Origin of the sequence: Streptomyces sp. NPDC058872 (assembly GCF_042743065.1) — a bacterium.
In the GTDB taxonomy this organism is placed as follows: Bacteria; Actinomycetota; Actinomycetes; order Streptomycetales; family Streptomycetaceae; genus Streptomyces.
Map to the genome: position 1 here is coordinate 1 of NZ_JBHYMK010000050.1, position 57671 is coordinate 57671.

Annotated in this window: 42 protein-coding genes and 1 riboswitch (1 of these 43 running past the window's edge); of the genes, 33 read left to right on the forward strand and 9 right to left on the reverse strand. The window is 69.4% G+C overall.

Annotation, left to right across the window (positions count from 1 at the left end):
• Positions 1–93: 93 nt before the first annotated feature.
• Positions 94–348, reverse strand: coding sequence for an antitoxin (locus tag ACFW22_RS26820; protein ID WP_386409209.1), 255 nt, complete (start codon positions 346–348; stop codon positions 94–96).
• 456 nt (positions 349–804) lie between these two features.
• On the opposite strand from ACFW22_RS26820, the gene miaA reads away from it, so the two are divergent.
• The 6 genes from miaA (at position 805) to hflX (ending at position 8963) form a co-directional block, all read left to right on the forward strand.
• A complete protein-coding gene (miaA, locus tag ACFW22_RS26825) occupies positions 805–1743 on the forward strand; it encodes a tRNA (adenosine(37)-N6)-dimethylallyltransferase MiaA (protein ID WP_386409211.1) in 939 nt (312 codons plus the stop codon).
• A gap of 108 nt (positions 1744–1851) precedes the next feature.
• Positions 1852–2364 (forward strand): hypothetical protein, encoded by a 513-nt coding sequence (locus tag ACFW22_RS26830; RefSeq protein ID WP_386409288.1) that lies wholly within the window; start codon positions 1852–1854, stop codon positions 2362–2364.
• A 121-nt stretch (positions 2365–2485) separates the two neighbouring features.
• A complete protein-coding gene (dapF, locus tag ACFW22_RS26835) occupies positions 2486–3409 on the forward strand; it encodes a diaminopimelate epimerase (RefSeq protein WP_386409213.1) in 924 nt (307 codons plus the stop codon).
• 140 nt (positions 3410–3549) lie between these two features.
• Positions 3550–5712 carry a RelA/SpoT family protein gene (locus ACFW22_RS26840; protein ID WP_386409215.1) on the forward strand — a complete coding sequence of 721 codons (2163 nt, stop codon included), beginning with the start codon at positions 3550–3552 and terminating at the stop codon, positions 5710–5712.
• Positions 5713–5856: 144 nt separating this feature from the next.
• The gene (locus ACFW22_RS26845; RefSeq protein ID WP_386409217.1) at positions 5857–7347 is read left to right on the forward strand and encodes a M1 family metallopeptidase; all 1491 of its coding nucleotides are present in this window, start codon (positions 5857–5859) and stop codon (positions 7345–7347) included.
• A 122-nt stretch (positions 7348–7469) separates the two neighbouring features.
• Positions 7470–8963 carry a GTPase HflX gene (hflX, locus tag ACFW22_RS26850; RefSeq protein ID WP_386409220.1) on the forward strand — a complete coding sequence of 498 codons (1494 nt, stop codon included), beginning with the start codon at positions 7470–7472 and terminating at the stop codon, positions 8961–8963.
• A 352-nt stretch (positions 8964–9315) separates the two neighbouring features.
• Here the strand turns inward: hflX and ACFW22_RS26855 are convergent, their stop codons facing one another.
• Positions 9316–10488 carry a trypsin-like serine peptidase gene (locus tag ACFW22_RS26855; RefSeq protein ID WP_386409222.1) on the reverse strand — a complete coding sequence of 391 codons (1173 nt, stop codon included), beginning with the start codon at positions 10486–10488 and terminating at the stop codon, positions 9316–9318.
• 316 nt (positions 10489–10804) lie between these two features.
• Between ACFW22_RS26855 and ACFW22_RS26860 the strand changes: the two genes are divergently transcribed.
• The 5 genes from ACFW22_RS26860 (at position 10805) to ACFW22_RS26880 (ending at position 18920) form a co-directional block, all read left to right on the forward strand.
• Positions 10805–12250, forward strand: a complete 1446-nt coding sequence (locus ACFW22_RS26860) for a diaminobutyrate--2-oxoglutarate transaminase family protein (RefSeq protein ID WP_386409224.1) — start codon at positions 10805–10807, stop codon at positions 12248–12250.
• 36 nt (positions 12251–12286) lie between these two features.
• Complete coding sequence (locus ACFW22_RS26865; RefSeq protein ID WP_386409226.1) at positions 12287–14293, forward strand: IucA/IucC family protein; 2007 nt, start codon at positions 12287–12289, stop codon at positions 14291–14293.
• Positions 14290–15003, forward strand: coding sequence for a GNAT family N-acetyltransferase (locus ACFW22_RS26870; RefSeq protein WP_386409290.1), 714 nt, complete (start codon positions 14290–14292; stop codon positions 15001–15003). The genes ACFW22_RS26865 and ACFW22_RS26870 overlap by 4 nt, the downstream gene beginning before the upstream one ends.
• 61 nt (positions 15004–15064) lie before the next feature.
• A complete protein-coding gene (locus ACFW22_RS26875) occupies positions 15065–16909 on the forward strand; it encodes an IucA/IucC family protein (RefSeq protein ID WP_386409228.1) in 1845 nt (614 codons plus the stop codon).
• A 37-nt stretch (positions 16910–16946) separates the two neighbouring features.
• Positions 16947–18920, forward strand: a complete 1974-nt coding sequence (locus tag ACFW22_RS26880) for an ATP-dependent DNA helicase (protein ID WP_386409230.1) — start codon at positions 16947–16949, stop codon at positions 18918–18920.
• Between the two features lie 75 nt (positions 18921–18995).
• Here ACFW22_RS26880 and lexA read toward each other — a convergent pair whose 3' ends face one another.
• Entirely contained in the window at positions 18996–19784 is a 789-nt protein-coding gene (gene lexA / locus ACFW22_RS26885; protein WP_386409232.1) for a transcriptional repressor LexA, read from the reverse strand.
• A 434-nt stretch (positions 19785–20218) separates the two neighbouring features.
• Between lexA and nrdR the strand changes: the two genes are divergently transcribed.
• Positions 20219–20728, forward strand: coding sequence for a transcriptional regulator NrdR (nrdR, locus tag ACFW22_RS26890; RefSeq protein ID WP_386409234.1), 510 nt, complete (start codon positions 20219–20221; stop codon positions 20726–20728).
• Between the two features lie 175 nt (positions 20729–20903).
• Positions 20904–23795 (forward strand): vitamin B12-dependent ribonucleotide reductase, encoded by a 2892-nt coding sequence (locus ACFW22_RS26895; protein WP_386409236.1) that lies wholly within the window; start codon positions 20904–20906, stop codon positions 23793–23795.
• A 211-nt stretch (positions 23796–24006) separates the two neighbouring features.
• Here the strand turns inward: ACFW22_RS26895 and ACFW22_RS26900 are convergent, their stop codons facing one another.
• Positions 24007–24537, reverse strand: coding sequence for a TerD family protein (locus ACFW22_RS26900; RefSeq protein WP_386409238.1), 531 nt, complete (start codon positions 24535–24537; stop codon positions 24007–24009).
• 363 nt (positions 24538–24900) lie between these two features.
• Here ACFW22_RS26900 and ACFW22_RS26905 point away from each other — a divergent pair, with 363 nt between their 5' ends.
• From ACFW22_RS26905 to ACFW22_RS26915, 3 genes are all read left to right on the forward strand, one after another.
• Positions 24901–25506 (forward strand): YdbC family protein, encoded by a 606-nt coding sequence (locus ACFW22_RS26905; protein ID WP_386409240.1) that lies wholly within the window; start codon positions 24901–24903, stop codon positions 25504–25506.
• Positions 25507–25591: 85 nt separating this feature from the next.
• Positions 25592–26251 carry a histidine phosphatase family protein gene (locus ACFW22_RS26910; protein WP_386409242.1) on the forward strand — a complete coding sequence of 220 codons (660 nt, stop codon included), beginning with the start codon at positions 25592–25594 and terminating at the stop codon, positions 26249–26251.
• 68 nt (positions 26252–26319) lie between these two features.
• Entirely contained in the window at positions 26320–27228 is a 909-nt protein-coding gene (locus ACFW22_RS26915; RefSeq protein WP_386409244.1) for an ADP-ribosylglycohydrolase family protein, read from the forward strand.
• A 68-nt stretch (positions 27229–27296) separates the two neighbouring features.
• On the opposite strand, the gene ACFW22_RS26920 is transcribed toward ACFW22_RS26915, so the two are convergent.
• Positions 27297–28850, reverse strand: coding sequence for an MFS transporter (locus ACFW22_RS26920; protein WP_386409246.1), 1554 nt, complete (start codon positions 28848–28850; stop codon positions 27297–27299).
• Positions 28851–28982: 132 nt separating this feature from the next.
• Here ACFW22_RS26920 and ACFW22_RS26925 point away from each other — a divergent pair, with 132 nt between their 5' ends.
• The 3 genes from ACFW22_RS26925 (at position 28983) to ACFW22_RS26935 (ending at position 31170) form a co-directional block, all read left to right on the forward strand.
• Positions 28983–29600, forward strand: coding sequence for a TetR/AcrR family transcriptional regulator (locus tag ACFW22_RS26925; protein ID WP_386409248.1), 618 nt, complete (start codon positions 28983–28985; stop codon positions 29598–29600).
• Between the two features lie 115 nt (positions 29601–29715).
• Positions 29716–30426: a ribonuclease HII gene (locus ACFW22_RS26930; protein ID WP_386409250.1), complete on the forward strand. Its 711-nt coding sequence runs from the start codon at positions 29716–29718 to the stop codon at positions 30424–30426.
• Positions 30427–30531: 105 nt separating this feature from the next.
• A complete protein-coding gene (locus ACFW22_RS26935; RefSeq protein WP_386409252.1) occupies positions 30532–31170 on the forward strand; it encodes a hypothetical protein in 639 nt (212 codons plus the stop codon).
• Between the two features lie 57 nt (positions 31171–31227).
• Here the strand turns inward: ACFW22_RS26935 and ACFW22_RS26940 are convergent, their stop codons facing one another.
• Together ACFW22_RS26940 and ACFW22_RS26945 are read right to left on the reverse strand one after the other, a co-directional pair.
• A complete protein-coding gene (locus tag ACFW22_RS26940; protein WP_386409254.1) occupies positions 31228–31857 on the reverse strand; it encodes a hypothetical protein in 630 nt (209 codons plus the stop codon).
• A gap of 248 nt (positions 31858–32105) precedes the next feature.
• A complete protein-coding gene (locus tag ACFW22_RS26945) occupies positions 32106–34289 on the reverse strand; it encodes a RecQ family ATP-dependent DNA helicase (RefSeq protein ID WP_386409256.1) in 2184 nt (727 codons plus the stop codon).
• 141 nt (positions 34290–34430) lie between these two features.
• On the opposite strand from ACFW22_RS26945, the gene ACFW22_RS26950 reads away from it, so the two are divergent.
• The 7 genes from ACFW22_RS26950 (at position 34431) to ACFW22_RS26980 (ending at position 44830) form a co-directional block, all read left to right on the forward strand.
• Entirely contained in the window at positions 34431–35873 is a 1443-nt protein-coding gene (locus ACFW22_RS26950) for a DUF4192 domain-containing protein (protein ID WP_386409258.1), read from the forward strand.
• A gap of 115 nt (positions 35874–35988) precedes the next feature.
• The gene (locus ACFW22_RS26955; protein WP_386409260.1) at positions 35989–38076 is read left to right on the forward strand and encodes a glycogen debranching N-terminal domain-containing protein; all 2088 of its coding nucleotides are present in this window, start codon (positions 35989–35991) and stop codon (positions 38074–38076) included.
• 108 nt (positions 38077–38184) lie between these two features.
• On the forward strand, positions 38185–38952 hold the full coding sequence (locus ACFW22_RS26960; RefSeq protein WP_386409261.1) for an NUDIX domain-containing protein: 768 nt from the start codon (positions 38185–38187) through the stop codon (positions 38950–38952).
• Positions 38953–39074: 122 nt separating this feature from the next.
• On the forward strand, positions 39075–40910 hold the full coding sequence (locus tag ACFW22_RS26965) for an ATP-binding cassette domain-containing protein (protein ID WP_386409262.1): 1836 nt from the start codon (positions 39075–39077) through the stop codon (positions 40908–40910).
• A gap of 160 nt (positions 40911–41070) precedes the next feature.
• On the forward strand, positions 41071–41958 hold the full coding sequence (locus ACFW22_RS26970) for a FadR/GntR family transcriptional regulator (protein WP_386409264.1): 888 nt from the start codon (positions 41071–41073) through the stop codon (positions 41956–41958).
• A gap of 373 nt (positions 41959–42331) precedes the next feature.
• Entirely contained in the window at positions 42332–43870 is a 1539-nt protein-coding gene (locus tag ACFW22_RS26975; protein ID WP_386409266.1) for an RNA polymerase sigma factor, read from the forward strand.
• A gap of 141 nt (positions 43871–44011) precedes the next feature.
• Positions 44012–44830 carry a S1 family serine peptidase gene (locus ACFW22_RS26980; protein ID WP_386409268.1) on the forward strand — a complete coding sequence of 273 codons (819 nt, stop codon included), beginning with the start codon at positions 44012–44014 and terminating at the stop codon, positions 44828–44830.
• Positions 44831–44958: 128 nt separating this feature from the next.
• On the opposite strand, the gene ACFW22_RS26985 is transcribed toward ACFW22_RS26980, so the two are convergent.
• Positions 44959–45189, reverse strand: a complete 231-nt coding sequence (locus ACFW22_RS26985; RefSeq protein ID WP_384884854.1) for a hypothetical protein — start codon at positions 45187–45189, stop codon at positions 44959–44961.
• Between the two features lie 433 nt (positions 45190–45622).
• On the opposite strand from ACFW22_RS26985, the gene ACFW22_RS26990 reads away from it, so the two are divergent.
• From ACFW22_RS26990 to ACFW22_RS27005, 4 genes are all read left to right on the forward strand, one after another.
• Entirely contained in the window at positions 45623–47740 is a 2118-nt protein-coding gene (locus tag ACFW22_RS26990; RefSeq protein WP_386409270.1) for a type IIA DNA topoisomerase subunit B, read from the forward strand.
• 448 nt (positions 47741–48188) lie between these two features.
• A complete protein-coding gene (locus ACFW22_RS26995) occupies positions 48189–48674 on the forward strand; it encodes a DUF485 domain-containing protein (RefSeq protein WP_386409272.1) in 486 nt (161 codons plus the stop codon).
• Positions 48671–50263 (forward strand): cation acetate symporter, encoded by a 1593-nt coding sequence (locus ACFW22_RS27000; protein ID WP_386409274.1) that lies wholly within the window; start codon positions 48671–48673, stop codon positions 50261–50263. Before ACFW22_RS26995 ends, ACFW22_RS27000 begins: the two co-directional genes overlap by 4 nt.
• A 154-nt stretch (positions 50264–50417) precedes the next feature.
• Positions 50418–51476 (forward strand): CobW family GTP-binding protein, encoded by a 1059-nt coding sequence (locus ACFW22_RS27005; protein ID WP_386409276.1) that lies wholly within the window; start codon positions 50418–50420, stop codon positions 51474–51476.
• On the opposite strand, the gene ACFW22_RS27010 is transcribed toward ACFW22_RS27005, so the two are convergent.
• The gene (locus tag ACFW22_RS27010) at positions 51473–53932 is read right to left on the reverse strand and encodes a DNA topoisomerase (ATP-hydrolyzing) subunit A (protein WP_386409278.1); all 2460 of its coding nucleotides are present in this window, start codon (positions 53930–53932) and stop codon (positions 51473–51475) included. The genes ACFW22_RS27005 and ACFW22_RS27010 overlap by 4 nt on opposite strands.
• Positions 53933–54113: 181 nt before the next feature.
• Here ACFW22_RS27010 and ACFW22_RS27015 point away from each other — a divergent pair, with 181 nt between their 5' ends.
• The 3 genes from ACFW22_RS27015 to ACFW22_RS27025 all read left to right on the forward strand — a co-directional run.
• Positions 54114–55460 (forward strand): M16 family metallopeptidase, encoded by a 1347-nt coding sequence (locus ACFW22_RS27015; protein WP_386409280.1) that lies wholly within the window; start codon positions 54114–54116, stop codon positions 55458–55460.
• Positions 55457–56854 carry a M16 family metallopeptidase gene (locus ACFW22_RS27020; protein ID WP_386409282.1) on the forward strand — a complete coding sequence of 466 codons (1398 nt, stop codon included), beginning with the start codon at positions 55457–55459 and terminating at the stop codon, positions 56852–56854. The genes ACFW22_RS27015 and ACFW22_RS27020 overlap by 4 nt, the downstream gene beginning before the upstream one ends.
• A gap of 212 nt (positions 56855–57066) precedes the next feature.
• Positions 57067–57232, forward strand: a riboswitch (cyclic di-AMP (ydaO/yuaA leader).
• A 12-nt stretch (positions 57233–57244) separates the two neighbouring features.
• Positions 57245–57671 carry the 5' portion of a M23 family metallopeptidase gene (locus tag ACFW22_RS27025; protein WP_386409284.1) on the forward strand. Its footprint extends 344 nt past the window's final position, so the window shows 427 of its 771 coding nt (coding positions 1–427); it begins with the start codon at positions 57245–57247; the stop codon falls past the right edge of the window.

Genomic DNA, 57671 nt, shown 5'->3' on the forward strand with positions numbered 1-57671 from the left:
GCTGGGGGGGCCGCGCCCGGCGGGCGGCCGGCCCGCCTCCCCTCTGTTCCGGGCCCGTCCGCCGTACGGGGACACAAGGGTGGACGCGGGACGTCAGGCGGCCGGCGGCGTCGCTCCTCCACCACCGGGCGTGCCCCCGTCCTTGTGGCCGATGCGGTCAATGGCGTCCTTGGCCTTGCCCGTACCCGATTGGATCTTGTCGCTGTACTTGCCCTTGGTCCTCTCGTCGACCATCTTCGCTGCCTTGTCCAGGCCGTGGTCGATCTTCTCCCCGTGCTGCTGTGCGAGGTCGGCGACCTTGTCCTTGGCCGGGGCGAGCTTTGCCTTCAGCGAATCCAGGAGACCCATGGGGCACCTTCCCTCCGCGGACCTCTGGGGTCCGTGTTCGTCTCGTCCGTTCCGTGCACCACCCCCGGAGTCCGGAGGCCGTCCGCAGGCGCCGTCGCCCGCTTCGTCGCCGCCCCCGGGCCGACCGCGCGGCGGAGGGACCGGGGCCTTGGCGTCCGCGCCGAGCGGCATCCGCCGGTGACCGCGCATCCGCACCGGTCCGCGCCGCCGATGTCGTCCCGTGCCGCGGCGCCGGCTCCGGAAGCCCTTCCGGTCCCCTCCGAAGAGGCCTCGCCCTCGCCCTTCGTCCGCGTGGCAAAACATTGCGAAAACGCCCGCATTCATTCCATAGCGTACTCGGCGTGAAGGGGCACGGAGGGGACCCGCGGCCGGAATCAGCACCGGACGGCGGGGGCGGGACCGCACCCGCCGTCCGGTTCGTTCGGGACGGTGTGGGAGGTTTGCGAGACTGGGACGGTGAGAAGAGCAGCCCCCGCCCCGCGGGTCATCGCCATCGTCGGCCCCACCGCAGCCGGAAAGTCCGATCTGGGCGTTTTTCTGGCCCAACAGCTCGGCGGCGAGGTCGTCAATGCCGACTCGATGCAGCTCTACCGGGGGATGGACATCGGGACCGCCAAACTGACGGTGGAGGAGCGCGGCGGCATCCCGCACCACCTCCTCGACATCTGGGACGTGACCGAGGCCGCCAGCGTCGCCGAGTACCAGCGGCTCGCCCGCGCCGAGATCGATCGGCTGCTCGCCGCGGGGCGCACCCCGGTTCTCGTCGGCGGCTCCGGGCTGTACGTACGGGGGGCCGTGGACGCCCTGGAGTTCCCGGGCACCGATCCCGCCGTCCGGGCCCGGCTCGAGGGCGAGCTGGAGGAGCGCGGCTCCGGCGTCCTGCACGCCCGGCTCGCCGCGGCCGACCCCGAGGCGGCGCGCTCGATCCTGCCCAGCAACGGGCGCCGCATCGTCCGGGCCCTGGAAGTGATCGAGATCACCGGAAAGCCCTTCACCGCCAACCTGCCGGGGCCCGACTCCGTCTACGACACCGTCCAGATCGGGGTCGACGTGGCCCGCCCCGAGCTCGACGAACGGATCGCCACGCGCGTGGACCGGATGTGGGAGGCGGGTCTCGTCGACGAGGTGCGCGATCTGGAGGCGCGCGGGCTGCGGGAAGGGCGCACGGCAGCCCGCGCCCTCGGCTACCAGCAGGTCCTCGCGGCGCTCGCGGGAGGGTGTACCGAGGACGAGGCGCGTGCCGAGACCGTGCGGGCCACGAAGCGCTTCGCCCGCCGCCAGGACTCGTGGTTCCGGCGCGACCCGCGCGTGCACTGGCTCAGCGGAGCCGCTGATCACCGCGGGGAACTCCCGCGGGAGGCGCTCTCGTTGGTCGAACGAGCGGTTACAGCCTGATCACGTGATGGCATCGGGACGCACTGCCCGTCATTTCGACGGTCACGAGCGTGCCATCATCGAGCATCGATCGACCGAGTGAAGTCCGAGTGGGGAGGGCGCGTGGCGATGGAGGCCGGCCCTCGCGACACAGAACAGCGCGGAGCGGCCCTGGGTGAACCGACGGCGGATCCGTCGGCCGGCACACCGGGCCGCCCGGCGGCCGACGCCCCGGCCGGAGCGCCGGGGCTGACGCCTGACGGACCCGACGACGCGGTCGGCACCGCCGTCGAGGTCGACACCGACGAGGTCGAGGTCGAGCTGCGTCCCCAACGCCGACTGAGGATCTGGCAACTCGCCCCGATCGTGGCCCTGGCGGCGCTCGGCTCCCTGATGTTCGCCTTCCCGCTCGCCTTCGGATCCGGTGACGGCGGCGCCGTCGTCGCCATGCTCGGAGTGTTGATCAGTTCCTGCGCGGCGGGCTGGGGCATGATGGCCGCCCGCAAGGTGGGCCACACCTGGCCGGGGCTCCCGCAACGCGGCTCGGGTGAGCGTCCCAACTGGCGCGTCCTCGCCCTGTACGCATCGACGACCGTGGCCCTGGTCGCCCTCGCCGTCTGGCGCGTGGCCCGGCTCCGCTGAGTCGACGTCCGCCCCTCGTCGCACCCTCGCCGGTGCTCCCTCCCGGTACGGCCGGCCGCCCGGGTTCCGTCCTGTGGACGGACCGTCCCGTCCCGCGCGGCCGGCCCGTACAGTTGATCGCGTGACCAGCACGCAGACCTCGCCGATCCAGCCGCTCCCCTTCCTCAAGGGCCACGGCACCGAGAACGACTTCGTGATCGTCCCCGATGCGCAGAACGCCGTCGACCTTCCCGCAGCCGTCGTGGCGCGGCTCTGTGACCGACGGGCCGGCATCGGGGCCGACGGCCTGCTGCACGTGGTGCGCAGCGCCGCCCACCCCGAAGCACGCCACCTGGCCGGCGAAGCCGAGTGGTTCATGGACTACCGCAACGCCGACGGCTCGGTCGCCGAGATGTGCGGGAACGGAGTCCGGGTCTTCGCCCGCTACCTGGAGCACGCGGGACACGTGACCACCGGTGAGCTCGCGGTCGCCACGCGCGCCGGGACCAAGCACGTCCACCTGGACAAGGACGGCTCCGTCACCGTGGCCATGGGCCGTGCGGCGCTCCCCGAGGCCGGGGTGACCGTCACCGTCGACGGCCGCAGCTGGCCCGCGCGGAACGTGAACATGGGCAACCCCCACGCGGTCGCCTTCGTGGCGGACCTGGCCCACGCCGGAAACCTGTACGACGAGCCGCCGTACGAGCCGGCCGCGGTCTACCCGGACGGGGTGAACATCGAGTTCGTTGCCGACCGGGGGCCCCGTCACGTCGCCATGCGGGTCCACGAGCGGGGGGCCTCCGAGACCAGGTCCTGCGGCACCGGTGCGTGCGCCGTCGCCGTCGCCACCGCCCGCCGGGACGGTCTCGACCCGGCCGAGAGCGGCACCCCCGTCACGTACACCGTGGACGTGCTCGGCGGCACTCTGGTGATCACCGAGCACCCCGACGGCCGGATCGACATGACGGGACCGGCCGTCATCGTCGCCGAAGGCACCGTCGACCCGGCGTGGCTGGAGCTCCCCGATGCGGCGACGCCCGACGGAATCGAAACTGTCAACGACTGATTTGTCGCTCGAATGGGTGATCCGGTTCACGCTGGGCGAGAGCGCGACTGCGCCACGTGGTGGGGTCGGTAGCATCAAGCACCGGCCCCCCGGGCACGCCTGGCCCGCTCACCGCCGGTCGATGCTGCCGGAGGTGCCCCATGAGCGCAGAGGCCACCAACCCCGTGAGTGCGGTCGAGCCCGCGGACGCCGATGTGGCCGTCCGCAGACGCGGACGCCCCCGGATCGACCTGCGCCGCCTCGGTCGCGCCGCCCTCCTCGGCGCCACGGCCGGACCGGCCCCGCGTGACCGCCTGCCCGATGCCATCAGCCACGTGGCCGATGCGCACCGCGCCCACCACCCCGAGGCCGACCTGACGGTGCTCCGCCGGGCGTACGTCCTCGCGGAGTCCTCGCACCGCGGCCAGTTCCGCAAGAGCGGCGAGCCGTACATCACCCATCCGCTGGCGGTCACCCTGATCCTCGCCGAACTCGGTGCCGAGACCACGACCCTGACCGCCTCCCTCCTCCACGACACGGTCGAGGACACCGAGGTGACGCTCGACCAGGTGCGCCGGGAGTTCGGCGCCGAGGTCGCCCACCTCGTCGACGGCGTCACCAAGGTGGAGAAGATCGACTACGGTGCCGCCGCCGAACCCGAGACCTTCCGCAAGATGCTCGTGGCCACCGGCAGTGACGTCCGCGTCATGTCGATCAAACTCGCCGACCGCCTCCACAACATGCGCACCCTCGGGGTGATGCGCCCCGAGAAGCAGGTCAGGATCGCCAAGGTCACCCGGGACGTCCTCATCCCGCTCGCGGAGCGACTCGGCGTCCAAGCCCTCAAGACCGAGCTGGAGGACCTGGTCTTCGCGATCCTCCACCCCGAGGAGTACGAGACCACCCGTGCGCTCATCGCCGGGAACCCCGGCGCCGCCGACGAACTCGGCGCCGTCGCCGAACAGGCCGCTGCCGTCCTGCGCGAGGCGGGCATCGGCGCCGAGGTCCTCGTCCGCCCCCGGCACTTCGTCTCCGTCCACCGGGTCCGCCTCAAGCGCGGCGAACTGCGCGGCTGCGACTTCGGCCGGCTGCTCGTCCTGGTCGCCGAGGACGCCGACTGCTACGCGGTGCTCGGCGAACTCCACACCTGCTTCACACCGGTGGTCTCCGAGTTCAAGGACTTCATCGCGAACCCCAAGTTCAACCTCTACCAATCGCTGCACACCGCGATCGCGGCTCCCGACGGCACCGTCGCCGAGGTCCTCATCCGCACCCACCGCATGCACAAGGTCGCCGAAGCGGGGGTCGTCGCCCTCGGCAACCCCCACATGGGTCAGGTGCCCACCGAGCAATCCGGCGTCCCCGCCGAGGACGCGGAGCGCGTCGACCCCACCCGTCCGGGCTGGCTCTCCCGGCTCCTGGACTGGCAGCAGTCCGCCCCCGACCCCGACACCTTCTGGTCCTCGCTCCGCGCCGACCTCGCCGAGGACGACGAGATCACCGTCTTCCGCGCGGACGGCAGCACCCCCGGCACGATCAGCCTGCCCGCCGGTGCCAGTTGCGTCGACGCGGCCTACGCACAGCACGGCGACGCGGCCCACGCCTGCCTCGGCGCCCGGGTCAACGGTCGGCTCGCACCGCTGAGCACCGTCCTCGGAGACGGGGACGCCGTCCAACTGCTGCTCGCCCAGGACGGAGCCTCCGGCCCGTCCCCGGAATGGCTGGATCACGCAAGGACCCCCGCCGCCCGGATCGCGATCACCGGCTGGCTCGAAGCGCATCCCGAGAGCACCCCCCTGGCGACGGCCGAGCCCCGGCCGCAGGTCAGCATCGCGGCCGACCGCCGTTCCGGTGCCGAACTCCACGTCGACCTGGACGGTGAGCCGCCGACCGCCGTCCGCCCGGCCGGTTGCTGCACTCCCGTACCGCCCGACGCGATCACCGGGTTCCGGGTGCGCGGCAGATCGGTCACCGTCCACCGCACCGGCTGCTCGGCCGTCGACGCCATGCGCCGCCTCGGCCGTGAGCCCCTCCCGGTCAGCTGGGGCGACACCGCCCAGGGCCGGGTCACCCTCGTCGCCGAGTCCTTCGGACGGCCCGGGCTGCTCGCCGACCTCACCGAGGCCATCGCCACCGCCGGGGCCGCCGTCGTCTCCGCGAACGTCGAGCCGCCCACCGAGCAGCGGGTCCGCCACACCTACACCCTGCACCTCCCCGACGCCACCGAGCTCGCCGCCCTCATGCGGGCCATGCGCGAGGTCCCGGGGGTGTACGACGTGAGCCGCGCCCGCCACCGGACCTCGGGCGAACCGCGCGGGGCGTGACGCCCGCCCGACGCGGGCGCCACTGCGGGGCTTCACCCCCCGCTCCGGGATGACCCCCTTCGGGTGGCCGGCGAGCGCGCCGCCCCGGCGAGCGGCTGCAGCCCTGGTAGCCGTAGGGCCACTCCCTCGGAAAGGCCCTGGCCCATGCCGCTCGTCCGCACCTCCCCGCCCCGCGCGAGGTGGCTCCGCTCCACCGCCCTGGTCGCCGCCTCGGTCGGGCTCGTCGCCGCCGCAACGCCCGCCCCGGCGCCGCTCGGCATCGGGGACCCGCTCTTCCCGCACCTCGGCAACCCCGGATACGACGTCCTCGCGTACACCCTCGACCTCACCTACTCCGGGGTGAACACCGAGCCGCTCGATGCCGTGACCCGGATCGATGCGCGCGCTACCGAGGACCTGGAACGGCTCAACCTCGACTTCACGCACGGCACGGTCTCCGCCGTCACCGTCGACGGACTCCCGGCCCGCCACACGGGCAGTGGCGAGGACCTCGTCGTCACCCCGATCGCGCCGATCGACGCGGGGGAGGAGGTCGAGATCACCGTCACCCACACCAGTGACCCCCGGGGGCCCGCAGCGACCGGCGGCTGGGTCCGCACCAGCGACGGCCTCGCCATGGCCAACCAGGCCAACGCCGCCCACCGGGTCTTCCCCTCCAACGACCACCCCTCGGACAAGGCGTACTTCACCTTCCGGGTCACCGCCCCCAGCGGACTCACCGTGGTGGCGAACGGCCTCCCCGCCGGCCGCGTCGACCACGGACCCACCACCACCTGGACCTACCGCACCCGGCACCCCATGGCCACCGAGCTCGCACAGGTCTCCATCGGCCGGTCCAGCGTCGTCCACCGCGCGGGTCCGCACGGTCTGCCCGTGCGGGACGTGGTGGCCACCGCCGACCGGGAACGCATGGAACCCTGGCTCCGCCGCACCCCCGGCCACCTGGAATGGATGGAACGGCAGGTCGGCCCGTACCCCTTCGAGACGTACGGCGTGCTGATCGCCGACGCGGACACCGGTTTCGAGCTGGAGACCCAGACCCTCTCGCTCTTCGAACGCGGTCTCTTCACCGAACCGGCCTACCCCGAGTGGTACGTCGACGCCGTCATGGTCCACGAACTGGCCCACCAGTGGTTCGGCGACAGCGTCTCCCCCCGCACCTGGTCCGACCTGTGGCTCAACGAGGGACACGCCAGTTGGTACGAGGCGCTGTACGCGGAGGAGACCGCGGGGAAGTCCCTGGAGCGCCGGATGAAGGCCGCCTACGCCGCCTCCGACGCCTGGCGCGCCGACGGCGGTCCGCCGGCAGCTCCGGAGCCCCCTTCCGCCACCCACAAGATCAGTCTCTTCCGGCCCGTCGTCTACGACGGCAGCGCCCTCGTCCTCTACGCCCTCCGCCAGGAGATCGGCACCCGTGCCTTCCAACGCCTGGAGCGTCGTTGGGTCACCGAGCACCGGGACGGTACCGCCACCACCGCCGACTTCACGGCGCTGGCCGGCGAGGTCGCCGGCCGGGATCTCAGTGCCTTCTTCCAGGGCTGGCTCTACGAGGCGAAGACCCCGGCCATGCCCGGGCACTCCGACTGGCGCAGCCGCCCGGTCGACACCGCGTCGAGCGCCCCGAAACCGGGGTGACGGCCCCGTCCCGGCCGTGTCACCATCTTCAGGTCGGCGATGCGGCCGGGCCGGGAATCTTCCGGTGCCCGCGAGCGTTCTGACCAGTACGGACACATTTCTTCACCCGACGTAAGGATCCAATGACCTCCTCTTCTTCCCCTTCCCAGGACGACCAGAGCTTCGCGGAGACGAACCGTACCGAGAGCCTTCGGGCCGATGCCCTGATGGAAGAGGACGTCGCCTGGAGCCACGAGATCGACGGAGAGCGGGACGGCGATCAGTTCGACCGCTCCGAGCGAGCGGCCCTGCGCCGTGTCGCCGGGCTCTCCACCGAGCTTGAGGACGTCACCGAGGTCGAGTACCGCCAGCTGCGCCTGGAGCGCGTCGTGCTGGTCGGCGTCTGGACCTCGGGGACGGTGCAGGACGCGGAGAACTCCCTCGCGGAGCTCGCGGCCCTTGCCGAGACGGCGGGCGCCCTCGTGCTCGACGGCGTGATCCAGCGCCGGGACAAGCCGGACCCGGCCACCTTCATCGGTTCGGGCAAGGCGCGCGAGCTGCGTGACATCGTGCTCGAAACCGGCGCCGACACCGTGGTCTGCGACGGTGAGCTCAGCCCCGGCCAGCTCATCGCCCTCGAAGACGTCGTCAAGGTCAAGGTGGTCGACAGGACCGCCCTCATCCTCGACATCTTCGCCCAGCACGCCAAGTCCCGAGAGGGCAAGGCGCAGGTCGCACTCGCACAGATGCAGTACATGCTTCCGCGACTGCGCGGCTGGGGTCAGTCGCTCTCGCGTCAGATGGGCGGCGGCGGCGGTGGCGGCATGGCCACCCGTGGTCCCGGTGAGACCAAGATCGAGACCGACCGGCGTCGGATCCGCGAGAAGATGGCGAAGATGCGCCGGGAGATCGCGGAGATGAAGACCGGCCGTGACATCAAGCGGCAGGAGCGCCGCCGGAACAAGGTGCCGTCGGTCGCCATCGCCGGGTACACCAACGCCGGAAAGTCGTCCCTGCTCAACCGGCTCACCGGTGCGGGGGTACTCGTGGAGAACGCGCTGTTCGCCACCCTCGACCCGACCGTCCGTCGGGCCGAGACGCCCACCGGCCGGGTCTACACCCTGGCTGACACCGTCGGCTTCGTCCGGCACCTGCCGCACCACCTGGTCGAGGCCTTCCGTTCCACCATGGAAGAGGTCGCCGATTCCGACCTCATCCTGCACGTGGTGGACGGCTCGCACCCGGCGCCGGAGGAGCAGCTGGCCGCCGTGCGCGAGGTCTTCCGTGACGTCGGCGCGGTGAACGTGCCGGAGATCGTCGTCGTCAACAAGGCGGACGCGGCCGATCCGCTGGTCCTCCAGCGTTTGCTGCGGATGGAGAAGCACTCCATCGTGGTCTCGGCCCGATCCGGCCAGGGCATCGACGAACTGCTCGCGCTCATCGACTCCGAGCTGCCGCGCCCGCAGGTCGCGCTGGAGGTCCTGGTGCCCTACACCCAGGGCGGTCTGGTGTCGCGGGTGCACGCCGAGGGCGAGGTGGAGTCCGAGGAGCACACCTCCGAGGGCACCCTGCTCAAGGCGCGGGTGCACGAGGAGCTGGCGGCGCTGCTCGCGCCGCACGTTCCCGCCGCGCACTGATCGACCACCACCTCACGGGGCGCTGCCCCTCCCCACCAAGGGAGGGGCAGCGCCCCGTCCCGTGGTGGGGGCGCCGGCCCGGCGGCTGAACCTCCGCCGGCCGTCTTGCGGCCGACCGTGACCCGGTCCGCCCGCCACGGCCGACGGACCGGGGCGAGCGAGCCGTCCGACACGGGCATCGCCGTGGCGTTCGGCAGCGCGCGGCGCCAGCCGCCGCCCGTGGGACCACCGCTCCTGGTGCGGTCGATCCGATACGCCTCCGCCCGGGCGGAGGCGAGTACCCCGGCCCGCTCAGGGCGCCCGACGGGCAGGAGAAGAGGCGGGACCCGAAGGGCCCGCCTCCGTGCCACGCCTACTGGCCGGCGTACTTCTGGCTGACCTCGTCGAAGAGCGCCTTGGCCTCCGGGCCGAGCCGCGGTCCGGCGAGCCAACCGGCCGTCGACGGGCCGATCGAGGTGTTCGACACCAGGGCGGGCTTGCCGTCGCTGCCTTCGGCGACCCAGCCGCCGCCCGACGAACCACCGGTCATCGAGCAGCCGATCCGGTACATCGTCGGCTGGTCCGCCTTCAGCGACAGCCGGCCCGGCCTGTCCGCGCACTGGTACATCTTCTGGCCGTCGAACGGCGGTGCGGCCGGGTAACCGGTTGCCGTCAGACTTGCGATCTTCGGCACCGCCGGAGCGTTGAACTCCACCGGAAGCGCAGAACCGACCGTCTCCTCCAGGGACTTCCCCGAACTCCCCTTCTCCGGAGTCACCTTGATGACCGCGAAGTCATAGGGAGCCCCGGCGCCCCCGGTCGACGCACCCTCGGCGATCCACTGGTCCGAGGTCTTGACCCAGTCCGCCCACCACACGCCGTACGGTGCGATCTGTTCCCGCGTCGCCTTCTCCAAGTCCGAGGTCGACAGGGCCGAGTCGTTGTACGAGGGCACGAAGGCGATGTTGCGGTACCAGCCGCCCTGCTTGCCCTTGTGCACGCAGTGACCAGCCGTCCAGACCATGTTGGACTTGCCCGGGTGCGCCGGATCCTTCACGACCGTGGCCGAGCAGACCATCGACCCCTCGGGGCCGTCGAAGAAGACCTTTCCCGATTCGGGGGCATGGGCGTGGTACTTCGCCGTCACGGCCCTTGCCCGTACGGGAACCGGAGTCGGATCGGTGACGCCCTCGTCACCCGAGATGTCCTCCTCCTCAACCGGCTTGTCGGGGCGCTCGGCCCTGCGCATCCGGTCCGTATCCCAGAGGTCCTCGATGATCGGGTTGACGAAGTCCTTGGCCTCGCGCAGCCACTTGTCGCGGTCCCAGTTCTTCCACTCGCCGTTCCGCCACTGATCGAGATCGATCCCGTGCTCCTTCAGGCGGTCCTTCAGGTCCTCCGGAATCTTGATCTTGTTCGGGTCCAGGCTTATGGGTGCGGAGGGTTTGTCCCCCGCGTTCTCCTCGCTCGGGCCGCAGGCCGTGACGGTGAGCGTCAGCGCCGCGACGGCAGAAGCCGCCATCAGCAGCGGACGAATCGATCGCATCTCGTGATCCCCCTGGGACTACGTCAACTTGTGCATGGCGAACAGCGGTCGAGTCGTGCGGACACGACCGACCGCCCCACTATGCCGGTGCCGGAGGGGACGGTACGCGCCCCGGTCCCGGTTCCGGCACTCTTCGATCGTTGTTGCGCAGTGATCCGGGACACGCCAAGTTCCTGCCCTCCGGCCCGTGATCTCGGGCAGCTCCCGTCGTTGGTACGTACGGGGGACGCAAAGTCGGCGCCAGGACGACCTTTACGGGGGTCCGCGCGCCACTCTGATGTGCAATGCAACCGTTACCGCGGGAGGACACCGAGCCGTGGCCGTGACCGAACCAGCTCCGGCCGTCCCACCGGCCGCGCGCACCCAGACCAGGCCGGCGGACCGAGGAGGCGAGCACGAAGGCATCCTGCGCCGCCAGTCACAGCGCGAGTCCGCCGCGCGCACCTACGCACGCTCCCTGCCGATCGTCCCGGTAAGGGCCCGGGGAGTGACCATCGAAGGTGCCGACGGGCGCCGTTATCTGGACTGCCTGTCCGGTGCGGGGACGCTCGCCCTGGGCCACAACCACCCCGTCGTCCTGGAAGCGATCAGGAAGGTCCTCGACTCGGGCGCCCCCCTGCACGTCCTCGACCTCGCCACCCCCCTCAAGGACGCCTTCACCTCAGAGCTGTTCGCCACCCTCCCCGGTGAACTCGCCGACGACGCCCGCATCCAGTTCTGCGGACCGGCGGGTACGGACGCCGTCGAGGCCGCCCTCACCCTGGTCCGCACCGCCACCGGCCGGAACGGCCTTCTCGCCTTCACCGGCGCCTACCACGGCATGACGGCCGGCGCCCTGGAGGCTTCCGGGGGCGCGACCACCGGCCGCGTCACGAGGCTTCCCTATCCACAGCAGTACCGCTGTCCCTTCGGCGTCGGTGGCGAGCGCGGTGCCCAACTGGCTGCCCGTTGGACCGAGACCCTCCTCGACGACCCCAAGAGCGGCGTCACCACCCCTGCCGGAATGATCGTGGAAGCCGTCCAGGGCGAGGGCGGGGTCATCCCCGCCCCCGACGCTTGGATGCGTAGCATGCGTCGGATCACGGCCGACCGCTCCGTGCCGCTCGTCGTCGACGAAGTCCAGACCGGAGTCGGGCGCACCGGCGCCTTCTGGGCAGTCGAGCACAGCGGGATCGTGCCCGACGTCATGGTCCTGTCCAAGGCGATCGGCGGTTCCCTCCCCCTTGCGGTCATCGTGTACAGATCCGCGCTCGACGTCTGGGAGCCCGGCACCCACGCCGGTACCTTCCGTGGCAACCAACTCGCCATGGCTGCCGGCACGGCCACCCTCCGGTACGTCCGGGAGAACGAGCTCGCCGAACGGGCCGGCGCCCTCGGCGCCCGCATCCTCGCCCAACTCCGCGACCTCGCCAACGGCCATCCCTGCATCGGCGATGTCCGCGGTCGGGGCCTGATGATCGGCATCGAACTCGTCGATCCCGAAGCGGGAAGCCCGGACGATCTCGTTCCGCCGCCCGCCCCCGCACTGGCACTTGCCGTCCAGCAGGAGTGTCTCGCCCGCGGGCTCATCGTCGAGCTCGGTGGTCGCCACTCCGCAGTGGTCCGCCTCCTCCCCCCGCTCACCCTCACCGACGAGCAGACCACCGCAGTCCTGGACCGCTTCGCCGACGCCCTGGCCATGGCCGAACGGGCCCACACCCTCCACCCGCCCGTCTCCCGCCGGGGCACGGCCCCGCGCAACACCATCGGACCGTCCCACTGAACCGGACCGCTCCGGCCCCACCCCCAAGGAAGTCCCGTGAACGCCACCCCCGCCACTCCGGCCCTCACCCCCGAAGCCCCCCTCGCTCCCGGACCCCACCACGCGCAGCCCCTTCATCTGGGGACCGGGCACACAGAAGCCGTGCACCCCGAGAACCTCCGTACGGGGACCTTCCACCCCGAAACCACACCCGCAGGGTTTGCCCGTTCCGAACCCCTCTCTTCCGAACTCCTTCGAGTAGAAGCCCACTCCACCGAAGAACCCACCGTCCCGCGTCAGCACACCGGACCGGAGCAGCGACCTTCACCCCGCCCGGCCACCGGTCCCGACCCTTTGGACGACCCCGATCCGCTGCGCGCCGCTGATGCTGCCGCCGTCGAGAACCTCCTCCGCTGCTGGGTGCGGGAGACGAACCTGCCGGAACCCGACTCGACCGCGCTGCGCGTTCCTCTGGATGCCAGCGGCACCGCCCTCCTCGTCCCCGTCCGGTACTGGTCGCCCACGGGTTGGCACCGCTTCGGCACTCCCGCCCTCGAAGGCCTTCCGGCTGCCGCGCCGACCGTTGACGCCGTCACGGTGGCCGCACTGCTCAACCGCGAGACGGGCCGTTCCGAGGGCATCGACCTCGTCGGCCGGGTCGCCGACTCCACCCGGCGGACCGCCGACTTCCTCGCCGAGTGCCGCTGCCGACCTCAGCCGCACCCGGAGGCCGATCTCTTCCTCGCCGCAGAGCAGTCCTTGCTGCTGGGGCACCCGCTCCATCCCACCCCCAAGAGCCGCGAAGGACTCTCAGAAGCCGAGGGGCGGCTCTATTCGCCTGAGGTCCGCGGTTCCTTCCCGCTCCATTGGATGGCCGTCGACCGTTCCCTCCTGGCCACCGACTCCGCCTGGACCGAACAGGGCCGCCCGGTCAGCGCCGAGCAGCTCGCCTCCGGACTCGCCGAGGGGCTCCCGTTCCCCTCGGGGACCGCCCCGCTGCCCCTGCATCCCTGGCAGGCGAGGGAGCTGGTGCACCGCCCCGAGGTCCGAGAGCTCCTCGACGCCGGCCTCCTCCACGACCTGGGCCGCCACGGCAGCCCTTGGCATCCGACCTCCTCCGTCCGCACCGTGCATCGACCCGGTGCACGGGCCATGCTCAAACTCTCCCTCGGCCTGCGCATCACCAACTCGCGTCGTGAGAACCTCCGCAAAGAGCTCCACCGCGGTGTCGAGGTCCACCGTCTGCTCCGTACCGGTCTCGTCGACGAGTGGCAGGCCGCCCACCCGAGCTTCGACATCGTCCGGGACCCTGCCTGGCTCGCCGTCGACACCCCGGACGGCACCCCCGTCCCCGGCCTCGACGTCATGATTCGCCACAACCCCTTCGGTCCCGGGGACGACGCCGTTTGCATCGCCTCGCTCACCACCCCACGCCCCTGGCCCGGAGCCGCCGGCATGCGCTCCCGGCTCGCCGACGTCATCGGCCGCCTCTCCGTCCGAACCGGCCGCCCCGTGAACGCCGTTGCAGCCGAATGGTTCCTCCGCTATCTCGACCAGGTCGTCCGCCCCGTGCTTTGGCTCGACGGAAACGCCGGCATCGCCTTGGAAGCCCACCAACAGAACACCCTGGTGCTCCTCGACCCGAACGGCTGGCCGATCGGCGGTCGCTACCGCGACAACCAGGGCTACTACTTCCGCGAGTCCCGCCGCGAGGAACTGGAGGCTCGCCTCCCCGGCATCGGTGCCCTCAGTGACACCTTCGTCTCCGACCAGGTCACCGACGAGCGCTTCGCCTATTACCTCGGCATCAACAACGTCCTCGGCCTGATCGGGGCCTTCGGTTCCCAGCACCTTGCTGACGAACGAATCCTGCTCGCTGCATTCCGCAGCTTCCTCGCCTCTGCCACCAGCCTGGGATCTCCCCTTCCCCACCGCCTCTTGGAAGCCACACACCTGCGCAGCAAGGCCAATTTGCTCACCCGACTGCACGGTCTGGACGAGCTCGTCGGGCCGGTCGACACCCAGTCCGTCTACGTCACCGTCACCAACCCCCTTCGCACCTGAGTCCGCGGGCGGAATGCCGCACCCCACCACGCCGTCGAGAGAAGAGCGACACCGTGCCACCCATCCGCCCACCGGCCGATCCACCCGGGGACGACACCCTCAATCTGAGGGCCGACGACCTTGCCGCCCTCCTCGACGGCGACCTCCTGGACTCCGTCGCCGCCTGGGGTCCCACCGACACTGCTCTCGGCTCCTTCCAGCTCGTCCCTGCGCGCATCGAAAGGGATGTCCCCCTGATCGCCCGGTGGATGAACGACCCTGCCGTGGCGGCCTTCTGGGAGCTCGCCGGCCCCGAGAGCGTCACCATCGGACATCTTCGTTCCCAGGTCGAAGGCGATGGCCGGAGCGTCCCCTGCCTCGGCGTCCTCAACGGCACACCCATGAGCTACTTCGAGATCTACCGTGCAGACCTCGACCCGCTCGCCCGGCACTACCCGGCGCGCCCCCACGACACGGGAGTCCATCTACTGCTTGGAAGCGGTAGCGACCGGGGGCGCGGCATCGGCACCAGGATCCTGAGGGCCGTCGCCGATCTGGTTCTTGACCACCGTCCCCACTGCACCCGGGTCGTCGCCGAACCCGACATCCACAACACCCCTTCCGTTTCTGCCTTCCTCAGCGGCGGCTTCCGCTTTGCGGCGGAAGTGGCCCTGCCCGACAAGCGAGCCGCGCTCATGATCCGTGACCGCGCCCTGCGACACGTCCTGTGAACACCCCTCCGTCCCACATACACCGCTGGTCCCACAGCGGTCCCACCCCCGAGGAGTCCCCGTGTCGACCTCCCCTGCACCTCACGACTCCGGACGCCCCGGAACCGATGCGCCGGCTCCTGCCCTTGGGCTGCTCCCCGCATCCGAGCTGCTCGCACCCCCCGAACTGAACGCCGCTGCCTGGACCCGGGCGTCTTCCCGGCTTTTGGCCAAGACGCTCTCCGAGTTCGCCTACGAGGAGATCATTGAGCCCGAGCCCGCGGGCGGCGGTGAGCCCGACCGGTACACGTTGCGACTCGACGACGGCACCACGCTCAGCTTCTGCGCCCGCCGTGGTGCCTACGACGGCTGGCGCGTCGCCGCCGGCTCGATTACCCACGAGGGTCTCCCCCTTGCGGACCCCTTCGACTTCCTGCTGAGGTCCCGTCACCTCCTCCAGCTCGACGGGATCACGCTGGGACACGTCATCCGCGAACTCTCCACCACCCTTGCTGCCGACACACGTCTCGATCACACGGCCATCAGCGCTGGCCGCCTTGCGGAACTCCCGTACGCGGAACTCGAAGGCCATCAGACGGGCCACCCCTGGCTCGTCCTCAACAAGGGGCGCATCGGCTTCTCCGCCACCGACGCTGCCCGTTGGGCTCCCGAGGCACGTCGCGCAACCCGACTTCCTTGGATTGCCGTCAGCAAACGCATCGCCACCTACCGAGGCGTCCCCGGTCTGGAGACTTCCGACCGGCTCTATGCCCAGGAACTCGACCCCGAAGTGCGCGCCGCCTTCCGTGTCGCCCTCACCGAGCGTGGCCACCAACCCGACGACTACGTCCTGCTGCCGGTCCACCCCTGGCAGTGGGACGAGGTCCTTCTCCCGCTCTACGCCCCGGCCATTGCCGATGGATCGGTCGTTCCACTCACCGCGGACGACGACCTGCGTCTACCACAGCAGTCCGTCCGCACCTTCCTCAACACCAGCCGACCGGATCGCCACACGGTCAAGCTTCCCCTTTCCGTGCTCAACACCCTGGTGTGGCGAGGGCTGCCCACCGAGCGCACCCTTGCTGCGCCCGCCGTCACGGCCTGGGTGCACGGATTGCGCGATGCCGATCCGTTCCTGAAGGAGGAGTGCGGGGTGATCCTCCTCGGGGAAGTCGCCTCCGTCACGGTCAAGCACCCTCTGTACGACCGACTGCCCGAAGTTCCTTATCAGTACAAGGAACTGCTCGGCGCGATCTGGCGTGAACCGCTCAGGCTCCCCCCGGGAGAGCGGGCCCGTACCCTTGCCTCCCTCCTCCACGTCGACCCCGAAGGACGGGCCTTCGTCGCCGAGCTCGTCACACGCTCCGGGCTCACTCCCGTCGTTTGGCTCCAGCGCCTCTTCACTGCCCTGCTCCCTCCCCTGCTGCACTTTCTCTACCGGTACGGCACGGTCTTCTCGCCGCACGGTGAGAACGCGATCGTCGTGTACGACGGCGACGACGTCCCCGTGCGCCTGGCGATCAAAGACTTCGTCGACGATGTGAACATCAGTGCCCACCCCCTTCCTGAACACGCCACCCTTCCGGATGACGTCCGTGCCGTCCTGTTGACGGAAGAGCCCGGATTCCTGATCCAGTTCATCCATGCGGGACTCTTCATCGGCGTCTTCCGCTACCTGGCACCCCTCTGTGAGGAGCAACTCGACGTGCCCGAAGCGGACTTCTGGGCACTCGTCCGCGCCGAGATCCTGCGTCACCAATCGCGCTTCCCCGAGCTGAAGGAGCGGTTCGAGCTCTTCGACCTCCTCACCCCGCGCATCGAGCGGCTCTGCCTGAACCGCAACCGTCTGCACCTGGATGGTTACCGGGACCGTTCCGAGCGTCCGCACGCGGCGGTTCACGGGACCGTTCCCAATCCGCTCGCGTGATCCGGCTGTCAGCGCCGCCCCGTAGGGTGGAGGGGCTATGACGAAGCCATCCCTCCCCGATCTCCTCCACGCCGCCGTCACCGCCGTCGGCGGCACGGAGCGGCCCGGCCAGGTCGCCATGGCCCAGGCCGTGGCCGAGGCCATCGACGACAATTCCCACCTCCTCGTCCAGGCCGGCACCGGCACCGGCAAGTCGCTCGGCTACCTCGTGCCGGCGCTCGCCCAGGGGGAGCGGGTGGTCATCGCCACGGCCACCCTGGCGCTCCAGCGCCAGCTCGTCGAGCGGGACCTTCCCCGCACGGTCGACGCGCTGCATCCACAGCTACGACGACGGCCCCAGTTCGCCATGCTCAAGGGGCGGTCGAACTACCTCTGCCTGCACCGACTCCACGAAGGCGTCCCACAGGACGAAGAGGACGGACTGTTCGATCCCTTCGAGGCGGCTGCCCCCACCAGCAAGCTGGGACAGGACCTGATGCGGCTGAGGGACTGGTCCGACGAGACGGAGACGGGCGACCGGGACGATCTGGCGCCCGGTGTCTCCGACAGGGCCTGGGCCCAGGTTTCGGTCTCCTCCCGGGAATGTCTCGGTGCGAGCAAGTGTGCGTACGGAGTCGAGTGCTTCGCTGAGGCGGCACGGGAGCGGGCCAAGCTGGCCGATGTCGTCGTCACCAACCATGCACTCCTCGCCATCGACGCGATCGAGGGGGCGCCGGTGCTTCCGCAGCACGAGGTGCTGATCATCGACGAGGCCCATGAGCTGGTCTCCCGGGTCACCGGCGTTGCCACCGGTGAACTCACGCCCGGACAGGTCAACCGAGCCGTCCGTCGGGCCGCGAAGCTCGTGGACGAGAAGGCCGCCGATCAGCTGCAGACTGCCGCCGAGGGTTTCGAGCGCGTCATGGAGCTGGCGCTTCCGGGGCGCTTGGAAGAGATCCCGGAGGACCTGGCGTATGCGTTGATGGCGCTCCGCGACGCAACCCGTACCGTGATCACGGCCCTGGGCAACACCCGTGACCGGGCCGTGCAGGACGAGGACGCCGTGCGCAAACAGGCCATGGCCTCCGTGGAGACCGTGCACGGAGTGGCGGAACGGATCACTCATGGATCCGAATACGACGTCGTCTGGTACGAACGGCACGACCGGTTCGGGGCCTCGCTCCGAGTGGCCCCCCTCACCGTTTCCGGCCTGTTGAGGGAGAAGCTGTTCACGGAGCGGTCCGTGGTGCTCGCCTCGGCCACGCTCAAGCTCGGCGGAGACTTCAATGGTGTCGGAGCCTCGCTCGGACTGGGGCCCGAGGGCTCCGGGGGCGATGAGGAGCCCGTGTGGAAGGGCATCGACGTCGGTTCTCCGTTCGACTATCCGAAGCAGGGCATCCTCTACGTCGCCAAGCACCTGTCGCGCCCCGCGCGCGACGGAGAGCGGGGTGACATGCTCGACGAGCTCACCGAACTGATGCAGGCCGCAGGTGGGCGGACCCTTGGCCTCTTCTCCTCGATGAGGGCGGCACAGCAGGCGGCGGAGGAACTTCGAGGGAGGGTTCCGGAACTGCCGATCCTGCTCCAGGGCGAGGACACGCTCGGCGAGTTGATCAAGAACTTTGCTGCCGATCCGAAGACCTGCCTCTTCGGGACGCTCTCGCTCTGGCAGGGAGTGGACGTGCCGGGCGCCAGCTGTCAGCTGGTCGTCATGGACAAGATCCCGTTTCCGCGTCCGGACGACCCGCTGATGAGCGCACGCCAGAAGGCCGTCGAGGAGTCGGGAGGAAACGGCTTCATGGCCGTGGCCGCGACCCATGCGGCCCTGCTCATGGCCCAGGGCGCAGGCCGCCTGGTCCGCGCCACTGGGGACCGGGGCGTCGTAGCGGTCCTCGACCCTCGGCTGGCCACCGCCCGCTACGGCAGCTACCTCAAGGCTTCGCTCCCTGATTTCTGGTACACCACGGATCGCAACCAGGTGCGGAAGTCGCTTGCGGCCATCGATGCGGTGTCCAGGGAGGCGGGCGTCTGAGAGGCCCGGGGAAGGGTAGGACCCCGGGACCGGCGCAGTGGGTCCCGGGGTCCGGTCAGAGCCGGCGGTGAAGTGTCACACCCGCCGTAGTACCGCCACGACCTTGCCGAGGATGGTGGCTTCGTCGCCCGGGATCGGCTGGTACGCCGCGTTGTGCGGAAGGAGCCAGACGTGGCCGTCCTCGCGCTTGAAGCGCTTGACTGTTGCCTCGCCGTCGAGCATTGCGGCGACGATGTCACCGTTCTCGGCTACGGGCTGCCTACGGACGGTGACCCAGTCGCCGTCACAGATGGCAGCTTCGATCATGGAATCGCCGACGACCTTGAGGACGAACAGCTCACCGTCGCCGACCAGCTGGCGGGGAAGGGGGAAGACGTCCTCGACGGACTCTTCGGCGAGGATCGGACCGCCGGCAGCGATCCGCCCGACCAGCGGGACGTAGGACGCCGCCGGCTTTCCGGTGGTGTCCGTGGGCTGCGTGCTCGGCTGGTCGGAGCCTCGGACTTCGTATGCGCGGGGCCGATGCGGATCGCGGCGCAGGAAGCCCTTGCGCTCCAGAGCCATGAGCTGGTGGGCCACGGAGGACGTGCTGGAAAGGCCGACCGCCTGTCCGATCTCCCGCATCGACGGCGGGTAACCGCGCCGCTGGACCGAGTCGCGGATGACTTCGATGACCCTGCGCTGCCGGTCGGTGAGCCCGGAGCTGTCGGCCCGGATGCCAGGGGGTCGTCCGGGAAGGGAACGGGCGGGGCGCCCGGACTCCTCGCCGTTCATGTTCGCGTCGTTCATGGCGTGCACCGGCTCGAGTCGGCCCTGGGAGCGGTCCTGGGCGGTGATGGTGGCACTGTCTGCGGTGGTGGTCACGTCGTCGGCCCCTCTCGAATGGTCTCCCTGGCTGGCACAACGGTAGTAGCTTTCGAAAGGTTGCGCCAAACACACGTTCGAGTGAAAATTCGCGGATTGCCTTACGTGCGTATGTGCGGGGGTGTATGCGTGCGCAGGTCCCGTCATCTCGAAACGGTCGTTCCGGTAGCCTTCGCGGCTGGGATGTGAGGGGCGGGTGCGTCCTCCCAGTGTCCCACCCGGACGTCCGGTTCCGCGGTGGCGTCCGGGTTGCGACACGCGGAGGCCCTAGGGGCTTGAACCCAAGATCTAGTGGTTGGATGGCATCGGCCGCCTAGGTGTAGTGGTCCTCGGTCTGCTGAGGGCGTTCACATCGCCTATGCTGGTGGTCGCTTCGCAGGCCTTGACGGGCAGGCGGGGCTCGTCAGTCGTGCCGCGAGGAGGGTCGGAACCAAGTGCACTGTCCCTTCTGTAGGCACCCCGACAGCCGTGTCGTCGACAGTCGCACCACGGACGACGGGACGTCGATCCGTCGCCGCCGTCAGTGCCCCGACTGCTCCCGTCGCTTCACGACGGTGGAGACGTGTTCGCTCATGGTGGTGAAGCGTTCCGGCGTCACCGAGCCCTTTAGTCGCACCAAGGTCATCTCTGGCGTGCGCAAGGCGTGCCAGGGGCGGCCGGTCACCGAGGACGCCCTCGCCAAGCTCGGCCAGTGGGTCGAGGAGGCGGTGCGCGCCACCGGGAGTGCCGAGTTGACCACCCACGATGTGGGTCTGGCCATCCTCGGCCCTTTGCAGGAGCTCGACCTCGTCGCCTACCTGCGTTTCGCGTCCGTGTACAAGGCCTTCGACAGCCTCGAAGACTTCGAGGCCGCCATTGCGGAACTCCGTGTGCGGCCTCCTGCTGATAACTGCGGGACCGGTGAAACCCCTGAGGTTCCCGTTCCCGCCGCTGCCGCCGACTGATCGGCGGTCCGGGTCCGTCTGTGGCCCGACGTCCGGCCGCAGGGCGGCCCGATAGATGTGCCCCAGGTGACCCTTCTGCGGTTCCTGTGGCAGCAGTGCAGAACGACGTACCGAAGACGGTGCCCTAGGACTATATGGGCGCCAAAGAGTGTTTTGCCCTTATATGGGAGGCGGCATGACAGAGACGGCGAGCGGCCCGGCACGTGGTTCCCGAGCCAAGGGGGCCAAGTCGGCGAGCAAGGGCCTGCGCATCGAGCGCATCCACACCACCCCCGGCGTGCACCCGTACGACGAGGTGGTCTGGGAGCGCCGTGACGTCGTCATGACCAACTGGCGCGACGGCTCGGTCAACTTCGAGCAGCGTGGCGTCGAGTTCCCCGACTTCTGGTCGGTGAACGCGGTCAACATCGTCACCAGCAAGTACTTCCGCGGTGCGGTCGGCACTCCGCAGCGCGAAACCGGTCTCAGGCAGCTCATCGACCGGATCGTGAAGACCTACACGAAGGCCGGCGAGCAGTACGGCTACTTCGCTTCGCCCGCCGACGCCGAGATCTTCGAGCACGAGCTGGCGTATGCCCTCCTGCACCAGATCTTCAGCTTCAACTCGCCCGTCTGGTTCAACGTCGGTACGCCGCAGCCCCAGCAGGTATCCGCGTGCTTCATCCTGTCCGTCGACGACTCCATGGAGTCGATCCTCGACTGGTACAAGGAAGAGGGCATGATCTTCAAGGGCGGCTCCGGCGCCGGTCTGAACCTCTCCCGCATCCGTTCCTCCAAGGAACTGCTCTCCTCGGGAGGCAACGCCTCCGGCCCGGTCTCGTTCATGCGCGGCGCCGACGCCTCCGCGGGAACGATCAAGTCGGGTGGTGCGACCCGCCGTGCGGCCAAGATGGTCATCCTGGATGTCGACCACCCCGACATCGAGGACTTCATCGAGACCAAGGTCAAGGAGGAGGAGAAGATCCGCGCCCTCCGTGACGCGGGCTTCGACATGGATCTGGGCGGTGACGACATCACGTCCGTCCAGTACCAGAACGCCAACAACTCCGTCCGCGTCAACGACACCTTCATGCGGGCCGTGGAGTCCGGCGGCAAGTTCGGCCTGACCTCGCGCATGACCGGCGAGGTCATCGAAGAGGTCGACGCCAAGGTGCTGTTCCGCAAGATGGCCGAAGCCGCATGGGCCTGCGCCGACCCGGGCATCCAGTACGACGACACGATCAACCACTGGCACACCTGCCCCGAGTCCGGCCGCATCAACGGCTCGAACCCGTGCAGCGAGTACATGCACCTGGACAACACGTCCTGCAACCTCGCTTCGCTGAACCTCATGAAGTTCCTCAACGACGACGGCAAGGGCAACCAGTCCTTCGACGTCGAGCGCTTCGCCAAGGTCGTCGAGCTCGTCATCACCGCGATGGACATCTCCATCTGCTTCGCCGACTTCCCCACCCAGAAGATCGGTGAGAACACCCGGGCCTTCCGGCAGCTCGGCATCGGCTACGCCAACCTCGGTGCGCTGTTGATGGCGACCGGCCACGCGTACGACTCCGACGGCGGCCGTGCCCTGGCCGGCGCCATCACCTCGCTGATGACCGGTACCTCGTACAAGCGCTCTGCCGAGCTCGCCGGCGTCGTCGGCGCGTACGACGGCTACGCCCGCAACGCCGAGCCGCACCAGCGCGTCATGCAGCAGCACGCGGACGAGAACGCCAAGGCCGTCCGCATGGACGACCTGGACTCGCCGATCTGGGCCGCCGCCACGGAGGCCTGGCAGGACGTGATCCGCCTCGGTGCCAAGAACGGCTTCCGCAACGCCCAGGCCTCGGTCATCGCCCCCACCGGCACCATCGGTCTCGCGATGTCCTGCGACACCACCGGTCTTGAGCCCGACCTCGCCCTGGTCAAGTTCAAGAAGCTGGTCGGCGGCGGCTCGATGCAGATCGTCAACGGCACCGTGCCGCAGGCCCTGCGCCGCCTGGGCTACCAGGAGGAGCAGATCGAGGCGATCGTCGCCCACATCGCCGAGCACGGCAACGTGGTCGACGCCCCCGGCCTGAAGACCGAGCACTACGAGGTCTTCGACTGCGCCATGGGCGAGCGTTCCATCTCTGCGATGGGCCACGTCCGGATGATGGCGGCCATCCAGCCGTGGATCTCGGGAGCCCTCTCCAAGACCGTCAACCTGCCGGAGACGGCCACGGTCGAGGACGTCGAGGAGGTCTACTTCGAGGCGTGGAAGATGGGCGTCAAGGCGCTCGCGATCTACCGCGACAACTGCAAGGTCGGCCAGCCGCTCTCCGCCAAGAAGAAGGAGCAGGAGAAGGACAAGGTCACCGCCAAGTCCGAGGCGACGATCCGCGAGGCAGTCGAGAAGGTCGTCGAGTACCGTCCGGTGCGCAAGCGTCTCCCGAAGGGGCGCCCGGGGATCACCACCTCCTTTACCGTCGGGGGTGCCGAGGGGTACATGACGGCCAACTCCTACCCGGACGACGGTCTCGGCGAAGTCTTCCTGAAGATGTCCAAGCAGGGATCCACGCTCGCCGGCATGATGGACGCCTTCTCCATCGCCGTCTCCGTCGGCCTGCAGTACGGGGTCCCGCTGGAGACCTACGTTTCGAAGTTCACCAACATGCGCTTCGAGCCGGCCGGCATGACGGACGACCCGGACGTGCGGATGGCACAGTCGATCGTCGACTACATCTTCCGCCGTCTGGCGCTCGACTTCCTTCCCTTCGAGACCCGCTCGGCCCTGGGCATCCACTCCGCCGAGGAGCGTCAGCGGCACCTGGAGACCGGTTCGTACGAGCCCACCGAGGACGAGGTCGACGTCGAGGGACTTGCTCAGTCCGCCCCCGTGACCCAGGAGCTGAAGGCAGTCGCAGCCCCCGTCGCCAAGGTCGAGGTCCCGGCCCCGAAGCAGGCCCACACCTCCGCAGAGCTCGTCGAGATGCAGCTCGGCATCAGCGCCGATGCGCCCCTCTGCTTCTCTTGCGGCACGAAGATGCAGCGGGCCGGCTCTTGCTACATCTGCGAGGGCTGTGGCTCGACCAGCGGCTGCAGCTGAAGCTCGGTGGAATGGCGTAGCGGATGAGGCACTCGGCATAGCTGAATCCGAAGTGCGATCCCTGTGAGGGAGGGGTGTCAGGCCTGGGGCCGGCACCCCTCCCTCTCTGCGGGGAGCGCACGTCACAAGGGGCCCTGCCCCGCTCTGGACGCCGATGTCGTCCGTTCAGGGGCGTGAGAACTGCTCGTCCCTGCAATCGCGTTCGGTCTTCTCAGGCCGGTGCAGAGCCCAGGATGGCGCCGAAGGCCTGCGGATCGGCGTCGAATCCTCGGCTGAGCGAGCGGTACGACCATCCGTTCGCCCCGGCGCGGGTGAACTCGATGACCGTTGCCGAACGGGCCTGGTGCACATCGGCGAAGTCGTGGGTCAGCAGATCGGTGTAGCCCTCGCGCACCCGTATGCCGGTGTTCGCCACGTCGCCGAAGGTCAGGCGTCCGCCGCCCTGCTGTATGACCACGCCCACCACCACCCGTGCGTACCTGGAGTCCATCCGGTCCAACTCCACGGTCATGGCCTCGTCGTAGCCGAATCCCTGCCCCGTGCGACTGTCGCGGTGGAGCGTGATGGTGCCGTCGGGAGAGCGACTCCCGAAGTGCACCAGTTGCGCCGGTGCGCCGTGCGGGTCGGCCGCGGTGAACACTCCGGCCACCAGATCCAGGTCATGGGCCGGAGCACCGGGATCGGCGGGGTCCCACTTGAGCGTGACCTCGACGCGTCCCACCCCTTTGTTGAGTCCGCTCATGGTGCTTCCCCTCTCCGCAAGCGCCCCCGCGCATGCCTCGCCTCGTGTCGTCGGCGTCAACAAAGCCCTTGGTCGTGGGCTGATTCCTCATGGTGTCACGTGGCTATGACAGTGAACCGGGGGCTTCGGAGGAGAGCCGGATGGGAAGCGATGAGAAGCTGGATCTCGACGTACATCTGGCTCGAATCGGCCTGAGCTTCACAGGGGTTCAGGAGAAGAGCCCGTTCTGAGGCGAAGTCAGTCGAAGAGATTCCAGCGGGCGGGATCGAGGGTCGCTCCGGGGCGGCGCGCAGCACGCGGGGCCGGGCGGTTGCCTCCACCGAGGGTCTGCCGGGCCGCTCCTCGGCCCCGTACGATGGCGCGGTGCTGGTCAAGTGGATTCGCTGTACGGTGATGGACCGTCGAGGGTTCGAGCGGGGACAGCGGAAATGGGCGGGGCTGCTCGGTGAGCCGGGATTCCGGGGACAGGGCGGTGGGTGGAGCCGGGCTCGCCCGGACGTCGCCCACGTCTTCGCCTTCTGGGAGAGTCGTGCCTTCTACGACTCGTTCATGGCACGGTCCCACGACCGTTTGGCCGCCTCACAAGTCGGAACCTTCAAAGACCTCCAGGCCAAGTTGTTCGACCACCGTTTCGACGTGAAGACCGGGTTCGAGCCGAAGTTCTCCGATGCGGACGTGGCACGGGTGGCGCACGCCCGTGTCCACGAGGACCGGGCGGAGCACTTCGCCCTCATGCAGGAGAAGGTGTGGAACCCTGCCATGGCCGGGTCCCCGGGCATGCTGCGGGGCCTCTTCGGCGAGGCACCGGGAAGCGAGTTCCTGGTCCTCTCGCTGTGGCAGTCCGCTGCCGAGCACGGAAAGTACCGGGTCGAGCGGATCGAACGGCTCGGGCTGAGGGCCCGTACCGCGGCCGACGTGGCGGCGCTGGACGGCGACGTGGTGCAGCTCGAACCCTCCTGGACGGTGTGACCCGCGGTGGCGTCGGTGCTCGCCTGCCTCCCCCGGGTGCCTGCTCGACTGAGCCGGTGGGGGAGCGGCGTTCTAGGGTCGGGGTATGGCACGACCGCGGCGCATCGTCCTCGTACGGCACGGAGAGTCGGAGGGTAACGCTGATGACACGGTGTACGAGCGCGAGCCCGACCACGCCCTGCGCCTGACAGAGACCGGATGGCGACAGGCAGAGGCGACGGGGGAGTGGCTTCGGGGGCTCTTCGGAGAGGAATCGGTCAGCATCTACGTTTCGCCGTACCGCCGTACCCATGAGACGCTCCGGGCCTTCCGTCTCCCCGCCCGCCAGGTCAGGGTGCGGGAAGAGCCGCGGCTGCGGGAGCAGGACTGGGGCAATTGGCAGGACCGGGAAGACGTCCGACTGCAGAAGGTGTATCGGGACGCCTACGGCCACTTCTTCTACCGCTTCGCCCAGGGCGAGTCCGGTGCCGACGTCTACGACCGGGTCGGTGCCTTCCTGGAGAGCCTGTACCGCAGCTTCGAAGCCCCCGACCATCCGGAGAACGTCCTACTGGTCACCCACGGGCTGACCATGAGGCTCTTCTGCATGCGTTGGTTCCACTGGACGGTCGCTGAATTCGAGTCGCTGTCGAATCCCGGAAACGGGGAGACGCGCGTACTGCTTCTCGGGGAGGACGGTAAGTATCGCCTGGACCGGCCTTTCGAACGTTGGCGTACCCCGGATCCGTACGGGCACACCGGATAGACCCGGCAGAACCATCTTGGCGGTGGATGGTGCTGGATCCGCTGGCAACGAATTAGAGTGGCAGACCGATGACCGCTGACTCCTCACCCGAACGGCGCTTCGATCGCGCCCTGGCCAGCCTGCGCGGGCTGGCCGTGGGAGACGCCCTGGGCTCCCAGTTCTTCGTACCCTCCCACTACCCCCTGCTGAAGCGCCGGGAGCTGCCCGCCGGCCCTTGGCAGTGGACCGATGACACCGAGATGGCTTGTTCCGTTCTGGCCGTCCTCGTTCGCCACGGCCGGATCGAGCAGGATGCCCTGGCCATGTCCTTCGCAGAGCACCATGACTTCGACCGCGGCTACGGACCGGCGGTCAACCGGATGCTCCGACTCGTCCGGGAGGGGGGTGACTGGCGGGAACTCGCGGCCGGGCTCTTCAAGGGACAGGGGTCATGGGGCAACGGTGCCGCCATGCGGATCGCCCCGCTGGGGGCCTGGTACGCGGACGACCCGGAGCAGGCGACCCACCAGGCCGAGATCTCCGCCTACACGACCCACCAGCACAGGGAGGCCGTGGTGGGCGCCATGGCGATTGCCGCGGCGGCAGCGATCGCTGCGAACCCCGCCGGGCCGCCCACCCCCGAGGCGCTGCTCGACGGAGTCATTGCCCTCGTGCCGCGCAGCGCGGTCGGAGCGGGGCTGCGACGGGCCCGTGACATGCTCGACTACGGCGATGCGGGCACGGTCGCCGCGGTGCTCGGCTGTGGCAGGAGGACGAGCGCTCACGACACGGTCCCCTTCGCCCTGTGGTCGGCTGCCCGTGGACTCGGTGACTTCGAACGGACCTTCTGGACGACCGCCCAGGTCGGGGGGGACGTGGACACGACCTGTGCGATCGCCGGGGGCGTGGTGGCCTCAGCGGCTGCGGGCGCACCGCCTGCTGAGTGGCTGCGGCAGACCGAGGACCTTCCGGGATGGGCCCTGCAGCGGGCCGTCTGATGAGGAGCGTCGTTCTCCGGCCCTCTCCACAGGTCCGGGGAACGACGCTCCGCCTTCGGTGCCGAAGCTCAGCCCACCGGCCCCGCGGCCTCTGCGCGCCCGCTCAGCGCTTCCAGGTCGCTCTTGCGCACCCGGATCACGAGGACGGCCGTGACCAGGGCGATCAACACCATCCCGACGGCGGCGGTGAAGGCAGAGGAGATGCCCGAGGTCAGCACGTCGTGGCCCCAGGGAGCGGGAAGCTCCTTCGTCTTGACGGCCGCTGCTTGCTGCTCGGGCGTCGAGTGTGCGAGGAAGTCCGGCAACTGCCTCTCGCTCTCCTTGCGACTGGCTGTGCCGAAGACCGTGACCAAGATCGACAGGCCGAGTGAGCCGCCAACCTGTTGGGTTGCGTTGAGCAGACCCGATGCCGCACCGGCTTCGTGCGGGGCCACTCCTGAGACGGCGGTGAGCGTGAGCGTCACGAAATTGAGGCCCATGCCGAAGCCGAACACGACCATCGGGCCGAGGACGCCACTGAGATAGCTGCTGTCCGAGGAGATGAACGTCAACCAGCCGAGTCCCACGCCCGTGAGGGTCGATCCGGTCACCATGAACGGTTTGGGACCGAGCGCCGGTAGCAAGCGCTGGGCGATTCCGGCACCGATGCCGATGGCTGCAGTCACCGGAAGGAAGGCGAGGCCGGACCTGACCGGGCTGTAGCCCAGGACGTCCTGCACCCACAGCACGATGAAGAAGAACATCCCGAACATGGCTGCCGCCAGGCTGAGCATGATGACGTACGTGCCCGAACGGTTGCGGTCCGCGAACATCCGCAGCGGGGTGATCGGCTCCCTCGCCCGAGACTCCACCACGGCGAAGGCCACGAGGAGGACCACCGCAGTGATGAAGGAGCCGATGGTCAGCTCGTCCTTCCATCCTTCCTCAGATGCATGTATGAACCCGTAGACCAGAGCTGCCATCCCGAGCGTCGAGGTCGCTGCGCCGGCGACGTCGAAGCGGCCGGGGTGGCGCTGGGACTCCGCGATGTAGCGGGGGGCGAGGAAGGCGATCACTAGGCCGATGGGCACGTTGACGAACAGCACCCAGCGCCAATCGAGCCATTCGGTGAGCGCTCCACCGGCGAGCAGGCCGATCGCACCGCCACCCGCGGAGACTGCAGCGAACACGCCGAAGGCCCTGTTGCGCTCGGGCCCTTCGGGGAAGGTCGTGGTGATCAGCGCGAGCGCGGTGGGCGAGGCGATCGCACCGCCCACCCCCTGCAGGGCTCGTGCGGCGAGCAGTTGCCAGGGCTCCTGGGCGAATCCGCCGAGGAGGGAAGCGAAGGTGAAGAGCAGGATCCCGGACATGAACACCCTGCGGCGGCCCAAGATGTCTCCGGCGCGCCCACCGAGGAGCAGCAGGCCCCCGAACGTGAGGGTGTAGGCACTGAGTACCCACGACAGGTCGGTGGTCGAGAAGGAGAGCGCGTCCTGGATGTGCGGCAGCGCGATGTTCACGATGGTGGCGTCGAGAACGACCATGAGCTGACAGGCGGCGATGACGGTCAAGGCGATGCCCGGCCGAGCTGCGGCGCGAGTGGTCCCGTCCTCGGTCTGGGTGTCTACCCGAGAAGTTGTCACTATGGATCCCCCACGGAAGAATTAGTGAACGCACTCGTTCACTGTTCGCCACGGTAGTGAGTGCCGCGCAGTGAACGCAACCGTTCACTGTGTGCTGCTGGTGAATCGAATCGCGTCAACGGAGAGTTCCCCATGGTCACTTCGCGGTCTGCGGCTGCTGCTCGGTTGGAGGGGGCGGTGCCGCGGCGCCGTGGGCCCGTTCTCGAACGGGCCATCCTGGAAGCCGCACTCGATCAACTGGGTAGTGTCGGCTGGAGCGGACTCACCATGGAGGGCGTCGCGGTCGGTGCGCAGACGGGCAAGGCCGCCGTGTACCGCCGGTGGCCCTCGAAGGAGGACCTCGTGGCGGACGCTCTCCAGGCCGGCTTGCCCACGCTCGACGAAGCCCCCGATCGTGGCCGGGTGCGGGAAGACTTGTATGAGCTGTGTCGCAGCATTCGGGACGTGATGTACTCCAAGCCCGGCTTCGCGCTCCGAGCTGTTCTTCACGAATGCGATCATGAGGCGGCTGAGCGCTTTCATGGGTTGATCACTACAGGCATTGTGGAGCCGTTCAAGCGTCTCTTCCGGGACGTTATTCGGCGAGGGATTGCACGTGGAGAGGTGCGTTCTGATGCGCTCGACGACCTTGTCCTCGACGTCATTCCTGCGATGATGATGTACCGCTCAAAAGTGTGCGGAAGCGAATGGGTGGATGATGAGATCGCCGATGTGATCGACCGGGTCATGGTTCCCCTCCTGCGCGTCTGAGGGAAGCGGCGCCCCCACGGGGGGGCCGTGTAGGCAAGGGCACGTCGAATTCCAGGTACTCGTGGGGAATCCGGGTGTCGCACGAGGCATCGAGCGGCGTAACCTATCTGGCGCCATGCCGTACGAACCTCCCACCCACACCGTCGAGCGGTCGCTCCGAGCCACCACCGGCGCCAAGATCGTCGCCGGTGTCGATGAGGTCGGACGCGGAGCATGGGCCGGTCCCGTCACGGTGTGTGCGGCAGTCACCGGCCTTCGGCGCCCCCCGGAGGGGCTCACCGACTCGAAGCTCCTGACCCCCAAGCGCCGGAACCAGTTGGCCGCGGAGCTGGAGGGCTGGGTCACCGCGTATGCACTCGGTGATGCCTCTCCGCAAGAGATCGACGAGCTCGGCATGACGGCGGCGCTGCGGCTCGCGGCCGTCCGCGCCCTGGAGGGGCTTCCCGTACGACCTGACGCAGTCATTCTGGACGGCAAGCACGACTACCTCGGAAGCCCCTGGCGGGTTCGTACGGTGATCAAAGGAGACCGGTCCTGCATCGCCGTTGCGGCCGCCTCCGTCATCGCAAAGGTCCGGCGCGACACCCTCATGGCTGAGCTGGGGGCCGAGGACGGTGAGTACGCGTCGTTCGCCTTCGGGGCCAACGCGGGCTACCCTTCGCCGGTCCACAAGGCAGCGCTCGAAGAGCGGGGGCCCACCCCGTACCACCGACTCTCCTGGTCGTACATGGACGCGCTGCCCCGGTGGCGCCACCTCAAGAAGGCTCGTCTCTCTGCTGAGGCAGCCGCGCTGGAGAGCGGGGGCCAACTCGGCTTCGACTTCTGAACTTCCGGCTGTGGACCCCTGTTGAAGGGCCGTCCACGACGCCGGGGTGCACATGCGTGCCCACCCGCCGGTGCTCCGCGCAGCGGCGTTTGATAGACATCATTCATGCCTCTCATCCCCGAGGAGTCTCAGATTCACGAGAGCGCCCAGGGTCCCCGCGCCACCGCGGCTGCCGGCCGCCCCGCGTCGACCCCCCGTCCCGTACCCGGTCCGCGTTCCGCGGCCTCTCCACGCCCCGGACGTCCCGTTCCGGGGCCGGCGAGGCCTGCCGCACCGACTCCCCGCCCGCACCCCGGTGCTGGCCCGTCTCCGGCGCAGCGCGCGGAGAATCGTTCCGACCAGCCATCCACCCCGCAGCTCCAGCTGATCCCGGCTCCGGCCGACGGTGCGCTCGACGCTGCTGAGGAGGCGCTCGACCTGCTTCTGGACAGTGGACGGGCGCCGGGCGAAATCCTGGTGCTCACCACCGGTGATCCGCACCCGTGGGCGGCTCATGAGCTGTCCTTCGGTGAGGACGCCTACTGGGCCCAGCAGGACACCGGTGACGACGTGTTCTTCGCGGACGCCTCCATGGTGGAGCGTGCCGCCGCCCGGCCCGTGGTGATCGTCGCCGTCAACGGCGGGGACGAGTCCACAGTGGCCCGGGCTCTTCCGGCCGCCCTGGGGTGCGCGGGCGCACTGCTCGTCGTCTGCGGCGACCCACAGCGCATCACGGCGCTTCTCGGCGCGGGCGCCGGAGTCTGACCGAGCCCTCTCCGCCGGACCCCACCGGGTCCGGCGGGGCCCGATGGGGCTGTGCGATCAGCGTGCGGCAGCTCGGCGCAGGGGGTCGCTCGCGCCACTCGCGATCCTGGGGGCGAGCCGGTCCGGCTCGTCCGGCCCTTCCCCGAGCGCTAGGGGCTGCGAGTCGGAACTCGGCCGACGACCTCCACGCCCCTCGCCGAGCACCTGCCAGCCTCCTTTGGTCAGCGTGATGTACGCGCCACAGCGGAGTCCGTGCAGAGTGCACGCGTCTCGGAGTCCCCACATCCAGGCCCCGTCCTCCTCGGTCCAGCGGTCGTCGCCCTCGCGGCAGTACAACAGGACCGCGGTCCGAACCGGCGCGCGTCTGCGGAGGTCATGTGGAATCACCCGCCGCAGGTGCGCGAGAAGCGCATTCCGGAACTCCCAGCCGTCGGCCGCGACGGGCCGTCGGACGAACGAAGCGCTGGCGGCGAGTCGTTCCTCATGGTCCAGTACGGCAAGCACCGCCGTCCTGGGGGTGGGTGTGTGACGGGAGTGCAGGCCACTGACGACTTCACGAGGGTTGCGAAGCAGGGGAACTCCGGCCGCTGCCCACTCGGATGGCTCGAGTATCCGGGCGAGGCGGCTGGCGGACTCGGACGACGATCTGGGTGGGGCGGCTGTGGGCGGAGCGAATCCGAGGGTCACGGTCCTCCCTTCGGATACACGCCCGCGAAGCGGGCAAGGTCGGGTGAGGGCGCACCACGGCACAGTCCTTCCGGACCGCTGACGGGCCGTGCGGGGCGGTTTCCCAATTCTTGCTGGCCCGTGCGCGAGCGGCAACGAGCAATTGAGACCGCTGACGGGAATGAGTCGGTATGCCACTCATATCCCTGCCCAGTTGCTCATTGTTCACTCCCCGTTCCCTCCCTCGTCTCACTTCTGGCTGTTGCGTCTCAGGCTTGGACGGCGAGCACCAGGGGGAACACCCCCTCTGCTCCGGCCCGCAACAGCAACCGAGCCGCCACGGCCAGTGTCCAGCCGGTGTCAGAGAGATCGTCCACGAGGAGAACCGGTCCACCGAGTGCAGCCAGTTGCCCGGCCAGCTCCGGAGGGACCGTCAGGGACCGTTGCAGGCCGACGACCCGCTGGGCGCTGTTGGTCCGAGAGACGTGGAGGTCTTCCGCTTCCGGCGCGTACTCCACCATGCCCAGGAGCGGCATCCTGCCGACCTCGGAGATCCGCCGCCCGAGCGATTCCACCAGACGGGGCTTGCGGCGGGAAGCCACCGTGACCACACCGGCGGGCCTGACCGGTGCGTCGCTCGCGCCGGAGGCCCATCCGCCGTGTCCCTTGGCCCAGTCGGCCAGTACCTCCACCACCGCCTGTACGACGTCGTCCGGTACGACCGCGTCGGGCGTGCCGTCGGCCAGCAGCGGGCGTAGCCGATTGCCCCAGCCGATGTCCGACAGCCTTCCCACCGCACGCCCGACGCGTGCTTGCTCCCCGGGAGGGATGCGCCCCTTCAGGTCCACCCCGACGGCGGGGAGCCCCGTGGGCCACATCTTCCGGGGCTCGACTTCCACACCGGGCCGGCCCAGTTCCCCCATCGCCGCGTCCAGTGCCGCGTCGGACACCTTCGGGTCGAACCGGGCCCCCGAGCAGTTGTCACAGCGACCGCACGGGGCGGCCTCCTCGTCGTCCAGCTGGCGCCGCAGGAATTCCATCCGGCACCCGGTCGCCGCCACGTACTCGCGCATCGCCTGCTGCTCGGCGGCCCGCTGCCGCGCCACCCACGCGTACCGGTCGGTGTCGTACGTCCAAGGTCGCCCGGTGCTTTCCCAACCCCCCTTCACCCGGCGCACCGCACCGTCCACGTCGAGTACTTTGAGCATGATCTCCAGCCGGGTCCTCCGCAGCTCCACCAGCGGCTCCAGCGCAGGTAGCGATAGCGGTCGGCCCGCGTGTGCGAGTACGTCGAGGGTTCGCCGCACCTGCTCCTCGGCCGGAAAGGCCACCGAGGCGAAGTACCGCCAGATCGCTTCGTCCTCCTGGCCGGGCAGGAGCAACACCTCCGCGTGCTCCACTCCTCGCCCGGCCCGGCCGACCTGCTGGTAGTACGCGATCGGGGAGGACGGCGAACCGAGGTGCACCACGAAGCCCAGGTCCGGCTTGTCGAAGCCCATGCCGAGGGCTGAGGTGGCCACGAGCGCCTTGACCCGGTTGGCCTGGAGGTCGTTCTCCGCCTGCTCCCGGTCGGCGTTCTCCGTCCTGCCCGTATAGGAGGAGACGGCGTGTCCGCACTGGCGCAGGTAGCCAGTGACCTCGTCGGCCGCGGCAACGGTGAGGGTGTAGATGATGCCGGAGCCGGGGAGCTCACCGAGGTGGTCGGCAAGCCAAGCCAGCCGATGTGCTGCGTCCGGCAGTTCGACGACGCCCAGGCTCAAGCTCTCCCGGTCGAGGGGGCCGCGCAGCACGAGGGCGTCCGTGCCCGCGCCCGTGCCGAGTTGTTCGGCAACGTCCGCCGTGACCCTCGCATTGGCCGTCGCGGTCGTGGCCAGCACCGGGACACCTGTCGGGAGGTCGGCCAGCATCGTCCGAAGCCGACGGTAGTCGGGTCGGAAGTCGTGACCCCAGTCCGAGATGCAGTGTGCCTCGTCGACCACGAGCAGCCCAGTGGTGGCGGCCAGCCGGGGCAGCACCTGGTCACGAAAATCGGGATTGTTCAGCCGCTCGGGGCTGACCAGGAGGACGTCCACTTCTCCGGCGGTCACTTCTTCCTGGATCGTCTGCCACTCCTCGGTGTTCGACGAGTTGATCGTGCGGGCACGGATGCCCGCACGAGCTGCTGCCTCCACCTGGTTGCGCATCAACGCGAGTAGCGGGGACACGATCACGGTCGGTCCGCCGCCTTGCTCGCGGAGCAGCGAGGTCGCCACGAAGTACACGGCCGACTTGCCCCAGCCGGTCCGCTGCACCACCAGTGCTCGGCGCCGGTCGGCGACCAGTGCTTCGATGGCTCGCCACTGGTCCTCGCGCAGCCTGGCCTGGCCGGTCTGGTCGGAGACGAGACGGGCGAGCACGGCATCGGCAGAGGCGCGGAGCGCGGCGCGGTCTTCCAGAGACGCTTCGTGGGTCATGGCTCCATGCAACCCGATGGCTCGGACATCGTGCCAATGGCATGTCGAACCCGTGGACAAACCGATGGCGAACCGAACGGGCGATCCGGGAGTTATCCACAGGGGTTTCGGATTTCGGTAGATCACGAGACGGTCTTCACCATGAACGCGAATCACCGTGAAAACAGCGGATCCTCCCGTACCCAGCAGATCACTCTGAGGGGCCCGGCGGAACTTGCCGACGCCCTTCCGTTCGTGCTGGGATTCCACCCCAGCGACTCCGTCGTGTTGATCGCCCTGCACGGAGAGCACGGTCGTTTCGGCGGCCGGGTCAGGATCGGGATTCCCCGCTCGCCCGAGGAGTGGGCGTCCACCGCCGACCACCTTGCCGAGTGTCTCGTCGAAGGGGGCACGCGGTCCGGTGCCCGACCGGACGGCATCGTGGCCTTTCTCTGCCAGGACCCGAGGCCAGGGGAAGCGGGACGTGCCGTCATGGAGCGGCTGAAGCCCTTCGCGCAGCGCCTGCGTACGGCCTGTGGTGCCCTCGACATCCCCGTTTACGAGGCCCTGTGCATCACCGACGGACTCTACTTCTCGTACTGCTGCCCCGACACGCGTTGCTGCCCACCGGACGGCACGCCGCTCGCGCTCAGTGGCACCTCGGTGATGGCGGCGGCTGCGGCCTACGCCGGGGTGCAGGTGCAGGGCTCCCTGCGGGACATGGAAGCACGCCTCCGGCCGGGCCACGGGCGCGGGGAAGAACAGCGGGCCGCCCTCGACGCGGCGGCCTCATCGATCGTTCCCCAACTCCTCGAAGGAGTCGAAGCGGAGGCGCGGCAACGGGTGCGCGACGTGACGCTGCAACTCGCCCGTGAGGTCCTCCGCCGGTTCGCCAACCAGAAGGGCCCCAGGGAACCGCGGACGCGCAACGACCCGACCGGCCCGGTCGACGCACCGACCGTAGGACGTTGGTCCGGCCAGCGGCCGACCAGCACCACCACGACGGGGAGTGACGCCGCAGACGACGCTCTGATCACCGATGAGGAAGCGGCCACACTGATCCTCGGCCTCCAGGACCGGGTCACCCGCGACCGCGCCGCTGAGTGGATGGAGGGCTGGGAGGGAACCGCCGCGCTCCGGCTCTGGCGCGCGCTGGCACGACGCTGTGTCACCCCCTATCAGGAGCACGCTGCCGCACCCCTGACCCTCGCGGGTTGGGCGGCCTGGTCCACCGGCGACGAACCGAGCGCCCGGGTCGCTCTCGGCCTCGCACTCCAAGCCGACCCCGAGTACGTCTTCGCCCGCCTTCTGCACCAGGCCTGCAACGAAGGACTCAACCCGGAGTCGCTCCGTTCCTGTCTCAGGAGCGAACGCGATGCCCGGACCACCTCGGCCCCGGAGAATCCGTCGCCTTCCCCACAGGCCCGGATGAGGGCGGCCGGCAGGCGGGGAACCCCGCCGGGCCCCGGCAAGCCCGGCCGCCGGGCAGGAGGCAACGCGCGCCGAGAGGCGGCCGGAGTCCGGCCCTGCGGACCCGCCGCGGGGAGGCCGGCGGGAGGAACGCCGCGTCACGGTGGGCAGCGCGGCTCCAGGAGTGGTCGATGACGACCGTGACCCCACCGGCTGCAAGCGCGTTCAGTTCTCTGGCGGAGTCGAGTGGACCCTTCCGTCGACGTACCGCCGGCTGTCCGGCTCCCACAGAGAGCACTCCACATCCGCCATGGCTCCCCGTTCCGTTCCGGCCCCCGGCCCCCAGAACACACCTTCACCTGCACCGGGGCCCGGGTACTCCTCCGCGCAAACGTCCGACACGAGCGCTGCCGTACCGCGCGCGGCGAGGCCCGTTGAATTCCCCTCGGTGCACGACGCGCTGCTCTGCGTGGCGCTCCCGGCCCTCACCTGGTGCGCTGGGCACGGCCAGCTCACCGGTGAAGGACCCGAGGGCGTCTACCACGCAGGGAAGCGGCTCCTGTCCCGCTGCGTCCTGCGCGTGGCGGGACGCGAACCCGTTGCGCTCCAAGGCCGGATGGCGGCTGCTGACCGAGCGGTCTTCCTGGGCGTCCTGCGGACCCCCGGCGACACGGGACCAGATCCCGTCCTCACCGTCGAACGAGCACGAAGCGCCGACGGAAGCGAGCGGATCGCCCTGCGCAGCGCCGCTCCCCGTCTCCTTCGCCTCCCCGTGGAGCTGGCCCTGGGGACGGACCTCGCGGACTTGGGCTCGATCGTCTCAGGGAGGGGCGGACGTGAGATCACCCCGAGTGTCCACGGCACCGGACTGCGATGGACCGGGGACGATGCGCGGTCCGTCGCCGTCACGGCGGACCCCCCACCCATGGACGCCCTGGCAGCAGCAGGAGTCCTGCGCTGGGAGGTCGAGCTGCAGCCCGGGGCTACTTTCGTCCTCCGACTACGGGTGCACGGGGAGTCGGCCGTCCGTTCTCCCGCCTCCTTGGGCGCGGGGTCCGGACGGCCCGGCGGGCACCTCTTCGCTGATGCCCGAGCCGAGGGCGACGACCCGAGGCCGGGGGAGCTGCTGAAATCCTCGATCGAGGACCTGAGGGGTCTGCTCCAGCGGGGCCCCGTCCACCCGACGGACGTGTACCTCGCAGCCGGCGTGCCCTGGCGATGTGGGCCGGTCACTGCCGAGGCGCTCTGGGCAGCCCGCATGTGCCTACCGCTCGGCACCCGGCTCGCCGCCACGACACTGCGCGCCCTCGGTCGTGCCCAACTGTCCGGAGAAGGAAACGAATCCGGTCGGATCCAGGGGCCGCTCAGGGATGCAGGCCCCCATCTTCCACCCCGCTGCACAGGCATCGAGGCCACCCTCGCCTTTCCCGTGGTGCTTGCCGAAGCCCGGCGTTGGGGACTCCCCGCAGCGGACCTGGAGGAGTTGCTTCCGTTGGCGGAAGGGTGTCTCGGCTGGCTCCGCCGCACGGCGGTCCGGCACGGGTTCGTCCCGGACCCGACGCCCGGCGGGCCCTGGCGTGCAGAAACACAGGCGCATGCGCACCGCGCTGCCCTGCTCGGTGCCGACCTGCTCGATGCCTGTGGGAAACCCGGCGGAGAGGCCCTGCTCGACGTCGCCAAGGTCATGCGCGAAAGGTTTCGGCGCGAGTTCTGGCTCGACGATCCGGCCGGAGGCCGCCCTGCTGCCGTCCTCATGGCCGACGGCTCCAAGCGGGCGCAACTCGGAGGCTGGGTCGCCCATCTGCTCGACACGGGACTGTTGGGGGGCGGTCGGTATGCGACCGGCCTCTTGGACAAGAGCGAGTCCGAACAAGTGGTCAGACTGTTGGCCACGCCCATGCTCGACTCGGGATGGGGAGTGAGGGGACTCGGCACGAGAGAGCCGGGCCACAATCCGTTCGGTCACCGGGCGGGTGCGGTCCGGGTGCACGAGACGGCGGTCGCCGTGGCGGCCCTTGCCGCAACAGGTCAGGAAAGGGAAGCCAGCTCGCTGCTGAGAGGGCTGCTCGATGCGGCGGAGGCCTTCGGCCATCGGCTTCCCGAGATGTACGCGGGCGAGCAGCGGACTGCTGGTGCACACCCGGTTCCGCATCCGGCTGCGTGCCGACCGGCCGCCGTTGCTGCTGCGGGAGCGCTCCAGTCCCTCCTGGCCCTTGCCGGAATCAGGCCGGACGTGCCGGGCCGTTCGGTGTCGCTGCACCCGTTGGCCTCCGCCCCGCTCGGGGCGATCCGATTTGCAGGGCTCAGGGTGGGGGGCGAACCCTTCGCAGTAAGGGTCGGCAGGCTGGGGCTCGGTATGGTCGAGGAGGCCGCAGAAGGTCTTCAACTGGGGGTGTGACGGATGCCGGGTGCAGAGGCCGGGGCAGCTTCGCGGAGTGGGAGGGATGCCGTGGTCGATGCTTCCACCGGGCGTGTTTATCGTCAGGAAGACGACTATGATCGCGGCATGCCTCCCTACGACCCGTCGGCCTTTCCGCCCTTCGCCGTCACCGTCGATCTGGTCGTGCTCACCGTGCGCCGACACGCGCTCTGCACCCTGGTCGTGCGGCGAGGAGAGGAGCCGTTCCAGGGGTACTGGGCGCTGCCAGGCGGTTTCGTACGGGCCGAGGAAGACCTCGGTGCCGCTGCTGCGCGGGAACTGGTGGAGGAGACCGGCCTCTGTGCGCACGACCCGGCGGCCCCGTCGCCGGTACCGAGCAACGGTGCGCACCTGGAGCAGCTGGCGACCTACGGGGCGCCCGACCGCGACCCGCGCATGAGGGTCGTGAGCGTTGCGCACCTCGCCCTGGCTCCTGATCTTCCTGCTCCACGAGCGGGGGGCGATGCCAACAGTGCGCGGTGGGCCCCGGTCGAGGAACTCCTCCGGGAGGGCGAGGGTGCTGTGGTCGACGACGGGCCGGGGGCGCTTGCCTTCGACCACGCCCGGATCCTCACGGATGGTGTGGAGCGGGCCCGATCGAAGATCGAATATTCCTCCCTGGCCACCGCCTTCTGCCCTCCGGAGTTCACGGTCGGAGAGCTGCGGCGCGTCTACGAAGCCGTCTGGGGCGTGTCCCTCGACCCGCGCAACTTCCATCGCAAGGTGACCGGCACGCCCGGATTCCTGGTTCCTGCCGGTGGCACCACGACCCGTCAGGGCGGACGGCCCGCGCAACTCTTCCGGGCAGGTGGGGCGACTCTGCTCAACCCGCCGATGCTGCGTCCCGAGGTCTGAGGTCCATGGTCGTTCGCCGCTCCTGAGCGTCAACCTTGCACTGAAAGTCCGAAATATGACGCTATCTTGCTGCGGTAGCGCCGCCCTGCCGCGGAGCGGTGTCACCTACCGCGAGAGAAGCGATGCTCCAGGCAATCGGACTGACCAGCGCCCCCCGCCGCGATCGACCGCCCGTCCTGCACGATCTGACCCTTGAGGCCCGGCCGGGTGCCGTGACGGCTCTCCTCGGCCCCCGGGGGTCGGGCAAGAGCACCGCTCTGCGGCTCATGCTCGAACTCGAGCCGGGCCGGGGGATCACTTACTTCCGAGGCCGTCCGCTGCACCGCATCGCCCATCCCGCGCGGGAAGTCGGGGTGCTCCTCGGTGACGTTCCAGGGCATCCTTCTCGCACGGCCCGAGGGCAACTCCGCATGCTCTGTGCTGCCACGGGCGCTCCCGCATCGCGCGCCGAGGGGTTGTTGCGGGCCGTCGGTCTCACGGGGTTGGAGCACTGCAGGATCGGTACCCTGCCGCTCGGCGCAGACCGCTTCCTCGGTCTTGCCTCGGCCTTGTCGGGCGACCCGCACACCCTCCTGCTCGACGAACCCGGTGCAGGGCTTTCCGCCTCGGAAGGGGCCGCGCTGCACGAACTCCTCCGGAGGCATGCCGTCGGAGGGGGAACCGTGCTCTACACGACGCAGGACCCCAAGGACGCGGCCCGCAATGCCGATCGGATCGTTGCCCTCGAGGGCGGCCGGCTCCTTGCGGATCAGGATGCCGAGGAGTTCGCCCGCACCCGACTGCGCCCCCGGGTCATCGTCACGAGCCCGCACGCCGCACGTTTGGCCTCGGCCGTGGCACAGGAGGCCAGGGCGGCCCGCCGCGCGGTGGAGGTCGTCGTCGAGGCGGGCAACGGCCTGTCCGTCTACGGCAGTGACTGTGCTGCCATCGGCGACACTGCGTTCCGACACGGAGTGCCGATCCACCGCCTCGCCGATGAGGGCAGCGGCGGTGTCGTGGCTGCGGGGCGCGGGGGCGGCAAGGGACGGCAGGGACGCGTTTCAGTCGTTGAGGAGCCAGGGAAGGCCAAGGAGCGTGCGGGGGCTTCCCCGGATCGCGCCGGGATTTCCCCGGACGCCGATCGGTTCCCCGGAAACGCGGGCCGGGAAGCCGTGCTCCCGCTGCGGCGCACGCTCCACAAGCCGCTGCGTTCTCCCCTCCGCCCGCTGCGTTACGAGGTCCACCGCCTTCTCAGCCTGCCGTCCACCGCGCTCGTCGCAGCCGTAGTCCTGCTGGTTTCCGTCATGCTCGCCCTGCTTCTCGGTCGTGCCGGTCGCGCCGGGCTGCCCGCCGTCCTGGCGGGCTGGCCGGCGATTTCCCCGTTGCCGCCCGCGGCCCTCGGGGCCGGACTCCTCGGTGCGTTCTCGTTCGGCGAGGAGTACCGCTATCCCGCCCTCACCGCGGGGCGCGGAACCGTGCCCCGCAGGCTGGGGCTGCTCTTCGCGAAGCTCGTCGTGGCGGCGACCGTCGCCCTTGTGCTCGGGGTGCTCGTGGTGGGTGTCGATCTACAGGTCCTGTGGCTCTTCTACGGTGCCGACTCGATCCCCGTCCCAGACAATTGGCCTGTTTTGTTCGCTAGTTGGATGGGTCTCGTGATCGGCTGCGCATGGGCCGGAGTGCTCGGCGCGGGGGTGTTCAGGGCTGCTGCTGCCGGAGTGGCGGCGGTCCTCGCAGTGCCGATCGCGTTCGTCCCGTTGTTGCAACTGCTGCTGACCGGACCGTCGGTGCGGTCGGCAGCCGGAATCCCGGCACGGTTGCGCGGGTTCGCCGGACTGCAGTGGTCCCCGGCCGTGGACCGCTGGTTGGCAGGTGCGCTGCGGGTCGTTGGCCAACCCGCGGGAGTGGCGCTCTCCCTGGTGTTGACGGGGCTGCTCTGTGCTTACGCGTTCACCGGCCTTCGACGCAGGGCCCGTTGGTGATCGAGCGTGCACTGAATAATTCCGTTTACTGGACAACTCCCTTGAAGAATGTCGGAAATGTCCAATTAATCGTCAATTGTGCAGGCGGTGCCGATCACCCTTTCGTGTGCTTTTCACCAAAGACCTCAAGGGTCCCGGAGGCAACGCCGACAAAGGATGCGTGAGTACCCTTGCGCACACCATGATGACCGCCGCCCGCCCCGTTGACTCCGGCCTCGGCGCCCCGGGCGATCTCGACCGCTACCCCTATGCGGAGGCGCCCGGTGCGACCCGCGTGGCGCCGCCCTCCTGGGAGGGGGTGGACGGCGACCTGGGGCGCGTCGGTCGCAGGACTGCCGGGAGCCGGGGGCGCGGCCTCCACGGCCAGCTGGTTCAGCAGCTCGGCCAGATGATCGTCTCGGGCGACCTCGGAGCCGATCGTCCACTCGTCCCCGAAGAGATCGGCCAGCGGTTCGAGGTCTCGCGCACGGTCGTGCGCGAGTCGCTGCGCGTGCTGGAGGCCAAGGGGCTCGTCAGCGCCCGCCCGAACGTCGGCACCCGGGTCAGGCCCGTCAGCGACTGGAACCTGCTCGACCCCGACATCATCGAATGGCGGGCCTTCGGGCCGCAGCGTGATGACCAGCGTCGCGAGCTGAACGAGCTGCGCTGGACGATCGAGCCCCTGGCCGCCCGTCTCGCCGCCGGACACGGCAGGGAGGACGTGCAGCAGCGCCTCGCCGACATGGTCGAGATCATGGGGCATGCGTTCGCCCAGGGGGACGGCATCACCTTCTCCCGGGCCGATGCGGAGTTCCACTCCCTCCTCATCCAGCTGGCCGGCAACCGCATGCTGGAGCACCTGTCCGGGATCGTCGCGGCGGCGCTCCAGGTTTCGGGTGGCCCCGCCACCGGCTGTGACCGGCCGAGCGAGGCTTGTCTGGCCCACCACGCCCGGATCGTCGATGCGCTCGCCGCCGGGGACGCCCACGGAGCCGAGGGTGCGATGCGGCAGCTGCTCATGGTCCACCCCGAGGTGGAGCGCGTCGTCCCCGCTCCCCGCGAACACTGATCAGCGGTCCGTGGCCGGGAGTGCGAGAGCGCACGTGCAGTGCGCCGTCGAGTCCGAGCGTCATCAGGGCGGGTGGGTTCCGTTCGGGTGACGTTCGAGCCAAGCCGCGAGAATGTTCGCTGATCGGACGGTTTGGCCTCTTCGTCGCAAATGAGGTGTGACTCGGGCCACGAAGATTGGGCGTAACACTCCTCCGGGCCGTGCGATGACCTAAGAGGTGACAGCCGAGGAAGGAATACAGCGGCCCGTACAGGCGCTGTGTAGTTCCCCGGTCCAGCCCGCGCCGTCGACGCATTCCCCGTCGACGGTCGTCGGCTCCAGCTCGATCCAGAGCGGGGCCGGAAGCCGTTTCCATCGTTCCGAGAGGTTGTTCGTGTCGGCCAGCACATCCCGTACGCTCCCGCCGGAGATCGCCGAGTCCGAGTCTGTGATGGCGCTCATCGAGCGGGGAAAGGCTGATGGGCAGATCGCCGGCGATGACGTGCGTCGGGCCTTCGAAGCCGACCAGATTCCGCCAACCCAGTGGAAGAACGTTCTGCGCAGCCTCAATCAGATCCTCGAGGAAGAGGGTGTGACGCTGATGGTCAGTGCAGCGGAGTCGCCGAAGCGCGCTCGGAAGAGCGTCGCAGCGAAGAGTCCGGCCAAGCGCACCGCGACCAAGACCGTCACCGCCAGGACGACCGTGACGAAGAGCACCGTCTCGGCCTCCGCGACCGAGGGCGCCGACCCGGCCGACGAGACCGGATCGCCGGCCAAGAAGGCGGCGGCCAAGAAGACCGTCGCCAAGAAGACGGCCGCCAAGAAGACCGTCGCGAAGAAGACGGCGGCCAAGAAGACCACGTCCAAGAAGGACTCCGACGAGCTGGTCGAGGGCGAGGAGCTGCTCGAGGACGTCGCGCCCGGCAAGGGCGAGGAAGAGGAGACCGAGGGCGAGAGCAAGGGCTTCGTCCTGTCCGACGAGGACGAGGACGACGCTCCGGCGCAGCAGGTCGCCGTTGCCGGTGCCACCGCCGACCCGGTCAAGGACTACCTCAAGCAGATCGGCAAGGTCCCGCTGCTCAATGCCGAGCAGGAGGTCGAGCTCGCCAAGCGCATCGAGGCCGGCCTGTTCGCCGAGGACAAGCTCGCCAACTCGGACAAGCTCGCTCCGAAGCTCAAGCGCGAGCTGGAGATCATCGCCGAGGACGGACGTCGGGCCAAGAACCACCTCCTGGAGGCCAACCTCCGCCTGGTGGTGTCGCTGGCCAAGCGCTACACCGGCCGCGGCATGCTCTTCCTGGACCTCATCCAGGAGGGCAACCTCGGTCTGATCCGTGCCGTCGAGAAGTTCGACTACACCAAGGGCTACAAGTTCTCCACGTACGCCACGTGGTGGATCCGTCAGGCGATCACCCGAGCCATGGCGGACCAGGCCCGCACCATCCGCATCCCGGTGCACATGGTCGAGGTCATCAACAAGCTCGCGCGCGTGCAGCGCCAGATGCTTCAGGACCTGGGCCGCGAGCCCACCCCGGAGGAGCTGGCCAAGGAACTCGACATGACCCCCGAGAAGGTCATCGAGGTCCAGAAGTACGGCCGTGAGCCGATTTCCCTCCACACGCCTCTGGGCGAGGACGGCGACAGCGAGTTCGGTGACCTCATCGAGGACTCCGAGGCGGTCGTGCCGGCCGACGCGGTCAGCTTCACCCTCCTCCAGGAGCAGCTGCACTCGGTCCTCGACACGCTTTCCGAGCGTGAGGCCGGTGTCGTCTCGATGCGCTTCGGCCTCACCGATGGTCAGCCGAAGACGCTCGACGAGATCGGCAAGGTCTACGGAGTGACGCGCGAGCGGATCCGGCAGATCGAGTCGAAGACGATGTCGAAGCTCCGCCACCCCTCGCGCTCGCAGGTCCTGCGCGATTACCTCGACTGATCCGTACGAGGCGCTGAGCAACACGCGGAAGGGCCCGGCTCCCCGAGGGGAACCGGGCCCTTCCGGCCGTGCGCGGGTGCATCGCGGAGGCGTGTGCTGGACTCTGGGTGAACGAACATCACCCGAGAGTCAGGAGGCTCCATGCATGGTTCCCTCACCCGAGCATTGACAGGTGCTCTGGGCCTGATCGTCGCTGCGGCAGGGCAGCTCGTCGGCGCCGGTCCCGTGGTCGCCGACAGCGTCGTGGTGGGCGGCCGGCCGATCCAGATCACGGATGCACCGTGGGTCGTGGCGCTGTCCAGCCGTGACCGGTTCGGAGGTATGCGTGCGGGGCAGTTCTGTGGGGGCGTGGTCGTCGCTCCGACCAAGGTGCTCACGGCGGCCCACTGTCTGGGGCGCGAGGTGCTCGGGGGAGAACCGCAAGAGGTGCGCGACTTCGTGGTCATCGCCGGCCGTGCGGCGCTGCGCGGACAGGGAGGGCAGGAGGTCCGGATCTCGGACGCCTGGGTCAACCCTGCCTATGACCCGACGACCAACGCGGGCGACCTGGCGGTGCTGACCCTGACGAGCGCCCTGCCGGAGTCCCATGTGATCGGCGTCGCCGGTCCGGAGCACCCTTCGTACGCGCCCGGAACGGAGGCGGACGTTTACGGGTGGGGCGATACGACCGGCAGCGGGTCCTACGCCTCTGCGCTGCGGACGGCACGCGTTCAAGTGCTGCCGGACACCGCGTGCGAGCGGGCCTACCCGGGCGGTTTCGGTGCCCGCTACCAGCGCGAGACGATGCTGTGTGCAGGTGATCCGCGGGGCGGCAAGGACGCTTGCCAAGGGGATAGCGGAGGACCGCTGGTGGCAGGGGGGCTTCTCGTCGGCCTGGTGTCCTGGGGGAGCGGCTGTGGTCAGGCGGAGAACCCGGGGGTCTACACCCGCGTCTCCGCGGTGCTTCCGGCACGCTTCTGAGCCGGAAGGAAGCAACGCGGGCACCCGGGTGGTGGAGACGAGAGCGGGCGGTCACCCCGCGAAGTGCTGGGGTGACCGCCCGTCGTCCGGTCAGCGACCGGCACGGGGCTCGTCGTGGATGCGAGGCGTCAGTGGTCGTCGCCCATCGTGCGGGCCGGCACGTCCGTCAGCCTGTCCGTCTCATCCTGTATCTCAACGGCGATCTTCTTGAGTTCCGGCTCGAACTTACGTCCGTGATGGGCGCAGAAGAGCAAGTCACCTCCGCTGGTCAGGACGACGCGCAGGTACGCCTGGGCGCCGCAGCGGTCGCATCGGTCGGCGGCCGTCAGGGGGGTCGCGGGGGTCAGAACAGTAGTCACGTCGCCTCTTCTCTAGCTCGACGAGCTGTCGTACCAGGGTCAACATCCAACCAGGCCGGAAACGTTCCCGCTCGCGGCTTTTTCTTGAAACTTCTTCCCAAGGTGGCTGTCTGCTGCCGGTTGGCGGCGAATGAGCCGTATTGCTTCGCTCTACGGATTTCGCGTTGCTTGTGTCGGTTAGCCCTCCCGGCGGGGTTGCCGGTTGTTCATGAGGACGTGCCCGGAGCCTAAATGGTTCATGCCTGGAAGGGAACGTGATGTTTGCGTCACCCCATCGAGGGATCGAACATTCATACGAGGCTGGACTAGCATGGGGAATCGGGGAGGGTGGCGTGACAACGGCTCTACCAGGCATCGGTACCCTCTGAGCGGTGGCCGAAGCCGGGCCTTACCCCACCGGGCCAGATTTCAAATTCAGCGAGGAGCGAACCGCGTGACCGCCGAAACGTCCGTGCCGTCCAGTGCGCTGCTGACCGCAGACCGTGACGGTTCCAACTACACCGCGCGGCACCTGCTCGTACTCGAAGGGCTCGAAGCGGTTCGCAAGCGCCCCGGCATGTACATCGGGTCCACCGACAGCCGCGGCCTCATGCACTGCATCTGGGAGATCATCGACAATTCGGTCGACGAGGCCCTCGGTGGCTACTGCGATCACATCGAGGTCGTCCTCCACGAAGACGGTTCCGTCGAGGTTCGGGACAACGGTCGGGGCATTCCGGTCGACGTCGAGCCGAAGACCGGCCTCTCCGGCGTCGAGGTCGTGATGACCAAGCTGCACGCCGGAGGAAAGTTCGGCGGCGGCTCGTACGCGGCTTCGGGCGGTCTGCACGGCGTGGGCGCCTCCGTGGTGAACGCCCTGTCGGCCCGCCTCGACGTGGAGGTCGACCGGAACAGCGCGACCCACTCGATCAGCTTCCGCCGGGGAGTGCCGGGCGTCTTCACGGAGCAGGGCCCCGACAGCCCCTTCGATCCGGGCAACGGACTCGTCAAGGGCAAGCGCATCCCCAAGGCGCGCACCGGTACGCGCGTCCGGTACTGGGCGGATCGCCAGATCTTCCTCAAGGACGCCAAGCTCTCCCTGGAGACGCTCCACCAGCGCGCCCGGCAGACCGCCTTCCTCGTGCCCGGGCTCACCATCGTCGTCCGCGACGAGCGGGACCTCGCCGACGTGGGCAAGAGCGAAGAGACCTTCCGCTTCGACGGGGGCATCAGCGAGTTCTGCGAGTACCTGGCGCAGGACAGGGCGGTCTGTGACATCCAGCGCCTCACCGGGCACGGCACCTTCAAGGAGACGGTCCCGGTCCTCGACGAGCGCGGCCACATGACCCCGACCGAGGTCACCCGGGAGCTCGCCGTCGACGTTGCCCTGCGCTGGGGCACCGGCTACGACAGCACGGTCAAGTCCTTCGTCAACATCATCGCCACGCCCAAGGGCGGCACCCACGTCTCCGGCTTCGAGCAGGCCGTCACCAAGACGGTGAACGAGGTGCTGCGCTCGGCCAAGCTGCTGCGCGTCGCCGAGGACGACATCGTCAAGGACGACGCCCTGGAGGGGCTCACGGCCGTCGTGACGGTCCGTCTCGCCGAGCCGCAGTTCGAGGGGCAGACCAAGGAGATCCTCGGTACCTCCGCCGCCCGTCGGATCGTGGCGAACGTGGTGGCCAAGGAGCTCAAGGCATTCCTCACCTCCACCAAGCGGGACGCCAAGGCGCAGGCCCGTGCCGTGCTGGAGAAGGCCGTCGCCGCGGCGCGCACCCGGATCGCGGCCCGTCAGCACAAGGAGGCGCAGCGCAGGAAGACCGCGCTGGAATCCTCCTCGCTCCCGGCCAAGCTGGCGGACTGCCGCAGTGACGACGTGGAGCGCAGTGAGCTCTTCATCGTCGAGGGGGACTCGGCGCTCGGCACGGCCAAGCTCGCGCGGAACAGCGAGTTCCAAGCCCTGCTGCCCATTCGCGGCAAGATCCTCAACGTTCAGAAGTCGTCCGTCTCGGACATGCTCAAGAACGCCGAGTGCGGCGCGATCATCCAGGTCATAGGAGCGGGCTCGGGACGCACCTTCGACATCGACGCCGCCCGTTACGGCAAGATCGTGCTCCTGGTCGACGCCGATGTTGACGGGGCCCATATCCGCTGTCTGCTGCTCACGCTCTTCCAGCGGTACATGCGGCCCATGGTCGAAGCCGGACGGGTCTTCGCCGCGGTGCCGCCCCTGCACCGGATCGAACTGGTCCAGCCCAAGAGGGGCCAGGACAAGTACGTCTACACGTACTCGGACAACGAGCTCCGCCAGACCCTCATGGAGTTCCAGCGCAAGGGGGTCCGCTACAAGGACTCCATCCAGCGCTACAAGGGCCTGGGCGAGATGGACGCCGATCAGCTCGCGGAAACCACGATGGACCCGCGCCACCGCACCCTGCGCCGCATCAACATCGGCGACCTGGAAGCGGCTGAGCAGGTCTTCGACCTGCTCATGGGCAATGACGTGGCACCCCGCAAGGAGTTCATCACCGGTTCCGCGGCGACCCTCGACCGCTCGCGCATCGACGCCTGACGTGCGCCCGGGCGCTTCCCCCGCAGCCGGGGGAAGCGCTTCGCCCCGGGGGCGGTGACAACGACCCTTACCCTCCGCGGCGGAATCGCTGCGGAGGGTAGGGGTGCATCCGGTGGCGGCCCCGGTCCGGCCGCCTGTGGACGGGGTCACGGGCCGGATGGCAAAGCCAGTGGTGCATCCGGTGGGCGGACCGTTCGAGCAGGATCTCCCCCGACCGCTGCGGACGCCCGCAGTCGAGGTGAACCCCGCACCGACGAGCTCTCCGCGAGACCGGTCCACGATCGAGAGCGGGCCGTGGACACGCACATCGGCACGGCCCGGTCGGGCCGCCCGGGAAAAGAGTCACCTGATGGGGTGAAGAGAGGGAGGAGAAGAGTCCGGGATCTTCCCGCTCTGTCCATCCTTGGGCACGCGGCCGAAACGGTTCGCTGACAAGGAGAGTTGGTCGGTGGAGCAGGTGGACAAGCAACAGGGGCGCGGCGCTTCGGCGTTGACCGTGGACGACCCCTGGTACGACGCGGCAGCCTCCGAGCTGGACGGAGGCGCGGGAGCCGGGAGGCCCCGTGACGGTCGGCTCGACACGGTGCCGGAGCAGCGGGTCCAGGGCGCGGCCGAGATCTATCTGGAAGTCCAGCGCAGCCCTGCCTTCCAGGAGGTGCGCCGTCGCTACCGCCGGTTCGTCTTTCCCGCCACTCTGGCGTTCCTCCTCTGGTACCTCGCTTACGTGGTGGCCGCCATTGCCGCGCCCGGTCTGATGGCCCGGCCGGTCGCCGGCGTGGTCAACGTGGCCATGGTCGCGGGACTCGGGCAGTTCCTCAGCACCTTTCTGCTGACCTGGGCGTATGCCCGCCATGCGCGACTGCGCAGGGATCGGGCGGCGCTGGACCTGCGCTGGGACACCCAGGAGATGACCCGAGGGGTGGCGCAGCCGTGACCGGAAGCCATCAGACCCTGGCACTCGTGCTGTTCAGCCTCTTCGTCGCCGTGACCCTGGGAATCACCACGTGGGTGAGTCGTCGGAGACAGGGATCGGCCGAGGAGTTCTACGCCGGAGGGCGGCTGTTCTCTCCGTTGGAGAACGGCTTCGCCATTGCCGGGGACTACATGTCCGCGGCCTCCTTCCTCGGCATCTCCGGGCTGATCGCCCTCTACGGCTACGACGGGATGCTCTACTCCGTCGGCTTCCTCGTCGCCTGGTTGGTCGTCCTCCTGCTGGTGGCGGAACTGGTCCGCAACTGCGGACGGTTCACCCTGGCCGACGTCATCGCCGCACGGATGGCGGAGCGCCCGGTGCGGATCGCCGCCGGCACCTCCTCGGTCGCCGTCTCCGTGCTGTACCTGGTGGCCCAGATGGTGGGTGCCGGAAGCCTGGTGGCACTGCTGCTCGGCGGTTCCAGCGAGGCGGCGCGCTCCTGGACCGTGATCGGCGTGGGGGCACTGATGGTGATCTACGTGTCGCTCGGCGGGATGCGGGCCACCACCTGGATCCAGATCGTCAAGGCGGTCCTGCTCATGGCGGGCACCATCGCGCTGACCGTCCTCGTGCTGCTCCGGTTCCACGGCGATGTGAACGGCTTGCTCTCCACCGCGGCCGAACGCAGTGGGCACGGGCCGGACTTCCTCGCCCCCGGGCTCCGCTACGGCGGTGACTGGACGGCCCGTCTCGATTTCATCAGCCTCGGTCTTGCCCTGGTCCTCGGTACGGCGGGACTGCCGCACATCCTGTCCCGCTTCTACACCGTGCCGACCGCCCGGGCGGCCCGTCACTCCGTCATCTGGTCCATCGGACTCATCGGCAGTTTCTATCTGATGACCATCGTGCTCGGCTTCGGGGCGGCCGCGCTGATCGGCTCCGATCAGGTCCGTGCCTCCCATGCCTCGGGGAACACGGCCGTACCGCTGCTGGCCCTCGATCTCGGTGGAGGCGCTGGTTCCACCGGTGGCACGGTGCTCTTCGCGGTCGTCGCAGCCGTTGCCTTCGCGACGATCCTCGCCGTCGTCGCGGGGATCACGCTGGCTTCCTCGGCTTCCGTCGCCCACGACCTGTACGCCTCGCTGCGCCGTCGGCGTACCGAACCCCACAGCGAGGTGGCGGTGGCCCGCATCGCCGCCGCGGGGATCGGCGCCGCGGCAATCGGCCTCGGACTCCTCGCCCGTGACTTGAACGTGGCCTTCCTCGTCGGTCTGGCCTTTGCGGTGGCGGCCTCCGCCAACCTGCCGGTGCTGCTCTTCTCGCTCTTCTGGAGGAAGTTCACCACCCGGGGGGCGGTCTGGTCGGTATACGGAGGGCTGGTGCCGGCGGTGCTGCTCGTCCTGCTGTCCCCGGTCGTGTCGGGCAGCCCGGAGTCGTTGTTCCCGGGCCTCGACTTCCACCTCTTCCCCCTGCAGAACCCCGGCGTGGTCTCCATTCCGCTCGGTTTCCTCGCAGGGTGGATCGGCACGGTCACCTCACCCGAACCGCCGGATGAGGCACGGCAAGCGGAAACCGAGGTGCGGGCCCTGACGGGCGCGGGAGCCGTCTGAGGCCGGGCCCCGTGGTGCCCGGGCCGGGACGGCTCCCGGCCCGGGAGGCCGAGAGGCGGACGGCCGGAGCCGCGACCGGAAGGACGGGGGGACGGGTGCTTATCCTGGGGGGTTCCCACGGAAGTGGGACCTGAAGGAAGCGGAGGCACGTCCCTTGAGCACGCAGCAGATCCCCGTCGTCGTCCTGGCCGGGTTCCTCGGAGCAGGAAAGACGACGCTCCTCAACCACGTGCTGCGCAGCGCCCGGGGGACCCGCATCGGCGTCATGGTCAATGACTTCGGTGACATCGGCATCGACGCGATGACCGTCGCCGGTCAGGTCGGTTCCACCGTCTCGCTCGGAAACGGCTGCCTGTGCTGCGCCGTCGACGCCGGCGAACTCGACGAGTACCTGGAGGTCCTGACCCGGCCCGAGGCACGGCTCGACGTGATCGTGATCGAGGCGAGCGGCCTTGCGGAGCCGGAGGAACTGGTGCGCATGGTGCTCGCCAGCGAGAACGAGCGGGTCGTGTACGGAGGGCTCGTCCAGGTCGTCGACGCGGCCGAGTTCCCCGCCACCCGGCTGCGGCACCCCGGGGCCGACCGGCACCTCTCCCTCGCCGATCTCGTGGTCGTCAACAAGGCGGACCGGGTGCCCGAGGAGGAGCTGCGCAGCGTGCGGAAGACCGTGGCCGGGCTTGCCGGGCGCGCCGCCGTGGTCGAGGTCTCCCACGGGCGCATCGATCCCGAGCTGCTCTTCGACCGGGTCGTTCCGGAGGGGGAGATCGAGGGGCAGATGTCGATCGAGGACATCCTCTACGGCCCTGAAGGCATCGACCAGGTCCATCCGCACGCGGCCTACGAGAGCCTGTCGGTGACGGCCGCGACACCGCTGGAACCGCGCCGGCTGATGGCCTTCCTCGATTCCCGCCCCGAGGGCCTCTACCGGATCAAGGGCTTCGTCGACCTGGGGCCCGCCGATCAGGACAACCGTTACGTCGTGCACGCGGTCGGTCGTTTCCTGCGCTTCTACCCCGAGCCCTGGCCGGTCGGTGAGGAACGGCTCACCCAGCTCGTCCTGATCGGCTCCGGCATCGACCCGGCCGGTCTGCGCAAGGAACTCGCGTCCTGCGAGCTGAACGGCCCGCAGGACGCCCCCGACGAGCACAGCATGTGGGGCGTCCTGCGGTACGTGCAGCAGACGGCGGAGCAGACCGAAGCGGACGGGCTCTAACGAGCGGGACCCGCCACCACTTCGATCGTCTTGGGCAGCGGGGTGCCCGAGCCGTCGCGGCGGGGATCGACGTCCGGCAGGGCCACCGGGGCGCCGGTCTTCTGGGCCGCGCGCGCCGGGGTGGCCCCCGCCCACGCCAGGACCAGGACGTCCTCGCCCTTCAGGAAGCGCTGGCAACGGACGCCGCCGGTCGCACGTCCCTTGCGCGGGTACTGGTCGAAGGGGGTCAGCTTCGCCGAGGTGCCCGTCGAGGCGTCCAGGGCGCCCGTGGAGCCCGCGACGGTGAAGACGACGGCGTCCGCTGCCGGGTCGACGGCCGTGAACGAGAGCACCTCGGCGTCCGCGGCGAGCTTGATGCCGGCCATGCCGCCTGCCGGACGTCCCTGGGGCCGCACCTGGGAGGCCTGGTAGCGCAGCAGCTGGGCGTCGGAGGTGATGAAGACCAGGTCTTCCTCACCCGTCCGCAGCTCGACGGCGCCGACGATCCGATCGCCCTCCTTGAGGGTGATGACCTCCAGCTCCTCCTTGTTCGTCGGATAGTCCGGCACCACGCGCTTCACCACGCCCTGGAGCGTGCCGAGGGCGAGGCCCGGGGAGGATTCGTCCAGCGTGGTCAGACAGACGACCGTCTCGTCCGTCTCCAGGGAGAGGAACTCCGACAGCGGTGCGCCGCCCGCGAGGTTCGGGACGCTCGCGGTGTCCGGCAGTTGGGGCAGGTCGATCACCGCGACCCGCAGCAGCCTTCCGGTCGAGGTCACCGCGCCGACCTCGCCGCGCTGAGTGGCGGCCACCGCAGACACGATCACGTCGTGCTTGGCCCGCGCCGCGTCAGGGTCGACCGGCGGCAGTTCGGCCTTTGCCGTGCGGGCGAGCAGGCCTGTCGAGGAGAGCAGCACCTGGCAGGGGTCGTCCGCGACCTGCAGGGACACGGCTGCGACGGGTGCCCCTGCCGACTCCAGCAGGACCGTCCTCCGGTCGGTGGCGAACTTCTTGGAGACTGCCGCCAGCTCCGCCGAGACCAACTTGCGGAGCTCCGCGTCGGAGTTGAGGATTCCGGTCAGCTCGTCGATCTCGCCGTTGAGGCGGTCGCGCTCGCCCTCCAACTCCAGGCGGTCGAACTTGGTGAGCCGGCGCAGCGGAGTGTCCAGGATGTACTGCGTCTGGATCTCGCTGAGGGAGAAGCGCTCCATCAGGCGCTCCTTGGCCTGGGCCGAGTTCTCGCTCTCCCGGATGAGGCGGATGACCTCGTCGATGTCGAGCAGCGCGACCAAGAGGCCCTCGACCAGATGCAGCCGGTTCTGCTTCTTGGTGCGACGGAACTCGGACCGACGCCTGACCACCTCGAAGCGGTGGTCCAGGTAGACCTCGAGGAGCTCCTTGAGGCCGAGGGTGAGCGGCTGCCCGTCGACCAGGGCCACGTTGTTGATGCCGAAGGACTCTTCCATCGGCGTCAGCTTGTAGAGCTGCTCCAGCACCGCTTCCGGCACGAAACCGTTCTTGATCTCGATGACCAGGCGCAGGCCGTGGCTGCGGTCGGTGAGGTCCTTGACGTCCGCGATGCCCTGGAGCTTCTTGGAACCGACCAGGTCCTTGATCTTGGAGACCACCTTCTCCGGGCCGACAGTGAACGGCAGCTCGGTCACGACGATGCCCTTGCGGCGCGCCGTCACCGTTTCCACGGTCGTGGTGGCGCGGATCTTGAAGGAGCCGCGTCCCGATGCGTAGGCGTCCTTGATGCCGGACAGGCCGACGATCCGACCGCCGGTGGGCAGGTCGGGGCCGGGCACGAAGCGCATCAGCGCTTCGAGGTCGGCATGGGGGTAGCGGATCAAGTGGCGGGCCGCCGCGACGACCTCGCCGAGGTTGTGCGGGGGCATGTTCGTCGCCATGCCGACCGCGATGCCGGAAGCGCCGTTGACCAGCAGGTTCGGATAGGCCGCGGGGAGCGCGACGGGTTCCTGCTCCTGGCCGTCGTAGTTCGGCGCGAAGTCGACCGTGTCCTCGTCGATGGACTCGGTCATGAGGAGCGCGGCGGGAGCCATCCGGGACTCGGTGTACCGCATGGCGGCCGGTGGGTCGTCATTGCCCAGGGAACCGAAGTTGCCGTGGCCGTCGACCAGGGGCAGACGCATGGAGAAGGGCTGCGCCATGCGGACCATCGCGTCGTAGATCGACGCGTCGCCGTGCGGGTGCAGCTTGCCCATCACCTCGCCGACGACGCGGGCGCACTTGACGAAGCCGCGCTCGGGGCGCAGGCCCATTTCGTTCATCTGGAAGACGATGCGGCGCTGTACGGGCTTCATGCCGTCGCGGGCGTCCGGGAGGGCACGCGAGTAGATCACCGAGTACGCGTACTCGAGGAAGGAGCCCTGCATCTCGTCGACGACGTCGATGTCGAGGATCCTCTCCTCGTACGCGTCGTCCGGCGGCGGTGTCTTCGTGCTGCGGCGGGCCATCGCGGCTGCGGCTCCTTCACCAACAAGGTTGATCTGACGCGGACCATTGTGGACCGTGTCACCGACAACGCCGACCGCGACCCGGAAGAGGGACATCATGACGGGGCGGGAACTTCGCCAGGTGTCGGCGCGCTTGCATACAGTGGCAGGACTTTTTCACATCGCGATCGAAGGGACGTACATGCCCATGGGTCACACGGCCACGGCCGAGGCCGGCTCCGGCGGCCTGACAGCGACCGAGCACCGGTTGGCGAACGGCCTGCGCGTGGTGCTCTCCGAGGACCACCTGACCCCGGTCGCCGCGGTCTGCCTCTGGTACGACGTCGGCTCGCGTCACGAGGTCAAGGGACGCACCGGCCTCGCCCACCTCTTCGAGCACCTGATGTTCCAGGGCTCCCAGCAGGTCCAGGGGAACGGCCACTTCGAGCTGGTCCAGGGCGCCGGAGGATCGCTCAACGGCACGACCAGCTTCGAGCGCACCAACTACTTCGAGACCATGCCCGCGCACCAGCTGGAGCTCGCGCTCTGGCTGGAGGCGGACCGCATGGGTTCGCTGCTCGCCGCCCTGGACGACGAGTCCATGGAGAACCAGCGGGACGTCGTCAAGAACGAGCGCCGCCAGCGCTACGACAACGTGCCGTACGGCACCGCCTTCGAGAAGCTGACCGCCCTCGCCTACCCGGAGGGCCACCCCTACCACCACACGCCGATCGGCTCCATGGCCGACCTGGACGCGGCCACCCTGGAGGACGCGCGGAACTTCTTCCGCACCTACTACGCCCCCAACAACGCGGTCCTGTCCGTCGTCGGCGACATCGACCCGGCGCAGACCCTCGCCTGGGTCGAGAAGTACTTCGGCTCCATCCCCGCCCACGACGGCAAGCCCGAGCCGCGCCCCGGTGAGCTGCCCGAGGTCATCGGCGAGCAGCTGCGCGAGGTCGTCGAGGAAGAGGTTCCCGCCCGTGCGCTGATGGCCGCCTATCGGCTGCCGCACGACGGCATGCGCGAGTGCGACGCCGCCGACCTCGCCCTCACGGTCCTGGGCGGCGGCGAGTCCTCCCGCCTGCACAACCGCCTGGTGCGCCGAGACCGCACCGCGGTGGCCGCGGGCTTCGGCCTGCTGCGGCTCGCCGGGGCGCCTTCGCTCGGCTGGCTCGACGTCAAGACCTCCGGCGGCGTCGAGGTTCCGCAGATCGAGGCGGCCGTCGACGAGGAGCTCGCCCGGTTCGCGGCGGAGGGGCCCACGTCGGAGGAGATGGAGCGTGCACAGGCCCAGCTGGAGCGCGAGTGGCTGGACCGGCTCGGCACGGTGGCGGGCCGCGCGGACGAACTGTGCCGGTTCGCGGTGCTCTTCGGCGACCCGCAGCTCGCCCTGACCGCCGTCGACCGGGTCCTGGGCATCACCGCGGACGAGGTCCGGGCGGTCGCGGCGGCCAAGCTGCGCCCCGACAACCGCGCGGTGCTCGTCTACGAGCCCTTGGCGACCGAGCAGAGCGACAGCGACGAGGAAGAGGGAGCGGACCAGTGACCGACGCTGCCGTGTCTTTGACCAACATGGACTTCCACCCGCAGCCCCGGCCGGGCACCGCGAAGCCGTGGGCCTTCCCGGCTCCGGACCGTGCGAAGCTGGACAACGGCCTGACCGTCCTCACCTGCCACCGGCCCGGCCAGCAGGTGGTGGCGGTGGAGCTCTTCCTGCCGGCGCCGCTGGACGCCGAGCCCGCCGGTCTCGACGGCGTTGCCACCATCATGGCCCGCGCCCTGTCCGAGGGCACCGACCGGCACAGCGCGGAGGAGTTCGCGGCCGAGTTGGAGCGCTGTGGCGCCACGCTCGACGCGCACGCCGACCACCCGGGCGTGCGGGTCTCCCTGGAGGTGCCGGTCTCCCGCCTGCCCAAGGCGCTCGGTCTGCTGTCCGAGGCCCTCGTCGCGCCGGCGTTCCTGGAGACCGAGATCGAGCGCTTGGTGCGCAACCGCCTCGATGAGATTCCGCACGAGTCGGCCAACCCGTCCCGTCGTGCCGCCAAACAGCTCTACAAGGAACTGTTCCCGGACGGTTCCCGGATGTCCCGGCCGCGCCAGGGCACCGAGGAGACGGTCGCCGCGATCGACGCCGCTGCGGTCCGCGCCTTCTACGAGGCGTACGTGCGCCCCGCCACGGCCACGGCCGTGGTCGTCGGCGACCTGACCGGCATCGACCTCGACAAGGTCCTCGCCGAGTCCTTGGGCGCCTGGACCGGCGAGCCGGCCGAGCCGCTGCCGATGCCTCCGATCACCGCCGACGACACCGGGCGGGTCGTCATCGTGGACCGCCCCGGTGCGGTGCAGACCCAGTTGCTGATCGGTCGGATCGGTCCGGACCGGCACGACCGCGTCTGGCCGGCCCAGATCCTCGGCGCCTACTGCCTGGGCGGCACCCTGACCTCGCGCCTGGACCGCGTCCTGCGCGAGGAGAAGGGCTACACGTACGGGGTGCGGGCCTTCGGGCAGGTGCTCCGCTCCGACGCCGGGGGGAACGGCGCGGCCATGCTGGCCATCAGCGGTTCCGTCGACACCCCCAACACGGGTCCGGCCCTTGATGACCTCTGGAAGGTGCTGCGGACCCTGGCCGCCGAGGGCCTCACGGACGCCGAGCGCGAGACGGCCGTGCAGAACCTGGTGGGTGTGGCGCCCCTCAAGTACGAGACGGCCGCTTCGGTCGCCGGGACGCTCGCCGATCAGGTGGAGCAGCACCTCCCGGACGACTTCCAGGCCGAGTTGTACGCGCGTCTGGTCGAGACGGGCACGGTCGAGGCGACGGCCGCCGTGGTCAGTGCCTTCCCGGTGGACCGACTGGTCACCGTGCTGGTCGGTGACGCCGCTCAGATCGCGGAGCCGGTCCGGGAGCTCGGCATCGGCGAAGTCACCGTGGTGACCGGCTGATCCGTTCTGCCGACCACGGCAGAACCCGACAACGGAGGTCCCTGACGGCATGGTTCGTCAGGGACCTCCTGTTTGTCCGTATTGCTGGCAAGGGTGGCCTTCTGCCCTGTGGCATGTCTTACAAATAAGCGTGTCTGTTTGGTGATTGACAGACGATCCGCATAGCGTCGGTCCGGCTGTTCGTCAGTTGCACGTGCCGCAACCGCGGCATCGAACAGTCATCGCCGAGTCCCCGTCAGGCGCGAGCCTGGGGAGCCGGGGACCCACATCGAGTCCCTGGGGTGAATCGAGCGCCTTCGTCCCGGACGGAGGGGTTCGTAGGAGACCTTCCTGCTCCGAACCCGTCAGCTAACCCGGTAGGCGAGAAGGAAGGAAAGGACCAGCCACTTCATGGCGTTCACCCGTGCCACCGGGAAGCATCGTGGTTCGAGCCGGATGGCTCGCCGCAGCGTGGGCATCGCCGGTGCGGCGACGCTCGCCACCACCGGCGTCATCGGCACCCTGGCCTCCCCGGCGCTCGCCGCCGACACGGACGACCGGTCCGCCGAGGACACCGGCCTCACCCAGGTGATCACCGAGGACTCCCTCGTGGACCGGATCAACGCCCAGGCCGCCGCCCAGGAGCAGGAGGCCGTCGAGGCCATCGCCAAGGCGAAGGCCGAGGCCGAGGCCAAGCGCAAGGCCGAGGCCCGGGCCAAGGAGATCCGACTGGAGCGCGAGCGCGCCGCCCGCGAGGCCGAGCGCCGCCGCCTGGCCTCCTTCCAGCTTCCCGTTGCCGGCTCGTACGTCTCCACGGGCTACAAGGCCGGCGGCTCGC

What these genes read in the sequence shown, in the direction of transcription:
- ACFW22_RS26820 (WP_386409209.1), bottom strand. Translation starts at nt 348, where the DNA reads ATGGGTCTCCTGGATTCGCTGAAGGCAAAGCTCGCCCCGGCCAAGGAC.
- ACFW22_RS26830 (WP_386409288.1), top strand. Translation starts at nt 1,852, where the DNA reads ATGGAGGCCGGCCCTCGCGACACAGAACAGCGCGGAGCGGCCCTGGGT.
- ACFW22_RS26840 (WP_386409215.1), top strand. Translation starts at nt 3,550, where the DNA reads ATGAGCGCAGAGGCCACCAACCCCGTGAGTGCGGTCGAGCCCGCGGAC.
- ACFW22_RS26845 (WP_386409217.1), top strand. Translation starts at nt 5,857, where the DNA reads ATGCCGCTCGTCCGCACCTCCCCGCCCCGCGCGAGGTGGCTCCGCTCC.
- hflX (WP_386409220.1), top strand. Translation starts at nt 7,470, where the DNA reads ATGACCTCCTCTTCTTCCCCTTCCCAGGACGACCAGAGCTTCGCGGAG.
- ACFW22_RS26855 (WP_386409222.1), bottom strand. Translation starts at nt 10,488, where the DNA reads ATGCGATCGATTCGTCCGCTGCTGATGGCGGCTTCTGCCGTCGCGGCG.
- ACFW22_RS26880 (WP_386409230.1), top strand. Translation starts at nt 16,947, where the DNA reads ATGACGAAGCCATCCCTCCCCGATCTCCTCCACGCCGCCGTCACCGCC.
- ACFW22_RS26895 (WP_386409236.1), top strand. Translation starts at nt 20,904, where the DNA reads ATGACAGAGACGGCGAGCGGCCCGGCACGTGGTTCCCGAGCCAAGGGG.
- ACFW22_RS26900 (WP_386409238.1), bottom strand. Translation starts at nt 24,537, where the DNA reads ATGAGCGGACTCAACAAAGGGGTGGGACGCGTCGAGGTCACGCTCAAG.
- ACFW22_RS26910 (WP_386409242.1), top strand. Translation starts at nt 25,592, where the DNA reads ATGGCACGACCGCGGCGCATCGTCCTCGTACGGCACGGAGAGTCGGAG.
- ACFW22_RS26915 (WP_386409244.1), top strand. Translation starts at nt 26,320, where the DNA reads ATGACCGCTGACTCCTCACCCGAACGGCGCTTCGATCGCGCCCTGGCC.
- ACFW22_RS26925 (WP_386409248.1), top strand. Translation starts at nt 28,983, where the DNA reads ATGGTCACTTCGCGGTCTGCGGCTGCTGCTCGGTTGGAGGGGGCGGTG.
- ACFW22_RS26930 (WP_386409250.1), top strand. Translation starts at nt 29,716, where the DNA reads ATGCCGTACGAACCTCCCACCCACACCGTCGAGCGGTCGCTCCGAGCC.
- ACFW22_RS26935 (WP_386409252.1), top strand. Translation starts at nt 30,532, where the DNA reads ATGCCTCTCATCCCCGAGGAGTCTCAGATTCACGAGAGCGCCCAGGGT.
- ACFW22_RS26945 (WP_386409256.1), bottom strand. Translation starts at nt 34,289, where the DNA reads ATGACCCACGAAGCGTCTCTGGAAGACCGCGCCGCGCTCCGCGCCTCT.
- ACFW22_RS26950 (WP_386409258.1), top strand. Translation starts at nt 34,431, where the DNA reads ATGAACGCGAATCACCGTGAAAACAGCGGATCCTCCCGTACCCAGCAG.
- ACFW22_RS26955 (WP_386409260.1), top strand. Translation starts at nt 35,989, where the DNA reads ATGGCTCCCCGTTCCGTTCCGGCCCCCGGCCCCCAGAACACACCTTCA.
- ACFW22_RS26960 (WP_386409261.1), top strand. Translation starts at nt 38,185, where the DNA reads ATGCCTCCCTACGACCCGTCGGCCTTTCCGCCCTTCGCCGTCACCGTC.
- ACFW22_RS26965 (WP_386409262.1), top strand. Translation starts at nt 39,075, where the DNA reads ATGCTCCAGGCAATCGGACTGACCAGCGCCCCCCGCCGCGATCGACCG.
- ACFW22_RS26980 (WP_386409268.1), top strand. Translation starts at nt 44,012, where the DNA reads ATGCATGGTTCCCTCACCCGAGCATTGACAGGTGCTCTGGGCCTGATC.
- ACFW22_RS27010 (WP_386409278.1), bottom strand. Translation starts at nt 53,932, where the DNA reads ATGGCCCGCCGCAGCACGAAGACACCGCCGCCGGACGACGCGTACGAG.
- ACFW22_RS27015 (WP_386409280.1), top strand. Translation starts at nt 54,114, where the DNA reads ATGCCCATGGGTCACACGGCCACGGCCGAGGCCGGCTCCGGCGGCCTG.